This window comes from Allobosea sp. 05T422_2 (assembly GCF_056396265.1).
This window is the reverse complement of sequence record NZ_JBFTLD010000011.1, coordinates 1-55,247: the sequence shown is the minus strand read 5'-3', so window position 1 is coordinate 55,247 and position 55,247 is coordinate 1. Positions and strand designations below refer to the sequence as shown.

Below are 55,247 nucleotides of genomic sequence, written 5' to 3'. Positions count from 1 at the left end.
AACGCGCTTCACAGCTGCGCGGTCAGGAGTTTGAAGCTGGCGAAGGTGAAGAAGGCGGCAAGGCAGGCCTCGGCACGACGGCGGATCTTGCGATAGCCCGCGATCATGGAGGGGGTCGAAAACAGCAGGGCATATCCCTGATTGATCAGAAGCGAGATCAGCAGGCAGCCGATGATGATGGCATGCACCACAACCACGGGTGTTTCCGGGCGCAGGCCGAGCGCGATGATCGCGGTCCAGCTCAAGATCGCCTTCGGGTTGGTCAGGTGCATGAGATAGCCGCGCAAATAGATGCGATGCCCCGAAACCGTGGCTTTCGGCGGGGGCATGTCCACTCGCATCGCTGAACGCGCCGATCGCCAGGCGAGATAGAGCAGATAGACGCCGCCGACGATCTTGATGGCATAGAGCGCACCGGGATGGGCCACGATCACGGCCGAGACGCCGATGGCGGCCAGGATGCCCCAGGTCAGGGAGCCGGTCGTGACGCCGAGTGCGAGCGTCATTCCGGCGCGCCGACCACGCTCCATCGACGTCGCCATCACGGCAAGATTGCTCGGGCCCGGGCTGGCAACTGCAAGGAAGAACGCGGAATAGACCAGGGCCAGGCTCGGCAGATGCCGGATCAGATCGTCCATCATCGTCTATCGCTCCGCCCCGGCCTCGATCGCTTCCATGTCTTCGTCCGAAAAGCCGAAATGATGGCCGATCTCATGGACCAGGACATGGGTGACGATGGCGCCCAGGCCCTCGTCATGTTCGGACCAGTAGTCGAGGATCGGACGGCGATAGAGATGGATCATGTTGGGCATCTGGCCCGTTTGCGGGCCCGAGCCCTGCTGTGGCAGGCCGACACCGGTGAAGAGGCCGAGGATGTCGAAGGGGCTCTCGATCTCGAGTTCCTTCAGCACATCGTCCTCGGGGAACTCGGTGACGTTGATGATCAGGTCCGCGCAGAGCGCGCGGAACTCGTCCGGCAGGCGGTCATAGGCGGTCTGCGCGAGGCTTTCGAAATCAGCGGCGCTGGGCGMCTTGACCTCGTCCCAGGCAACAGCGGACGACACCTCGGCGGATGCCGAGGCGCTGGCGGATGCTTTGATCGAAGGCACGGTTCCCATCACCAGATCTTGAGCTGATGCCCCAGCCACCAGGCGAGCAGCACGACACCGACCAGCGACAGCGCGCGACCGATGCGTCTGCCCCAGAGTTCGACAGTGTCGCCTTCAGGTGCGTCGCGGCCGGAGAAGTGATCGGCGGCGCGGCCCATGGAGGAGCTCAGCAGCCCCTCCTCGTCGCGCTTGACGCGCTCCAGCACTGCCTTGGCTTCGGCTGCCCGGGCGGCTTCGCGGGGATCGCCGGTCATGACCTGTGTCCCCGCTCGCGCATCAGCCCATCTGCCTCACATCGACGAAATGACCGACGAGCGCAGCGGCTGCGGCCATTTGCGGCGAGACCAGATGAGTGCGGCCCTTGAAGCCCTGACGACCCTCGAAATTGCGGTTCGAGGTCGAGGCGGCGCGCTGGCCGGGCTTGAGCTGGTCGGGGTTCATGCCGAGGCACATCGAGCAGCCGGGCTCGCGCCATTCGAAGCCGGCGGCGAGGAAGATCTTGTCGAGACCTTCTTCCTCGGCCTGCTGCTTCACCAGGCCGGAGCCGGGGACGATCATGGCATAGTCGAGCGAGCCGGCGATCGTCTTACCCTCGACGATCTTGGCGACGGCGCGCAGATCCTCGATGCGGCCATTGGTGCAGGAACCGATCCAGATCACGTCGAGCGGGATCTCGGTCATCCTGGTGCCGGGCTTCAGGCCCATATAGTCGAGCGCGCGCCATTTCGACGAACGCTTGGTCTCATCGGCGATGTCATCCGGGTTCGGCACGCTTCCCGCGACCGAGATCACGTCCTCGGGGCTGGTGCCCCAGGAGACGATCGGCGGCAGGTTGGCGGCATCGAGCTTGACGATACGGTCGAAATGCGCGCCCTCGTCGGTGCGCAACGTCTCCCAGTAGCGCAGGGCCTCATCCCAGGCCGCACCCTTCGGGGCCTTAGGCCGGCCGTTGAGATAGGCGAAGGCCTTCTCGTCCGGCGCGATCATGCCGGCACGTGCTCCGCCTTCGATCGACATGTTGCAGACCGTCATGCGGCCTTCCATCGAGAGGGAGCGAATGGCCTCGCCGGCATATTCGATGACCGAGCCGGTGCCGCCCGCCGTCCCGATCTCGCCGATGATGGCGAGGGTGACGTCCTTGGCGGTGACGCCCTTGGCCAGAGCGCCGTCCACCTGGACGAGCATGTTCTTGGCCTTCTTCTGGATCAGCGTCTGAGTGGCGAGCACATGCTCGACCTCCGATGTGCCGATGCCATGTGCCAGCGCGCCGAAGGCGCCATGGGTCGAGGTGTGGCTGTCGCCGCAGACGATCGTGGTGCCGGGCAGGGTGAAGCCCTGTTCGGGGCCGACGATGTGGACGATGCCCTGGCGGATATCGAGCTCGTTGAAATACTCGACGCCAAAGTCCTTGGCGTTCCTGGCCAGAGCCTCGACCTGGATGCGGCTCTCCTCCTCGGCGATGCCGGCCTTGCGGTCGGTCGTCGGGATATTGTGGTCGACGACGGCCAGCGTCTTCTCAGGCGCGCGCACCTTGCGGCCGGTCATGCGCAAGCCTTCGAAAGCCTGCGGGCTCGTGACCTCATGCACCAGATGCCGGTCGATATAGAGCAGGCAGGTGCCGTCTTCCTGGCGGTCGACGATGTGGTCGTCGAAAATCTTGTCATAAAGCGTGCGGGGGGCGGTGGACKACGTCATGTCGATAAGCCTCGGTCGTGGAAATCTGTGATGCCGGCGCTCAAGGCCGGCTGGCGCAACGCAAACAGCCTGTCGCCGGCCAACGGGCCGGTCTCAGGCGCGCCTAAGGCCCGCTGCCGCCGAGGTCGTGAAACGACCGAAGAAGCGCCAGGGCAGGCGCGCATGGTCATGCAGCGCCGCAAAATCCTGCGTCGTCGGGATGCGGCGCAGGTTCGCCTCGCGGCGCACGATGCGGCAGCAGTCATCCTCACTGGGCAGGACAGTGTTCATGACGATGTTCTAGCAGTTCCAAACTGTGCCGGCAACGAAGCCGACGCCGGGCCGCCCAACGCAAAACGCGGCCCCGAGGGACCGCGTTCCGGTATTCACTGCAGCGCAGTGGCGCTTACTTGGCAGCCGACTTGTCGCCCTTGGCAGGACGGGCTTCGACGCGCTCGGCGATACGGGCCGACTTGCCGCGACGATCGCGCAGATAATACAGCTTGGCGCGACGGACCTTGCCCTTGCGCACAACCTTGATGGAATCGATGTTCGGCGAATAGAGCGGGAAAACGCGCTCGACACCTTCGCCATAGGAAATCTTGCGGACGGTGAAGGCTTCGTTCAGGCCGCCGCCGTTGCGGGCGATCACGACGCCTTCATAGGCCTGAACGCGGCTACGCTCGCCTTCCTTGACCTTGACGTTGACCTGCACGGTGTCGCCGGGCTGGAAATGCGGGATTTCCTTGCCTGCGCTCAGCTTGGCGATCTGTTCCTGGTCGATCTGCTCGATGATGTTCATGGGTCTCTCCATGGCCGTTGTCGCGTGTGTTCACGCGGGCGTTACGGCTCGCTGTTTTCAGTTGAGTGGCTGGCCATACAGGAGAGGTAGGGCCTTGTCGAGGGGAATGAGGCGCTGGTGTCGCGCGCTATTTCGCTGCCATGCCAGCTTGCCCCTGCCTGAAGACCAGCCAGCCGAACAAAGCCATGTCGGCCAGCACCGTCAAGGCGCCCACGCCGGCAATCGGATCGCCGGTTGCGTTTCCGGAATGAACCAGGGCCACGCCGACGGTCAGGACGAGCGTTCCGAGGATCCAGAACCAGACCTGGATCACCGCGCTTCTGGCGAGGTCCAGGGATGGATGCAGCCGATAGAAGATGCCGAACAGAAACAAGGAGACCCATCCCAAGAGATTGAGATGGGCATGCGCCGGCAACGCCGAATGATCTCGCGAGATTGCCATGACGATGCCCCATATCATGCCAGCGAGGGCGATGAGGACGGCGGCGCGGAAGCTCAGAGTCGATGCATTCAAGGCAATCTCCCTCGCAGGTCAGGGATCAGAATCCGGTCGGCCGGGCCATCTTTGGTTCTATTGGGACAGGGATTTTCTGGTCAGGATAGAAAGAGGGCAGGTGGATCGCGTCATTTCAATGCAAACTCAATGAAATGGCGAGCAGCCTGGAGTGAGGATGTCCCGATCGAGGCAACAACACAAGATCTGCTTACTTCGTATTGTGACCTCTGACCAAGCCGGTGCTATGCGACAGATCGCGGGGGGGACACAGACCGGGATCTGTCTGCGAGGGCGGGTATCGCTCCATGGGCGCGCGAGGTGGTGTCGGGCGTAGCGGCTGATCGCAGGTCACTCCGTTCGCGATTTCCAATCGCATTCGGAATACCGTGCCCGCATTCACGCGCTTTGCTGGGGCGCTGCCAGGGCGCATAGCGTAAACGGACCCGTGTTCGTCTCTGTTTCGGATTGCTTCAATGCCTCAGGACATCGCCAAAGTCGCTCTCGTCACCGGCGCCGCGCGCGGCATCGGGTTGGCGACCACGAAACGCTTTCTGGCCGAGGGCTGGCAGGTCGCCTTGCTGGATATCGATGGGGCGACGCTGACATTGGCGATGGCGGAACTCAATGCACCGGACACGACGCTGGCGCTGACCTGCGACGTTGCCGAGGCTGCCGCGGTCGAAGCCGCCTTCAAGGCGCTGATGCAGCGCTTTGGCCGGCTCGATGCTCTCGTGAACAATGCAGGCACCGCCGTGTTCAAGCCGATCCTCGAGACGACGCTCGCGGAATGGCAGCGTGTGCTCGCGGTCAACCTCACCGGACCCTTTCTTTGTACGCAGGTTGCGGCGCCGCTGATGGCCGATACGGGCGGCGGCGCGATCGTCAACATCACCTCGATCTCCGGCCTGCGCGCCTCGACCTTGCGCGTCGCCTACGGCACCAGCAAGGCGGCTCTCGCCCATCTCACCAAGCAGCAGGCGGCCGAACTCGCCAGCCTCGGAATCAGGGTCAATGCAGTCGCGCCGGGCCCGGTCGACACCGCAATGGCCAAGGCGGTGCATAGCCCGGAAATCCKGGCCGACTACCATGACGTCATCCCGCTCAACCGCTACGGGCGGGAAGACGAACTCGCCGAGGCGATCTTCTTCCTGTGCTGCGAGAAGGCCAGCTACATCACCGGACAGACGCTTGCGGTGGATGGCGGCTTTGATGCGGTCGGGATCGGTCTGACGACCTTGCGTGGCGAAAGGCGCAATCGCTGATGTCGTGACGGGGCGCGCCGAGGGCATGCTTGGGGACGCTCAGGAACACGGGGCCAGCGGGTGAGGGGGCGGGAAATATTCCCTCGTAGGCGGAGAGTTTCCCGCGCTTTCAATGAACGGACCGAGTCTTTGCGCTCCGGGCTCGATCCGTCGGTTCGCTCCTCAGCATCTAACCTCGCGCTGCAAATGGCTCCATCAAGATGTAGGTGCCATCTGCCCGTTGATGCTTGTCGATCAGGGGGACGAGCCGCACGAAATGCTCGGTGCGGCAATGTGCATCGAGGGCAGCGCGATCCGGCCACTCCTCGATGAAGATGAAGTGCCCAGGGTCCTTCTGATCGATGAAGAGATCATAGGAAATGCAACGCTCTTCAAGCCGGGTCTTTTCGACTAGCTCTTCATAGAGAGGCATGACGAGCCCGATGGCCTCGGTCTTGATGAAATCCTGGGCAATTACCTTCAGCACGAGCATTCCTCTTCGATTTTAGGCCCCGCGGAGCGGCTGCTGTTTGCAGACACCACCGGCGGACTTCCTCTCCTGCACCGCTCGCCCGTCTGAAAGGTGAGCCATTCGCAGGATGCCGGGGATATCGAGCGGCATCCGGCACCGTTCAAGACTGTCCGGCACGCTGGCCTGGGTGCGAACCGAGAGATCGGACCTGGAACATTCTTCTTGCGCTGCGCGGCCAACAGCGCGAACCTTTGCGTCGACATCCCTCTTCGACGGCCGCCCGACCCTGTCGGGCCTGAGCGACCGCCGCCTTTCCGGCGTGGGCGCTGTGACATCGTTCTCGTCGGTTCTTCGCCGCGTTGCGCCGGGCGTCTGCTCTGACGCTGTTGCGCGGCCAAAACCCGAAGGAGGACGCTATGGCTGCGACATCAGRCAATGGAGGTTCGGCCGCCGGCAAGAGAGCTTTGGGGCCGCGATGCATCGCCATCGTTGGTCCCTTTCAAAGCGGCAAGACGACCTTGCTCGAGAGCATTCTGGAGCGCTGCGGCGCGGTTTCACGGGCCGGCTCCGTCAAGGCGAAGAACAGTGCCGGCGATGCCTCCGCGGAGGCACGGGCTCACCAGATGAGCACCGAGCCGAATGTCGCGACCGTCGATTTCCTCGGGGAGAGCTACAGCTTCATCGATTGTCCCGGCTCGGTCGAGTTCCTGCACGAGATGCGTCACGTCCTGCCTGTCGTCGATGCCGCGGTGGTGGTATGCGAGGCTGACGACCGCAAGGCACCGGCGCTCGAACTCGTCCTGCGCGAGCTCGAGGAGGCGGATATTCCGCGTTTCCTGTTCCTCAACAAGATCGACACGGCAACGCGCCGGGTGCGCGAGACACTTGGCATCCTGCAGCGCGCCTCGCGTACGCCGCTGCTGCTGCGTCAGATCCCGATCTGGCAGAAGGGCATCGCCGTTGGTTTCATCGACCTCGCTCTCGAGCGGGCCTTCATCTACCGCGAGCATGCGCCGAGCGAGATCGTGCCCCTCGGGTCGGAGGAGGTTGGCCGCGAGAAGGAGGCGCGCTTCTCGATGCTGGAGAAGCTTGCGGACTATGATGATGAGCTGATGGAGGATCTGCTGGGCGACATGGAGCCCCCGCAGGATCGGATTTTCGACGATCTCGCGCGGGAGCTGCAGCACCGCCACGTCGTGCCGGTGCTGATTGGCGCGGCCGAGCGGGGCAATGGCGTCACGCGGCTGCTCAAGGCCCTGCGGCATGAAGCGCCTTCGCTTCCGGAAACCCGCGGGCGCATCGGCGTCGTCGAGGATGGCGCGCCGTTGGCGCAGGTGATGAAGACTTGGCATTCGAGCCAGGGCGGCAAGATCTCACTGGCCCGCGTATTGCGCGGGCGGCTCGCCGAGGGCGACGTCGTGACCTCGTCCAGCGGTGTCGAGACGCGCATCGGCGGTGTCATCGAGTTGAAGGGAGCCGAGCAGACGCGCAAGCCTGCCGCAGAAGAGGGACAGGTTGCCGCCTTTTCCCGGCTGGAAGGGGTGCGCACGGGGGATGCGCTGGCTGCTGGCAAGGTCCGTCCAGGCGTCGTGACGTCGGTTGCTCCGCCCGAGCCGGTCCATGCGCTCGGGATCAGCGTCAAGGATCGCAAGGATGACGTCCGGCTCACCGCTGCGCTCGGGCGCATCGCGGAGGAAGATCCCGCGCTGACCGTGTCGCACCTGCCGGAGTTCGGCGAGGTGCGGCTCTCGGGGCAGGGCGAGATGCATTTGCGCGTGACAATGGAGCGGTTGTCCGGGCGCTACGGCGTTTCGGCTCAGAATCATCCACCTGAGATCGGTTATCGCGAGACTATTCGCGGCAAGGCTAGCGCGCGTGGGCGGCATCGCAAGCAGAGCGGCGGGCATGGCCAGTATGGCGATGTGGTGCTCGAGGTGGCGCCGATCGAGCGCGGCGAGGGCATTCGGTTCGTCGACCGCATCACGGGCGGCGTCGTGCCGAGACAGTACATCTCTTCCGTCGAGGCCGGTGTGCGGGATTTCTGCCAGCACGGGCCGCTTGGCTTCCCGCTCGTCGATATCGAGGTGACGTTGACCGACGGCTCCTACCATACCGTCGATTCCTCCGACATGGCGTTCAGGCAGGCAGCGCGGCTGGCCATGGCGGACGCAATCCCGCAGGCCAGATCCGTGCTGCTCGAGCCGATCCTCGCCGTCGAGGTCGTCATTCCATCGGACGCGATGTCGCGGGCCTCGGCCATCGTTTCTGCAAGGCGCGGCCAGATCCTGGGCTACGACGCCCGGCCGGGATGGCGTGGCTGGGATCAGATCAACGCCCTGATCCCGGAAGCGGAAATGGGCGGTCTGATCGTGGAGCTGCGCTCGGCGACCTCGGGCGTCGGTTCCTTCAGCGTCAGGTTCGACCATCTTGCAGAACTCGCCGGCAAATCGGCCGATGCCGTCGTGGCGGCGCAGGCCCTGGCGCATGGGCGCTGAAACCCAGGTGTGACCTAAAAGGTTCATATATAAACCTTGTGGCAACGGCAGAGCGGCGGGCGCTTGCGCCCGCCGCTTTCGTTCCGCACTGTATGGTTACAACAAGGCAGAAACGCTCGCGTGAGTGGGAAAATGCCTGCGAGACGGGAGGAGCGACGATGAAGGTGACGAGCGCCGCACAGGCAGCAGCGGATCCGCGGCCCTGGCTGGCGCATTATCCGCCGGCGGTTCCGCCGGTGATCGATCAGGCCAAGGTCGGAACGCTCGCAGATCTGATCAGCCATGCCGTCACGACCTATGCCGCGCGCCCGGCCTTCGAGAGCTTCGGCAAGGCGATCAGTTTTGCGGAGGTCGGGAAAGCCGCCCGCGCCTTCACTGCCTGGCTGCAGGCCCGCGGCTTCAAGAAGGGCGACCGCATCGCGTTGATGATGCCCAACATCCTGGCCAATCCGGCCGCGATCTTCGGAACGCTGCTCGGCGGCTACACGGTGGTGAACGTCAATCCGCTCTATACGGCCCGTGAGCTGACCCATCAGCTCAACGACTCGGGCGCCCGCGTGCTCGTGGTGATCGAGAATTTTGCCCATGTCGTCGAGGAGGCCCGACCGAATCTCAAGCTCGACCAGATTGTCCTGGCGACGGCCGGCGACCTGATGGGTTTCAAGGGGGCCATCGTCAATTTCGTGGCCCGCAGGATCAAGAAGGTCGTCAAGCCGTTCAACCTGCCGGGCGCGGTCCCGCTGAAGACTATTCTCGCCGGCCCATCGACGATGACACCGGTCGTCGTCCTGCCCGAGGATGTCGCCTTCCTGCAGTATACCGGCGGTACGACCGGCGTCGCCAAGGGCGCGACTCTGACCCATCACAACGTCGCGTCCAATGTCGAGCAATGCGCGCTCTGGCTGGGCTGGGGGCTCGAGCCACCGCTCGGCCGCAGCGACTACCAGCATGTCATGGTCACGGCGCTGCCGCTCTATCATATCTTCGCGCTGACCTGCTGCTGCATGTTCATGCTGCGGATCGGCGCAAAGGGGCTCCTGATCGCCAATCCACGCGATATCGCGGGCTTCATCAAGATCCTGAAAACGAGCCGCTTCACGCTCTTCTCCGGTGTCAACACGCTCTACAATGCGTTGGCCAACCATCCAGAGATCGAGAATGTCGATTTCTCGGAATTGCGTTTTKCGGTGGCGGGCGGCATGGCGACGCAAGCGGTGGTCGCCAAGCGCTGGCKGGAGGTCACCGGGCGGCCGATCGTCGAGGGCTACGGTTTGTCCGAGACCTCGCCAGTCGCCTCGGCCAACCGGCCCGACATTGCCGAGTTCACCGGCACGATCGGGTATCCGCTGCCCTCGACCGATTTCGCGATCCGGGATGTCGACGGCAATGACATGCCGATGGGCGAGCCGGGCGAGGTCTGCATCCGCGGCCCGCAGGTCATGCGCGGCTATTGGCAGCGACCGGACGAGACCGCGAAGGTGATGACCCCGGACGGCTATTTCCGCTCGGGCGATATTGGTGTTCTGTTGCCCGACGGGCAGATCAAGATCGTCGACCGGATGAAGGACATGGTGCTGGTCTCCGGCTTTAACGTCTATCCTAATGAGGTCGAGGACGTCCTCGCCACCCATCCGGGCGTGCTCGAATCTGCCGTCATCGGCCTGCCCGACGAGCATTCCGGTGAGGCGGTGACGGCTTTCGTGGTCAAGAGGGACGCCAGCCTGACAGCCGACGAGTTGCGCAGCTTCTGCAAGGACAATCTCACCGGCTACAAGGTGCCGAAGCAGATCATCTTCCGTGACAGCCTGCCGAAGACCAATGTCGGCAAGGTGCTGCGCCGCGCCCTGCGCGAGGAGGTCACGGCCAAGGGCTGAACGGCACGACTTGATCGAGCGGGTGGGTTTGACTAGCGTTTGCACGGAATCCGGTGGCCGTGATCGTGCAGCGCCGACCGTCCCGCCCGCTCGGAACAAGGCAGCTATTTGCCCCGTCGACTCATCGAACTGCCGCTGCTGCGCCGCCTCAAGCCCGGGCTCTATGTCCATGACGAGGAGGCGCTGAATGCCGAGCCGGCGATCGGGCTGCTCGATACTCCGATCACACCGGTCGATGCTTTCTTCATTCGCAACAATGGCGCCTTGCCTGAGATTGCTGCCCCTGAAGCATGGACGCTGACGCTCGACGGGGAGGTCGAGCGGCCGGCGACCTGGACGCTTCAGGAACTTCAGCGCGAGTTCGAGACCGTCACTGTCACCGCCGTGCTCGAATGCGCCGGCAACGGGCGCGTGCAGTTCTCGCCCAGGACCGATGGGTTGCAATGGCGGCTCGGCGCGGTGGGCTGCGCGCGCTGGACCGGGGTTCGGCTCAAGGACCTGCTGGCTCATGCGGGTTTGCTGCCCAGCGCTGTCTATGCGGCGCATTACAGCCCCGACCGTGCGATCAAGGACGAAACCAAGGACGCGCTCTCGCGTGGCCTGCCGATCGCCAAGGCGATGAGCGATGAGACGCTTGTCGCCTTCGCGATGAATGACGAGCCGTTGCCGCGTCTGCATGGCGGACCGCTGCGCATTGTCGCGCCCGGCTTTCCGGGCTCTGCCTGGCAGAAATGGCTGGACCGGATCACCATCCGCCCTCGCGAGCATGACGGCGAGAAAATGCGGGGCACCGATTATCGCATGCCGGTCGTGCCGATGCGCCCGGGTGAAGCGATAGACGAAAGCCTGTTCGCCGTGCTCACCGACATGCCTGTGAAGTCGCTGGTCACGGCGCCCCTTGAGGGCTTCACGGCTGTGGCCGGAACGCCATTCGCGGTTCGCGGCTTTGCCTGGAGCGGAGCGGTCCCGATAGCGGCGATGGACCTATCGTCGGATGGCGGCAAAACCTGGTGCGACGTCGCACTCGAGCCGGCGGAAGGCGCATTCGCCTGGCGCCGTTTCCAGACGATGCTGACTATTGCCGTGGCGGGGCCGGTGACGATCATGGCTCGCGCGCGGGATGTCGAAGGCCGGGTTCAGCCACTCGAGACGCCCTGGAATCCGCGCGGGTACTGCAACAATCAGGTCCACCGCGTAGCCGGAATGGTGCACTGATCGCGCCGTTCTGCGCCTTCGCCGTCAGGCTGCCAGCAGGGCATTGCCACTGGCGCCGGTGGCGCAGGCTTCGACGATCTCTCCGGCCGCCACATCGCGCGCGAAACGGAGCAGCGTGAAATCCTCGGCGCGGCCCGTATTGCCGCGTTCCGTCAGCACGCTGAGCGGCCGGCCGATACGGGCCTGCAGATGGCGCGCATGGGCGGCCTGTGCCGCGGCGCGCAGGCGTGCGGCCCGGTCGCTGACGATCTCGCCGGGCAGTTGCGGCATCCGGGCGGCCGGGGTGCCGGGCCGGGCCGAATAGGGGAAGGCGTGAACATAGCTCAGGCCGCATTCGTCGATCAGCGAGAGCGAGCGGGCGAACATCGCCTCATCCTCGGTCGGAAATCCGGCAATGAGATCGGCGCCGAAGACGATGTCGGGGCGCAGCGCCCGCATCTCCGCGCAAAACCGGACGGCGTCTTCGCGGCAATGGCGCCGCTTCATCCGCTTCAGGATGAGGTCGTCGCCGGCCTGGAGCGAGAGATGCAGATGCGGCATCAGCCGCGGTTCGGTCGCAATGGCCTGGCGCAACGCATCGTCGACCTCGACCGCGTCGATCGAGGAGAGGCGCAGGCGCGGCAGGGCGGGCAGGGCGCGCAGGATGGTCTGCACGAGTTCGCCGAGCGTCGGGAGCTCCGGCAGGTCCCGGCCATAGCTCGTCAGGTCGACGCCGGTCAGCACGATTTCGCGGGCGCCATTCTCAACCAGCTTGCGGCACTGGCCGAGGACCGCTGCGACGCCGAGCGAGCGTGAATTGCCCCGGCCATAAGGAATGACACAGAAGGTGCAGCGATGGTCGCAGCCGTTCTGGACCTGAACGAAGGCGCGGGTATGGGCTGCAAAGGCGTTGGGCGACAGCGTCTGCAGCGTGGTCTCGCGCATGATGTCGGAGACGGTCGTCTTGTCCTCGGGATTGACCTCGGCGTCCGAGGCCAGGCTGTTCGAACGGGCGAGCGATATCCAGGTCTCGGCCCGCATCTTTTCGGCGTTGCCGAGGACGCGCGCGGTCTCCGGCATCGCCGCGAAGACGCCGGATTCGACCTGCGCGCCGCATCCGGTCACGATGACGGGCCTGTCAGGCTGTTCGCGCTTGAGACGCCGGACGGCCTGGCGTGCTTGCCGCATGGCCTCCGTCGTCACGGCACAGGAGTTGACGATCGCGACGTTGCCAAGGCCGGCTGCCTCCGCCTGCGTCCTGATTGCCTCGCTCTCGACGATATTGAGGCGACAGCCGAAGGTGACGACTTCGAGCGTCATCAAGCCGCGCTTTCGAACAGCGCCGGCTCGAGCACGCCCTCCCACTCGAACGCGACTGGGCCGGTCATCAGGACATGGTCGTCGCTTGCGCGCCATTCGATGATGAGATCGCCGCCCGGCAAGCTGACCACCGCCTTGCGCGCCGACAGTTCGCGCCGCACGGCGGCGACGAGCGCGGCACACGCGCCGGAGCCGCAAGCCTGGGTGATGCCGGCCCCGCGTTCCCAGACGCGCAGCACGATATGATCGGGAGCCTTCACCGCGGCCAACTCGATATTGGCCCGATCAGGGAAGATCGGGTGGTTTTCGAGCAACGGGCCGATCTGCTCCAGGTTGAAGGCGTAGGGATCGTCCACAAAGAAGACGGCGTGGGGGTTGCCCATATTGACCGCGCAAGGCGTGTGCAGGATCGGCTCGTCGATCGGCCCGATCTGCAGCTCGAAGCGGCTGGTATCGTGGAACGGATCTGCCAGCGGGATCTCGTCCCAGGCCAGCTTCGGTCGGCCCATGTCGACGGTGAAGACGAGATCGTCGATGCGCGAGGCGGGGAGCAGTCCCGACTTGGTTTCCAGCATCAGCTCGCTCCGGTTGCTGTCACCCATCCGGGGATCGGCCAGCATGGCCCAGGCGACGCAGCGCGTGCCATTGCCGCAAGCGCCGGCTTCCGAGCCGTCCGTGTTGTAGATGCGGATGAAGGCATCCGTGCCGGGCGTGCGCGCATCGTGCAGCACCATTAATTGGTCGAAATGCGCGCGCGGCTCCGCGGCGATGGCACGCGCCTCCGCTTCGCTGACTTTCAGCCTGGTGCCGCGCAGGTCGAGCACGGTGATCTGGTTGCCGAGCCCGTTCATTTTCAGGAACCGGCGATGCGCCAATGCGTTCATTTGGTCACAGGTCCAACAAAGAGCGGCTATATGAGGGAGCTGACGCGAAAAAGCCACCCTTCCAGCCGTTCCTGCGCGCTCACGGACATTCTATGCTGCGGCGCAAGGGCGCGAATCGCTCCTCTCTGTCAGGGCTAAGATGATGCGGCATTTCCGGGTTGGAATTCTGGCTGTCGCAGGCGTCGCCGCCGGCTCCCTCGCCATCGCACAAACCCGGGTGGCTCCGCCCACKCCGGTGGAGGCTGCTCCCCTTGCGCCGCCGCCGGGCGCCGCATCGCCGAGCCCGGCTCCGGTCCAGGCGGTGCCCGTGCAGGCGCCGGCACAGGCCCCGGCAGACAGCCTGACGCCCCCGCCCGTGCCGCTGCCGGCGCCGCCCGTGACGCCGCCGCCATCGGCGGGCCAGCCTGCGCCGAGTGGGCCGATCCCGCAGGGCGCTGCGCCGCCACCTCCCGCGCCGCCTCCGCCTCCGGTTCCTGCCCCGGCCACGCCGGAGGCGCCGCCCGCTCCGCCGCTTCCCGCTCCTCCGGTCGCACCGCAGCAGCGGCAGTCGACCGTTGTGCCCGATCCGAACGCGACGCTCGCGGGTAAACCGGGCGACCCGAGCGATGTCGACGAGGTGCAACTGGTGCCCAAGCCGGTGCTCGCGATCTCCGGCCAGTCGAGCTGGGATCAGGGCTTCCAGCGTTTGGTCGAGAGTTTCCGCATCCTGCGCGAACAGGCCTCGCGATCGGGGCTTTCGGTTGCAGGCCGGCCGCTGACGCTCTTCATCGAGACGGACGATAACGGCTTCCGCTTCGAGGCGATGCTGCCTGTCGACCGGGCGCCGGACGGTGCGGCGCCGCTCGCCAATGGCGTGCGGTCGAGCACGAGCCCGGCCGGGCTCTCGCTGCGCTTCGTGCATACAGCGCCCTATGACGACATCGATTCCACCTATGAGACGATCACGGCCTATCTCGAGGCCAAGAACATCAAGGTGAAGGACGCCTTCCTCGAGGAATATGTCACCGATCTCAAGGACCCGGGCGATCCGAACCTCGAGATCAACGTCTACGTGCAACCGCAATAGGCTTTGGCTTTAGCGAGCGCCTTGCTTCGGCCGGCAGCTCTCAGCCGGTCGCGATGTGCCGCCAGCAGATCGTCCTCAGGCGTTCCAGCTCAGTCCGGGGCGCATCGGCCGAAAGCGCTCCTCGGGCAGGTTCGCTTGCGCAAGGGCGAGCTTCAGGGCTTCGGGCGGACGCTCGATGCCTTCGTCGGTCAGTTGGAATGTGCCCCAGTGGTGTCCGAGCGCCTGCTCGGCGCGTAGCGAGAGCATGACCCTGACGGCTTCTTCCGGATTCATGTGGTTGTCGCCCATGAACCAGCGCGGCTCGTAAGCGCCGATCGGCAGCACGGCCAGGCGGAACGGGCCATGCTCGGCACCGAGCCGCTCGTAGAGCGAGCCATCGTGATAGCCGGTATCGCCGATATGGAAGACCTTGCCCAGTGGGGTTTCGATGACGAAGGAGCACCAGAGCGCCATGCGGCGGTCGAGCGCGCCGCGCGCCGACCAGTGATAGGTCGGAACCAATGTCGCGGAGACGGCGTCGGACAGGGCGACCTTCGCTTTCCAGTCATAGGCCTCGGCGTGGATGGCGGGATTGCGGGCGCGGATGATCGTGTCGTTGCCGAGCGGCATGATCATCCGCGGCTTGTCGCGCCGGTGGAGCGCGTCGAGTGCCGCGAGGTCGAGATGGTCGTAATGATTATGCGTGATCAGCACGACATCGATCTTCGGCAGGTCGTCGAAGGCGACGCCCGGAGCGTTCACGCGTCGTGGGCCAGCGAAGGAGAAGGGGCTGGCGCGCTCGGAATAGACCGGGTCGACCAGCACATTGAGCCCGGCGATCTGGTAGAGGAACGAGGCGTGGCCGAGATGGACGATGCGCAGGCCCTCGACACGCGCAGGTGGCTTGTCCTGCGTCGGGGCCGGGTAATGCGCCGGAAAGGCCTCACGCTCGCGCTTCGAGGTCTGCCATCTCAGGACGTCGAGCAGGCCCTTGTTGACCGGCCGGCCATCGGTGAAGCGCAGTCCGTCGAAATTCTCGCTGACCGGCCCTTGGTAATAGGGGTTGCGCGAGCGTGAGAATGCGGCCCAGGCCATGCCAGTCGAGCTGAGCAAAGCGGAGACACCGAGAAGCGAGAGGAGTTTGCGGCGGTTCATGGCGGGAGAAGTGGGGCCTGTTGCGGCGGGGTCAAGCCCTGCGATCCTGCCCCGGAAAGAGGGCCCCGCCCACAGGAAACCGCATCGTCACGGCATCTTGAACGCTGTGACATGCAGCCAATCGGTGGGCTCGCGGTCATAGCCGCTCCCGATTTCCTCGACGATGTCGAGCCTGGACCAGCGCCCAGTGCCGTACGCGCCGCGCAGCCATTCGGGCGACGGGTAGTTGAAATAGCGGCCGAAGCGATCGCGGCCGTCCTGCTCTCCAGCCTTGAAGCTGGCATAGAAGACGCCGCCAGGTTTCAGYGCGGCATGCACGCGTGCGATCATGGCAGGCAGGGCCGCACGGGGGACGTGGAGCAGGCAGGCATTGGCCCAGATTCCGTCAAAGGCCTCATGCTCGGCGAGGTCCTCGAACAGGAGGACAGCCACCGGACGACCGAGGCGGCGCTCTGCCTGTGCCGCGAGTTCTGGAGAGCCATCGGTCGGCAAGACGTCGAAGCCCTGCGCCAGCAACGCCTCGCTGTCCTGTCCGGCGCCGCATCCAAGTTCGAGCACGCGTCCGCCGGGCGGCAGCAGCGACATGAAGCCCTGAAGCTTCGCGCGGCTCGCCTCCTGGCCGCGCGACGCATAGGCTTCGGCCTCGCTCGCGTAGAAATCGAGCGTGTGGCTGTCCTTGCCGTCGCGCATGCTGGCTCTGCCCATTGTCAGTGGTTGCCCGAGCGCATCGCCACGGTCGCGATGCCGGCACCGATCAGGAGCGTTCCGCCGGCCTTGTTGAACAGGCCGATCGCACGCGGATTGCTGACCACCKAACGGGCACGCGAGGCGATCAGCGCGTAGCCCAATGCATTGGCGAAGKCGAGCGTGATGAAGGTTGCCTCGAAGATCAGCATCTGTGTCCAGAAATCGGCCTTGGCGTCGAGAAACTGCGGCAGGAAGGCGACGAAGAAGGTGATGCTCTTCGGGTTGAGAGCTGTCACCAGCCAGGCATGGCCGAGCATCTTCAAGGCCGAGGCAGCATCCTTGCGGGGTTCGGCATTCAGGCTCCCGCCGGCGCGGAAGAGTTTCACGCCGAGATAGACGAGATAGGCTGCGCCAACCCATTTCAGCGCGGTGAACACAGTCGCCGAGGCTGCCAGCAAAACGCCGACCCCGAGCATCGAGAGCGTCATTGCGGTGAAATCGCCGAGCGCGACGCCGACTGCCATCGGGAAGGCGGTGCGCCAGCCCTGGCCCAGGGCATAGGACATCACGAGCAGGATCGTAGGGCCCGGGATAACGAGCAGGACGGCGGTTGCGGCCGCGAAGGCGGCCCAGGCTTCGAAGGTCATGGCGAGGCTCCCGAGGTTGCAGCCCGAGCAATCCCGAGGCGCGAGACTTTGTAAAGAGGCCGCCGCAGCCTCAACCGCCGCGGCCGCTACGAGGCGCGTAATGCGGCCTCAGCGACGAGCGCTCGAGATGAATTTGCACATCGCCGCGCGGGTGCCGCCTTCCTCCGCGATCTGTCCCGGCTGCACGGTGAAGACGATGTCGACCCGCGTACCCTTGCCGCTCGGGCGTGCGGTCACGCGAAGCGTTTGCGGGCGGCCGGATCCGGTCACTTCCTGGAGGGCGGAAATCGTGCCGAGTGATTTGTCGACCTGGATGCCGTCGAAGCCGTCGGCCGCCACGGCCCTGGCAAGCGCGGGCAGCACCACGGCCGGCGCCCGGTTGGGGATGAGATCCCAGGTCCGGTAGGTGAGGGCGGTGAGCATCGGAACACCGGCCGATTTGAAGTTGCTGGCGCAGGGTTGGGCCTGAGCTTGAGCCTGGGACAGGCCGACAAACAGGGAGGCTGCCGCAAGGGCGATCAATTTCGGCGCAGCGTAAGGCATCTCGCAATCCGTATTCAAAAGGGGGGACGCGACAACTACCGCCCTGCAATCTGCCTGTCACCTTCAGCGCGAACCCTGCGTAAACTTTCCACCGGAACGAGCGGCCCGGCATCTACCGTCCTACGGGGCTGCGGATCAGCTGCGACAACCAGGGCCCAATAGGCGCGGTACTGAGTGCGTGGGTCCTTTGCCAGCGCAATGCCGAAGCGCGTCGCCTCGGGCATGCGCAAATTCGCGTCATGTCCCGACGATTGACGCCACCCCGCAAAAGCCTCCTCGGTTGAATAGTAGCCGCCTCCCAGATTCTCGGCTGCACGGCCCGTATTCAGCCCGGCCGCATGCACGCGGGCCGTGAAGTTGCCGCCGACATCGTGCGAGAGCGCGTTGCCGGCGACCATCGCGTCGGCCTGGCGCTGGGCMATCGCCGTCAACGCGGGGTCGAGCCGCACGGGGCCGAGGCCGAGACTGGCGCGGTAGTTGTTCAGGATTCGCGCTGCTGCGGCGCGGTCGACCTGTACCGCGGCCAGCTTCTCGGCGGATTTCGGATTGATGGGGCCCGTGCGCAGTGGTTCGGTGGCGCAGCCAGCAGCCAGGAGGGCGGTGGCGAGAAGGGCGGCAGCGGCGGTTCGGGTCATGCGATCAGGACGATTCTGTTGTTGATCGGGTCAGATCAGCTAGCGGTCAATCGCGGCGAGATTGCCACCATGCGTCCGCAATCTTGACTTTCGCCACATTCTGACGCTTTAACCCCAGCATTCGTTTCGCCGACATCGACGAGACCGCATCCGCCGACCGGGCCGCTCGCATGAGCCATGAGAGCCCGGAGGTCAACGCCCGACAGCGCGTCTGCGCCCTCGGGCGCGAAACCGCTTGGGGGTGATGTCCGTTCTGTTGGATGAAAGAGCCGTACAAAACCGACAAGGGGCCGCATGTTCGGCACATTGAGCGACAGACTCTCCGGCATCCTCTCGGGCCTGACCCGCAGGGGCTCGCTGACCGAGGACGACGTCAACGCAGCCCTGCGCGAGGTTCGCCGCGCGCTGCTGGAGGCGGATGTCGCGCTCGAGGTCGTGCGCAGTTTCACCGACAAGGTACGTGAGCRCGCGGTCGGCGCCGAGGTTCTGAAATCGGTCACGCCCGGCCAGCAGGTCATCAAGATCGTCAACGACGTCCTGATCGACACCCTTGGCGGCGAGGGCGAAGGCATCACGCTCGATTCGGTGCCGCCGGTGCCGATCCTGATGGTCGGCCTGCAGGGCTCGGGCAAGACGACCTCGACCGCCAAGATCGCCAAGCGCCTTAGCGACCGGCACAAGAAGCGGGTGCTGATGGCCTCGCTCGACACGCGCCGCCCCGCTGCCATGGAGCAGTTGGCTATCCTCGGCCAGCAGGTCGGTGTTGATACGCTGCCCATCGTCGCCGGCCAGTCGGCCGTCCAGATCGCGCGCCGCGCGATCGAGGCCGGCAAGCTCGGCGGTTTCGATGTCGTCATGCTCGACACCGCCGGTCGCGTCACGCTCGACGAGGCGCTGATGGCGGAAGTCGCCGATGTGAAGGCTGCGACGAACCCGCATGAGGTGCTGCTCGTCGCCGACGCGCTGACCGGCCAGGACGCGGTCAATACGGCGCGTGCCTTCGACGCGCGCGTTGGGCTCACCGGCATCGTGCTGACCCGTATGGATGGCGATTCGCGCGGTGGCGCGGCGCTCTCGATGCGCGCCGTCACCGGTAAGCCGATCAAGCTGGTCGGCACGGGCGAAAAGACCGATGCCCTCGAGGATTTCCATCCCTCGCGGGTCGCCAATCGTATCCTCGGCATGGGCGACATCGTTTCGCTCGTCGAGAAGGCGGCCGAGACGATCGATGCCGAGCAGGCGCAGGCCGTCGCCCAGCGTATGGCAAAGGGCAATTTCGATCTCTCCGACATGCGCACGCAGTTGCAGCAGATGGAGAAGATGGGCGGGCTCGGCGGCATCATGGGTATGCTGCCCGGGATGAAGCAGGCTCAGAGCCAGCTCGCCAGTTCTGGCGTGGGCGACCAGATGTTCAAGCGCATGATCGCGGCGATCGACTCGATGACGCCGGCCGAACGCAAGAACCCCGACCTTCTCAAGAACAGCCGCAAGAAGCGCATCGCGGCAGGGTCAGGTACCTCGGCAGAGTCGATCAACAAGTTGCTCAAGATGCATCGCGGTATGGCCGACGCAATGAAGGCGATGTCGAAGCAGAAGGGCGGCATGCTCGGCAAGCTTGGCCAGATGTTCGGCATGGGCGGCGGCGGATTGCCGCCGGGCATGCCTGATCCGTCCAAGATGGACCCGGCCCAGCTCGCGGATCTGCAGAAGCAGCTCGGCGCTGGCGGCGGGCTGCCTTCGCTGCCGCCGGGCGGTTTCCCCGGCCTGCCCAAGGGCGTGACGCCGCCCGCCGGCATGATGCCGAAACTGCCCGGATTGGGCGGCCTGCCTGGTCTCGGCGGCAATCCGTTCGGCGGGAAGAAGAAGTGATCCCCGTCCTCGAGACCGAGCGCCTGGTGATGCGCGGCTGGGCCAAGGGCGATTTCGATCGCGTGGCCGCGTTCCTGGGCGACGAGCAGCTGACCCGTTTCGTCGGTGGCGCCAGCGGGCGCGAGGATTCGTGGCGTCGCTTTGCCAGCATGGCTGGCCATTGGTCCCTGCTGGGTTTCGGTCTCTGGGCCCTCGAGGCCAAGGAAGACAGCCGGCTCGTCGGCTGGTGTGGGCTGCTCTCGCCGGAAGGCTGGCCCGAGCCGGAGATCGGCTGGAGCCTTTTCGCCGGTGAGCATGGGCGCGGCTACGCGACCGAAGCTGCTCTGCGCGCCCGTGACTATGCCTATCGTGACTTGGGTTGGACGACGCTGATGAGCTTCATCCACCCCGACAATCGACCCTCGATCCAGGTTGCCGAGCGTCTCGGCGCCAGATTCGAGAAACCCTTCGTGATCCGTGGCTGGGAGGTCGGCATCTACCGGCACCCGGCTGCCGAGCCTGCGAAACAGAAGCCTGCAAACCTGAACTGACTGGAGATTATCATGTCCCTGAAGATCCGCCTCACCCGCGGCGGCGCCAAGAAGCGCCCCTATTACCGCATCGTCGTCGCCGACGCCCGTTCGCCGCGCGATGGCCGCTTCATCGAGAAGATCGGCGCCTATGATCCGATGAAGGCGAAGGATTCGCCGGAGCGCGTCGTGCTCGACCTCGAGAAGGCCAAGGCCTGGCTCGCCAAGGGCGCCCAGCCGACCGATCGCGTCCTGCGTTTCCTCGACGCTGCTGGCCTGCTGAAGCGTCCGGCCCGCAACAACCCGGCGAAGGCCGTTCCCGGCGAGAAGGCCAAGGAGCGCGCCGAGAAGAAGGCCGAGAAGGCCGCTGCTCCGGCTGAAGCTGCTGAGTGAACCTTTTGAGACGCGGCCGCCTTTCGGGGCGGCCGCGCCGATTTCTTCCTTTACTCCTTGGTGATTATGGGTTCCGGGCTGCTCGCTTCGCGGTGACCCGGAATGGCGTTTGATGGCTGATAACGAACTCGTCCCGCTCGGCATCGTCGGGGCGCCGCATGGCGTCAAAGGCGAGGTGCGGATCAAGGCCTTCACGGCCGATCCGCTCGATATCGCGGCCTAYGGCGCGCTGATCGACGATCACGGCCGCCGTTTCGAAATCGCGGAGATCAGGCCCGCCAAGGAAGTGGTCATTGCCCGCCTGAAGGGCGTGACCAGCCGCGAGGCGGCCGAAACCCTGACTGGGCTCAAGCTCCATACCKAGCGAGCAAACCTGCCGCCGGCCGATGATGAGGACGAGTTCCTCCAGGCCGATCTGGTCGGCTGTTCCGTGGTCGGGCCGCAAGGCGAGCCTCTCGGCGAGGTCACGTCCGTCGACAATTATGGCGCCGGCGACCTGCTTGACATCCGCACTCCGGATGGCCGCTCCGTGCTGATGCCGTTCACCAAGGCCTTCACACCCCGAATCGACATCGCGGCGCGACGGATCGAAGCGGACCCTCCGGCCGGATTGTTCGAGGATGTCGATGACAAGTGAAACCTCGATCCGCGCCCTGATCTTCGACATGGATGGCACCATCGTCGACAACATGCGCTTCCACGATGATGCCTGGGAGGCGTGGCACAAGACCGAGAACCTCGCCTTCGACCGGGCAAGCTTCTTCAGCCGCACCGCTGGCAAGGCCAATCTCGAAATCCTTTCTGCCTATTTCCCGGAGGCTGAGGATGCTGAGCTCGAAGCGCGCGGGCTGCGCAAGGAAGAGCTCTATCGCGCGGCCTATCGCCCCCATGTCGCGGCGTTGTCTGGTCTGCTCGCTCTGATGGCGCGCGCCGAGACTGCCGGGATTCCGATGGCGGTCGCTTCCGCTGCGCCGCCGGCCAATATCGACCTCGTGCTCGATACGCTTGGTCTGCGCTCGCGCTTCGCCACGATCGTCTCGCCATCGCAGGGGTTTCGGGGCAAGCCGCATCCCGACATGTTCCTGGCGGCCGCCGAGCGCATGGGCGTGGCTCCCGAAAGCTGCCTCGTCTTCGAGGACGCGCCGCTGGGCGTCGAGGCCGCGAAGCGTGCCGGCATGCGGGCCGTCGCGATCCTGACGATGCTCGAGGCGGGGGCCTTCTCCGGCTTCGACAATGTCATCGGCAGTGCCAGGGATTTCGCAGCGCTGGACGGGCATCCGTCGCTGCGCTTTGCTTCGGCATGAGCTTTCGCGCCTCGATCCTGACCCTCTATCCCGAGATGTTTCCCGGCCCGCTCGGTGCTTCCCTGGCGGGGGAGGGATTGCGCAAGGGATTGTGGCAGCTCGATACCCACCAGATCCGCGACCACGGCATCGGCCGTCATCGCAATGTCGACGACAACCCGGCTGGCGGCGGTGCTGGCATGGTGCTGCGCTGCGACGTGCTGGCAGCTGCGATCGATGCGGCGGTTCCGGTCGACGATCCAAGACCGCGCCTGCTGATGTCCCCGCGCGGGCGCAGGCTGGATCAGCGCCAGGTCCGCGATTGGGTGGCCGGCGATGGCGTCGTCATCGTCTGCGGGCGCTTCGAGGGCGTGGATGAACGGGTGATCGAGGGGCGCGGCCTGACCGAGGTCTCGATCGGCGACTACATCCTCTCCGGCGGCGAGATGGCGGCGATGGTGCTGCTGGATGCTTGCGTGCGCCTGATTCCCGGCGTGATGGGCAAGGAAGCCTCCGGTTCGGAGGAGAGTTTCGAGAACGGCCTGCTCGAATATCCGCACTATACGCGCCMGCGCGAGTGGGAGGGCAGGGGGCTGCCMGAGGCGCTGCTGTCGGGAGACCACGCTCGCATCGCCCGCTGGCGGCGCGAGCAGGCTGAGGCGATCACGCGCGAAAGGCGGCCGGACCTGCTTTCGGGCCGCAGATCTCAGGGATAGGCCGTCACCGGCAACTGCTCGGCCAGCCAACCCTTGTCGCCGGGATTGCCGAGCAGGCCGCCGCGGACATCGACAATGTCACGCCAGCCGCGGCCGGCGAGCTTGCGCTGCAGCGAGCTGCTGCGGTTTCCAGTACGGCAGATCAGCGCGATGGTCTTGCCGGGATTCTCGAGCCGTAGCGCGGCAAGCCACGCCTCGAAGGCGCTGGCCTCCATATCCAACCTGATGGCGCCGACCGGCACGCCGGTATCGGCCCATTCCTCTGGTGTCCGGATATCGACGAGAATCAGCGTGCCGGCCTTGGCTCCGTCATAGGCCTGCCGCACGGAGAGCGACGGAGGCCCAGATTGCGCCACGGCCGCCCCCGCGAGGAGCGGGGCGGCCGTCAGGATCAGAAAGGAGCGGCGGTTCATGCCGCAAGCGCTAGCCGAGTGGCGCGCCCGCGGCAATTCACGATCGCTGGCTCAGCGCAGCTCGGCGCAGAAGCGCTGGATGCGGCGGCAGGCTTCTTCCAGCTTCTCGTCCGAGGTGGCGTAGGAGATGCGGAAATTGGGCCCAAGGCCGAAGGAGGAGCCGTGGACGGCCGCGACGGCTTCCGTCTCGAGCAGGCCCATGACGAGGTCTTCGTCGGTCTCGATCACCTTGCCGTTCGGCAGCTTCTTGCCAATCAGCGCCGAGCAATCGGGATAGACGTAGAACGCGCCTTCCGGCGTCGGGCACTTGAGGCCGCGCGTCTGGTTCAGCATCGAGACCACGAGATCGCGGCGACGCTCGAAGGCCTTCCGGAAGACCGGAATGTGCTCCTGCGTACCGTCGAGCGCCTCGACCGCCGCCCATTGCGAAATCGCCGAGGTGCCGGAGGTCTGCTGGCCCTGGACGAGGTCCATGGCGTTCATCAGATGCTGCGGGCCGGCAGCGTAGCCGATGCGCCAGCCGGTCATGGCGTAGGATTTCGAGACGCCGTTCATGGTCAGCGTGCGCTCGTAGAGACCGGGTTCGACCTGAGCGGGCGTGACGAACTGGAAGTCGCCATAGACCAGGTGCTCGTACATGTCGTCGGTCAGCACCCAGACATGAGGATGGCGCATCAGGACATCCGTGAGCTTCTTCATCTCGGCATGGCTATAGGCGGCGCCCGACGGGTTCGAAGGCGAGTTCAGGATGACCCACTTGGTCCTGGGGGTGATCGCTTTCTCGAGATCCTCCGGCTGGAGCTTGAACTCGTTCTCGATGCGGGTCTCGGCGAAGGTCGGCGTGCCGCCGCAGAGCGCAACCATCTCGGGATAGCTGACCCAGTAGGGCGAGATGCAGACGACCTCGTCGCCGGGGTTCAGGGTGGCGAGGAGCGCGTTGTAGATGACATGCTTGCCGCCGGTGGAGACGATCGTCTGGCTCGGCTTGTAGTCGAGGCCGTTCTCGCGCTTCAGCTTGCGGGTAATCGCCTCGCGCAGCTGCGGAATGCCGGAGACCGGCGTGTACTTCGTCTCGCCGCGCCTGATCGCGGCGATGGCGGCTTCCTTGATATTATCGGGCGTGTCGAAGTCCGGCTCGCCGACCGAAAGCGAGATCACGTCCTTGCCCTGGGCTTTCAGATCGCGCGCCTTCTGCGTGATGGTGATGGTCGCGGACGGCTTCACGCGCTTCAGGGCATCGGCAAGAAAGGCCATGATCGATCTCCGGCGGAGCTTTCGGATAGCGCCACATGGCGCGCGCGTGGTTTAGGGCGCGCGTGCCGGCACCGCAAGCAAGAGTGCGTCATGGCTGGCAGCAGCAATGTGAATGATGCGCCTCGCACGGGCTGGCGAGGGAGGGCCACGCCCATCAGTGCCATCCCGGCCCGAAAGGTGCATGGTGCCGGACGCCCCTTTGGGGGCGCAACCAGTGACCAGCGCGGAGTGTCGCGCAGAAGGCATCACGTGAAACTCAGGATCGGCTACGAGCTCGATTACGACTTTCCGCAACCAACCCCCATGATCCTGATGCTGCATGTGCATTTCAGCCGGGTGTCCGAGCTGGACGAGCCTGACCACATGCGCCTGGATCCACCGGTCCGCGTCAGCGCTTATCGCGACGGTTTCGGCAATTGGTGCAGCCGGCTGGTGGCGCCGCAAGGGCGCGTGCGAATCTCGGCCGATGCCGTGATCAACGACAGCGGACTGCCTGAAACGCTCCGCCACKACGCAGGGCAGGTCCCGGTCGAGCTGTTGCCGGAGGAGTGCCTGGTCTTTCTGCTCGCCAGTCGCTTCTGCGACAGCGACCGCTTGCTCGATCTGGCCTGGCAGCTCTTCGGCCATGTGCTGCCGGGCGCGCCGCGTGTGCAGGCGATCTGCGACTTCGTGCACCAGCGCATCGCCTTCGACTACAATGATGCGAGCGTGACGCGGACGGCGTCGGAGGCCTATCGCGAGGGGCGTGGCGTTTGCCGCGACTATGCGCATCTCGCGATCGCGTTCTGCCGGGCGATGAACATCCCGGCGCGTTATTGCACGTGCTATCTCGGCGACGTCGGCACGCCTCCCCCGTTTCCGCCGGGCGATTTCGCAGCGTCCTTCGAGGCTTACCTGAGCAGTGGCTGGGAGATGTTCGACCCGCGCAATAACGTGCCGCGGATCGGCCGGGTGCTGATCGCGCGCGGCCGCGACGCGGCTGATGTCGCCATCACGACCACCTTCGGGCCGAACACGCTGGTCGGTTTCAGGGTCTGGACCGACGAAGTCATCGAGGCCTGACGAGCAGGTCCCCGGAGCTATTCGTCGAAGAGCCGGGCTGCGCCCTGCTTCTTCGCCCGGACGGGCTTCTGCTGAGGCAGCTCCTGTGCCGCTGCCTCAGCACTGCTGGAGCCAGCCGCCAGTGCCCCGGCCTTGGCTGATGCGGGCTGAGCGGAGGCTGCCGACGGCGCAGTGAGTTTCGCCGCCGCCTCCGGTTCGATCGTCCTGAAGCGTATCATCTGTGTCCTGTCGGCGGTGCGTTGCGGTCGGGAAAAGCCGGCGCTGCGAGGCAGGGCAGCGGCTGCCGGCGCCTCACTTCTTCTTTTGCGGAGCCGCGGCCTTTGCGACCACGGCAGCGAAGGTCGAAGGGGCCGCTGCCGAGACCTTCGGCTTGTCCTTCTTCGGCTTCTTGGCTTCGMGGTTGCCGCGTTGTTCACCCTTTGCCATCGTCTCATTCCTCGCTTCGAGGGGCGCGGGCTGCGCCCCTTCTCAGGTCAACGGGCAGATCGGCAGTCCTGGTCGGATACCGACATACTCGGAGTGGTTGCGCGAAAGCGGCGCTGTGCAGTGAAACTCGTGCTGTCTTCGGTCATTCTGCGGCCGGCTTTCGGCTGCCGCGGTCGGCCCGGGCGGTAGCCGGACTCTGTCACATCGAAGCAGAGTTCGAGCCTAGGCCAGCGCCGGCCGAAGTGCACGCGGTTTCTCGGGATATCTCGCGTCGCCCGGTTGATGCCTGGGCGACATCATCATGCGCCTCCGCCATGCGCCGGCGCCGCGTAATCGTTGCGACGCTTCCCGTGCTCCAGCGCGGACGGCCCCAGCAGGGAAAGCCGCGACGATTCAGCCGCCGGGCGATATCGCCGGGATCGTCGATGCCGACCTCGACGAGTTGATCGATCAGCGCCCCGGCTGCTGCAAGGAAGATGGCGTAGAGTTCCCTTTCAAGTCGCCGGTCCATCGGCCGTTGCAGGTTCTTTCGGTAGGCCGCTTCAACGGTCGAGATGTGGTCCCAAAGGGAATGGCCGGTGTCATGAAGCAAGCGGCCGGGCTTGCGCCCGGCCGAAGCAGATACGGCATCGTCAGACTGGATCAGGATCAGCGTACTCCCATGCCAAAGCTGGGCTCGACCGCGTTGGGCGAGAGCATCACCGCGTTGGGATGGCCGCCCTCGAACATGGCGAAGCGGACCGCATCCTTCTTCTCGCGAAAAATGCCTTCAGACTGGCCTTCGAGGTCGCGGGCGACCCAGAAACCGTGCTTCGACTGCCCGACAAGGAAGAGATGGCTCGCTCCTTCGAGCGGCTGGACCGGCGTGGAYTGTCCCATGTCGCAGCGCTCAATTCGGCAGGAACAGCCAGGCGCGCAGGCCGATGAAGCCGGCGGCCGCGAGCGCAAAGCAGGCCAGTGCAGCAAGCTCTGCCGCGAGCAGGCCGGTCGCCGGCCGCTTCTTCGCCACGGTGCGATAGACCGCGCGGGCGCGGCGCTGGTGAGAGGTATGGGCGTAGGCGGTATCAGTCGTCATCTCGACCTCCATCGATGGTCGAGATGTAGGTCCGCTCCCGCTAAGCTTGCGATGTGGAAGACGCGCTGCCGCATAAGGCCGGCATAAAGCCGTCCTTGCATGCCCTGCCGTTCCCTGCGATGCGCTGACCCCCATGGAACCAAGCCCCAGCACCATCGCGATCTATGTCGATGCCGACGCCTGTCCGGTGAAGCCGGAGGTGTATCGCGTGGCCGAGCGGCATGGGCTCAAGGTCTTCGTTGTCGCCAACAGCTTCATGATGGTGCCGCGGGAGAGCTGGATCGAACGGGTGATCGTATCCGACGGGTTCGATGCTGCCGATAACTGGATTGCCGAGCGGGTGGCGCGCGGTGCGATCGTCATCACCTCCGACATCCCGCTTGCCGATCGCTGCATCAAGGCCGGAGCCGATGTCATCGGGCCGACAGGCAAACCCTTCACCGAAGCCTCGATCGGCATGGCGCTGGCGACGCGCGACATGATGGAGGATCTGCGTGCCGCCGGGGCGGTGACCGGCGGGCCGAAACCCTTCTCGCAGAAGGACCGGTCAGCCTTCCTGCAGGCACTCGACGTCGCGGTGCAGCGGCTGAAGCGGGCGGGGTTCGGCGGGTAGGGCCTGGCGACCGAGCGGAAACCGCGTGCCATTCCGGCCCGGCCGAGACAGAGGCAGCCTTCAAATATCCTCGAAGTCGCCGCCACGCCCCTTGCCGCCGGCGAAGCGTCCGGCTCCGGCCGCACCTTCCTTGACGATGGTCTCGACGGCTCCAGCCCATTCCCGCGCCAGCGCCTCGCGGACGCCGAGGCCGTGCCCGGCAATCGCGTTGTGGCGGTCGGCCAGCATGGCGCCCTGTGGGAAGCGGACGATCTGCTGCGCCATTGCCTCGGCGGCGGCGCGGGCTTCTCCGCGCGGGACCACTGTCTCGCAGAGCCCGATCCGCAGGGCTTCGTCGGCTGCGACCTTGCGCCCGGTCATGATGATCTCGAGCGCACGGCCCTGGCCGACAAGGCGGGGCAGGCGCACGGTGCCGCCGTCGATCAACGGGATACCCCAGCGCCGACAATAGACGCCGAAATAGGCGTCCTGGGCCATGATCCGGACATCGCACCAAAGTGCGAGTTCCATCCCGCCAGCGACGGCCGGGCCCTCGATGGCGGCAATCACGGGCTTGCCCATCTCCAGCCGCGAGGGGCCCATCGGGCCGCGTGGGGCCGGGCCACCGCCATGGGGAAAAGCCAGTCCATCGACGATCTCCGTGCGGAAGCGCTCCGCATCGGTGAAGGCCTGCGCATATTTCAGGTCCCAGCCGGCGCAGAAGGCGCCGCCTTCGCCCCAGAACACGATCGCGCCGGTTTCAGGATCGGCGTCGAGTTCGCGGAAGGCGGCCGTCAGCGCTTCGGCGCTGTCGGGATCCATCGCGTTGCGGGCCTCGATGCGGCTGTGGATGACGGTCGCGACCTTGCCGTCGCGTTCGATGCGGATGGTCATGGGCGGCTCGTTCCCCGTTGCTCGCTGAGCGCAGGCTACAGCCTCCCGCGGCGCCGGCACCTGCCGCTGGACGCATGGCGCCTTTGCCCGTAATTCTCGCGACAAGCCCAGTCTCCAAATCGGGCACCCCGGAGGACCTTCATGTCGCTGACCCGCCGCACCACGCTCGGCATCATTGCCGGTGCCGCCTTTGCTCCGGCCATCGTTCGGGCGCAGACGTTCCCGTCGAAGCCGATCACGCTGGTCGTTCCCTATCCGGCGGGTGGACCGACCGACGCCATTGCCCGCTTCGTCGCGCAGGATCTCTCGACCTCGATCGGCCAGAACGTGCTGGTCGACAACCGTGCCGGTGCATCGGGGGCGGTTGGCACGCGCGCCGTGGCCAAGGCGGAACCGGACGGCTACACCTTCATCTTCGGCAACAACCAGACGCATGGGAACAACATGTTCCTGCTGAAGGAGCCTGGCTACGATGCGGTGAAGGATTTTGYGCCGCTCTGCGGCGTGGGCGCCTTCGAGCACGCCTTCGTCGTCCGCAACGACCTGCCGGCCAAGACCATTGCCKAGCTGATCGCGCTGGCCAAGGCGGATCCCGACAAGCTGAACTACGGCTCCACCGGCGTCGGCTCCGGCTCGCATCTGGCGATGGAGCTGTTCATGCAGCGCACCKGCACCAAGATGACGCATGTGCCCTTCCGCGGCGCCGCGCCGCTGGTGCAGGAGATCATCGGCGGGCGCATCGACATCGCCAATTCAACGCTGCCGAGCGTGCTGGAGCAGATCAACGCCGGCAGCATGCGCGCGCTGGCTTTGGCGAGCCCGGAGCGCAATCTGCGCGCCAAGGATATCCCCACCCTGCGCGAGCAGGGGGTCAGCAATGCCGACGCCGATTCCTGGGMGGCCTTCTTCGCACCTGCCGCGGTTCCGCAACCGATCCTGGACACGCTCTCGAAGGCAGTCATGGCCTCGATCGCCAAGCCTGCCATAACCGAGGCGATCCTCAAGCTCGGTTTCACGCTGAAGGTGCGCGATCCCGCCGCGTTCAAGCCCTATCACCTCCAGGAGATCGCGACCTGGAAGCAGATCATCGCCGATGCCGGCGTGAAGCCGGAATAACCGGCGTTATCGTTCAGTCCGCCTCCGTCATTCCGGGCATGTGGCCTGGCCGCTCGAGCCCCCAATCCGTCGCATCCCATGACGGATCCGGGCTGGCGGCGTCGCTGTTGCCGGCTCGACGCGGGTGACTCTGCCCGAGATCATTGAACACCGGAGCGTCGTCATGAACCTGATGCCACTTCTCGCCACCCGTCGCGACGCAGGAAGGCCCGTACGCGTCGCACTGATCGGGGCCGGAAAGTTCGGTTCGATGTTCCTGTCGCAGGTGCCCCATATTGCGGGGCTGGAGGTCGCTGTCATTGCCGATCTCGATCCCGAGCGGGCGAAGCGCGCGTGCCGGCAGGTCGGCTGGGACGAGGCCCGCATCGAGGCGACCCGCTATGTCGCGGACGGCGCCGAGGCGGCTGCGATGGACGGTATCGAGGTCGTCATCGAGGCAACCGGCCATCCGGCCGCCGGCGCACACCATGCACTGGCGGCGATCACCGCCGGCAAGCATGTGGTGATGGTCAATGTCGAGGCTGACGTGCTGGTCGGCCCGGTGCTCGCGACCCGGGCTCGGGCCGCGGGCGTGGTCTATTCCATGGCCTATGGCGACCAGCCGGCGCTTGTCTCGGAGATGGTCGACTGGGCGCGTGCGACCGGATTCACGGTTGCGGCGGCTGGCAAGGGCACGAAATATCTGCCGGCCTACCATCAGGTCACGCCGGACGATGTCTGGACCCATTACGGGTTGACGCCCGAGGCGGCCAAGGCGGCGGGCATGAACCCGCAAATGTTCAACTCCTTCCTCGATGGAACGAAGTCGGCGATAGAGATGGCGGCGATCGCCAATGCCTGCGGGCTCGATGTGCCGGAGGCCGGCCTCGCATTCCCGCCCGTCGGCGTCGACGACCTTGCCCATGTGCTGCGGCCGAAGGCGGTCGGGGGGCAACTCGATCGCGACGGCATGGTCGAAGTGGTGTCTTCGCTCGAGCGTGACGGGCGGCCTGTGTTTCGCGACCTGCGCTGGGGCGTCTATGTCGTGCTGAAGGCGCCGAACGACTACGCCGCGGCCTGCTTCAAGCAATACGGCCTGCCGACCGATTCCACCGGCCAATATGCGGCGATGTACAAGCCGTTCCACCTGATCGGGTTGGAGCTTTCGATGTCGGTCCTCAACGCGGCCCTGCGCGGCGAGCCGACTGGCAGCACCCGCGAGTGGCGCGGAGACGCTGCTGCAGTGGCCAAGCGTGACCTCAAGGCCGGCGAGATGCTGGACGGGGAGGGCGGATACACGGTCTATGGCCGCTTGATGCCGGCGCGGGCGAGCCGCGAAGTCCGCGCCCTGCCGATCGGGCTCGCGCATGGCGTCAAGCTCAAACGGGATGTCGCGGCCGGCCAGGCCGTGACCAGCGACGACGTCGCGCTCGACGAGACCCAGGCGATCGTTTCACTTCGGCGTGAACTCGAAGCAACCGAGTGGTGATTCCGCGCGTTTTGCCTCACTGACGTTCCGCTACGACAGGGAGAGTTCCATGCGCCACAGCGTTCTTGCCGCCTGCTTCAGCGCCACGCTTTCAGCCCTGGCACTGTCGGCGACGGCCGATGCCCAGCAGCGCTTCCCATCGAGCGCGGGCGAGCTGGTCGTCGAGACGGTGGCGAGCGGTCTGGAGCATCCCTGGGGCCTCGCCTTCCTGCCTGACGGGCGCATGCTCGTGACCGAAAGGCCGGGCCGGTTGCGGCTGGTTTCCGCCGCGGGCGAGATTTCGCGGCCGATCGCGGGTGTGCCGAGCGTCATGGCACGCGGGCAGGGCGGGCTGCTCGATGTCGCGCTCGATCCGCAATTTGCCCAGAACCGGCTGCTCTATCTCTCCTTCGCGGAGCCGCGCGCCAATGGAAACGGCACCAGCGTCGCGCGCGGGCGTCTCAATGCAAGCGGCACCGCGCTCGAAGGGATGAGCGTGATCTTCCGGCAAATGCCGACGATTAACAGCAACATGCATTTCGGCTCGCGATTGGTCTTCGACCGGACGGGCGCGCTGTTCGTCACGGTGGGCGACCGCTTCAGCCAGCGGGATCAGGCGCAGAACCCGGGCAATCACCTTGGCAAGGTCCTGCGGATCAGCCCGGAGGGCAAGGCGGCGGCGGGCAATCCAAAAAAGGAGGGCTGGCAACCGGAGATCTGGTCGATCGGCCACCGCAACSTGCAGGGCGCGACGCTGCATCCAGAGACCGGGCAGCTCTGGACCGCAGAGCATGGCGCGCGCGGCGGCGACGAGATCAACACGCCGAAGGCCGGGCTCAACTATGGCTGGCCGGTGATCACCTACGGGATCGACTATTCCGGCGCGAAGATCGGTGAGGGCACATCGAAACCCGGTATGGAGCAGCCGCTGTTCTACTGGGACCCGTCGATCGCGCCGTCCGGCGCGACCTTCTATACCGGGCAAATCTGGCCGGCCTGGAAAAACTCTCTCTTCGTTGGCGCCCTTGCCGGGCAGATGCTGATCCGCCTCTCGACGCAGGGCGAGACGGTCACCGGCGAGGAGAGGCTGTTGACCACGCTCAGCGAGCGCATTCGTGACGTCAGGCAAGGCCCCGACGGTTATCTCTACCTGCTGAGCGATGATGCCAACGGCAAGATCCTGCGGGTCAGGCCGGCGCGGTGAGCGCCGGAGCGGGCGCGTCAGGGACCGCAATCCCATTCGTTCTCGATGACGAAGGCATTGCGCGTCGAGAGCTGACCGCGCGTGTCATAGAGATCCCCGACATAATAGGACGTACCGGCGTCGTCGCGGGCGTTGCGCTTGACCTGCAGCGACCAGCCGTAACCGACATGTTTTCCGCCGCGCCAGGTTGGGTGGACGTCGCCTGTGCTGGCGGAGGCGAGGATCCTGGCGCGGTCGTCGCTCGGGCTGCAGGTCGGGCCGGCGAGCGCCGGCGTCGAGAGGCTCAAGATGGATAGGGCGACGAGGATCGCTTTCTTCACGGCAGTCTTCCTAGGTGGTCGGGAGTGATACGGTCATCCCGGCCGCAGCGAAGCTGAAGGCCGGAAACCATTCTTGAGCCCGGCACCGACCCCGACGTGCCGGACGGCAGCGCTATAGCGGCGTGTCCGGAATGACATACGGCAGGCAGTGCGCCGGCAGCTCAGGTGATGTCCGCCAGCCGGGTGTCGAGCGACAGCACCAGGCACCAATGCGGTTCGAAGTCGGCGCCCAGTGGCCAGATCTGCTCCTTGAAGATATCGAGCATCCGAGCCTGATAGCGCTCGAACCAGTGCTGCTCGCAGAGCACGAATTTGGTGGCGCCGACAATCGTCTCACGGTCGATGATGCAGAGCGGCACAATCTGAKGGTGTGCATCGAGATAGGCCTGCACCGCGACCATCAACGTCGGGTAGCCGGGATGAAGCATGTCATCGAGAACGATCAGCCCGCCATCGGCCAGGCAGGCGGTGGCGAGTGCGAGATCTCTGGCGAGCGCCAGGCGGGAATGCTCGCCGTCGATGTGGATGAGACGCAGCTTCGCGTCGCCGGTGTGCTTCAGCAGGTCGGCTGGAGCCATCGCTCCCGCATCGCCCTTGATCGTGACGCGCCGTTCGGGGGCGATGCCGTGCTTCAGGCAATTCGCCTCGAAGCGTTGCTCAACCTCCGGATTCGGCCACTCGAAGATATCGATGCCGAGAGCGACCTCGCCCGGCTCGAGCGCATGGGCGAGAGCGATGAAGAAGCGTCCCTCGAAGGCGCCGATCTCGGCAACCGGCCCATGCAGCCCTTCCTCGGTTTGCAGGCGCAGCAGCCGCGCGCAGATCGCCGCGGCAAAGCGCGACGACATGCCGACGACGCCGTCATAGCCATTGGCGAGATAGGCGGRGACCGCGGGATGTCCGGGCGAAGGGAGATTGGCCATCCTGCTTACGCCTTGCCCTGGAAGATGAAGAAGGCACCGGCCGCAATCAGCGCGAAACCGATCGCATGGTTCCAGCCGAGCGGCTCCTTGAGCCAGAGCATGGAAAAGCCGGCGAAGACGGTGAGGGTGATGACCTCCTGCATCGTCTTCCGCTCGGCGGCGGAATAGACCGCATTGCCGATGCGGTTGGCAGGGACGGCGAGCATGTATTCCGGCAGTGCAATCATCCAGCTGGCGAGGATGGCGAGCCAGATCGCGGTGCTCTTGTAGCTGAGATGGCCATACCAGGAGAAGGTCTTGAAGACATTCGAACCGATCAGCATGGCGATCGGCAGGAGATGGGCGGGGGAGAGGGCTGGCATGGGGATTGGCGGTCCGAGGCTGTGTCTACAGAAAGCCTAACCAGCATGAGGGGTTCCCGATAGAGCCGGTTCAGCCGTAGCGCAGCTTCATGGTCAGGATGGTGAGGACCAGCACCAATGTCACGGCATTGGCGCCGATCAGCGGCCAGGACATCAGCAGGAGCCCGTAGACCAGCCAGAGAATAATCCCGAGCGCGAAGAATATCTGCGTCCAGAGCGAAATCGCGCGTGTGTCTCGGGTCCGGATCGTGTGCCAGGCCTGGGGCAGCCAGCACAGGGTCGTCAGCGCGGCTGCGGTGAAGCCGAGGAGCTCGGTTGTGGCGACAGGCATGGGCGGCATCGCCTCGAATCAGGTCAGGCCCCTGCCATAGCCGTCCTTTGCGACTTTTGCGCGCAGTTCGCGCATGGTTAATCTCCTTTAACCATTCGGCCCTAGTTTTGCGTCATTCCTTGGGTTTCGGTGGGTTCATGCGCGCATTCAAACTGGCTTTTCCGCTCATCCTCTTCGCGTCCGGCGCCCAGGCGGACTTCCAGTCCTGCCTTGCCGGCCTGCGTTCGGAGGCTGCAGCGAAGGGCGTGTCCGGCGCCACCTTCGACCGGGCGATGGCGGGCGTCACGCCCGACATGAAGGTGATCGAGGCGATGAACAACCAGCCGGAGTTCAAGACTCCGATCTGGGATTATCTCGGCACGCTGGTCGATGAGGAGAAGGTGGCGGAGGGGCGCAACATGCTGCGCCAGCATGCCTCGACCCTCGCCGCGGCCGAGCAGCGTTTTGGCGTCGACCGCCATACCATCGTCGCGGTCTGGGGCGTCGAGAGCGATTTCGGCAAGGCGCGCGGAAAGATGCCCCTCGTCCAGGCGCTCTCGACCGGCGCCTGTCTCGCACCGCGTCGCAACGCGTTCTTCAAGGGTGAGCTGATCGCGACGCTGAAGATCATCCAGCGCGGCGATGTCCGGGCCGACCGCCTGATGGGTTCCTGGGCCGGTGCCTTCGGCCACACCCAGTTMATCCCCTCGACCTATATGCGTCTAGCCGTCGATGGCGATGGCGATGGACGGCGCGATCTCGTCGACTCGATTCCCGACGCACTGCATTCGACCGCCAACTTCATGGCCAAGGCCGGCTGGGTGACTGGCGCGACCTGGGGTTACGAGGTCCGCGTCCCCAACGGCTATTCCGGTCCGACCGGGCGCAATCCGAAGCAGCCGGTCTCATCCTGGGCTGCACGCGGGATCGTCAAATATGACGGCTCGGGACTGTCCGGCTCGGGCAATGCCGGATTGCTGATGCCGGCCGGCCGCAATGGTCCGGCTTTCCTGGTCTTCAAGAACTATGACGCGGCCTACAGCTATAACGGTGCGGATTCCTACGCACTTGCCATCTCGCTGCTCTCGGACCGCATCCGCGGCCGGCCGGGAATCCAGGCCGACTGGCCGACCGACGATCCGCCGCTCTCGCGCGAGCAGCGTCGCGAATTGCAGCGCCTGCTGAGCGCGCGGGGTTACAATGTCGGCGAGCCGGACGGTGCCGTCGGTTCGCTGACCAGGGCGGCCATCAAGGAAATCGAATCGCAGATCGGCATGCCGCAGACCGGCCGGCCGGGCGCCAAGGTGTTGCGCGCGCTCAAGGGTGGACGGGGATGACGATGCTGGATCCGAAGCGCCGGCTGATATCCACCGGTTCGCCGTTCGAGCTCGCCTTCGGCTATTCGCGCGCGGTGGTCGATGGCGACCTCGTCTTCGTCTCGGGCACGACGGGCTATGACTATGTCACCATGACGATGCCTGAGGATCCGGCGGAACAGGCGCGCAACATCTTCCGGACGCTGGACGCGGTCCTGACCGAAGCGGGCTCTGCACTCGCCAACGTCGTGCGCGCGCAGTATTTCGTCACGGATCGCAGCTATTGCGAACCGGTTCTCACCGTCTGCGGCGAAATCTTCGGGYAGATCCGGCCAGCGGCCGGCATATATGTCRTATCCGGGCTACTGAAGCCCGAGATGAAGATCGAGATCGAAATTACGGCCCGGCTGCGCGGTTAGTCGGGACGGCACGCTTCAGATGCCCAGGAAGCGCCTGACAGGCTCTGGTCCGTCCGACGCCGTCAGGCCCGTCCACGGGCCGGATGCTTCGACGCGGCCATTCCTAACGAAGGCAAAGAGGTCGGCATGGCCGGCCGCCTCTTCCGGCGTGTGCAGCGTCATCAGCACGGTGAGGCCGTGTTCGCGGCGCAGCGCATCGACGCGCTCGATCATCTCGCGGCGTAGCCCGGGGTCGAGTGCGCCGAACGGTTCGTCGAGCAACATCAGCGGTTTGCCGCGCAGGAGGGCGCGGGCGAGGGCGACGCGCTGACGCTGACCGCCCGAGAGTTCCGCCGGTCGGCGGGCTGCGAAGCCGGCAAGATCGACCGCGGTCAGCGCAGCTGCCACGCGCTCGCGCTCGGACGCGTCGAGCCGCAGGGACGGTTTCAGTCCAAGCGCGACGTTTTCAGCTGCCGTGAGGTGCGGGAAGAGATTGTGATCCTGGAACAGGATCGAGACCGGTCGTCTGGCTGGTGCGAGCGGCAGCAGATCTGCGCCGGCAAAGCGGAGGGTTCCGGCCGCAGGCTGTTCGAAGCCGGCGATGGCATGGAGCAGCGTGGTCTTGCCGCCGCCTGACCGCTTCATCCATGCGATAGGCGCCGAGGCGGTTCGCCAGCAGATAGGGCAAGGTGGTGAGCTCGCCGCCACCGAACAGAGCAATGACGCCGAAATCACCGAGCGAGAGCGCCGTGGCAAAGGCGAAGGCGGCCGCCAGCGGTGCGCGCAGGGCTGGCCATTCGACGAGACGCAGCCGGGTCCAGCCGGCAATGCCGAGGCTCTCTGCCAGTCTTCCATGGCGCTCGGCGCTGGTCGCGAGTGGCGGTGCCAGCAGCCGATAGGCATAGGGCAGTGCCATCAGGGCGTTGACGAGCGGCACAAGCAGCAGACCGAGCATTGCGGGATCGGCGAGGTTGCGGGTCAGGACGTACAGTCCTGCCACGAAGGCGAAGGGCGGCAGGCCAAGCATGGTGAAGGCGGCAAGGTCGGGAAGTCCCGGGCGCGGCCGGCGTCCGCGCGCGGCGCTGGCGAGCAGTACGGCAAACAGGCAGGCGAGGAGGCCAGCGCCAAGCGCGATCGCCGCGCTCGTCGCGGCAGCCGATGCGAATTCGGCGGTCGCGAGCATCGGTACGGCTGCGAGGCCGCTTGCGATGCTGAGGAGAGGCGGTGCGATCCACGCCGTCGCCAGAATGAGAACAAGGCAGTCCAGCCGCCGCAGGCAAGGGGCGAGGATATCGGGGCGCATTGCATGGCGCTCGGCACTTGCCTCGTCGCGGGCCGCCGGCACGAGTGCGGCGAGCGCAGTTGCAAGTCCGAGGCAGAGCACAAGCTGGAGTCCGGCGAGAGCGGCAGCGCGGGCGAAATCGGCCTCGAAACGGACCGCTTCGTAGATCGCGACTTCCAGCGTCGCATTGGCAGGGCCGCCACCGAGCGAGAGCACGACGGCAAAGCTCGTGAAGCAGAGCAGAAAGACGAAGGTGGCAAGCGCCGGGGCCTCTCTTCGGATCACGGGCCAGTCGAGATGCCGGAAACAATAGGCGGCGGAGAAGCCGAGCGCCGAGGCCAAGCGCCTCCGCTCTCCAGGTTCGCGGCCGAAGGCCTGAAGCAGCGTGCGCGTCACCAGCGGCGTATTCATCAGCACATGCGCGATCAGGATACCATGGAGCCCGTAGATCGCCGGTGGTTCGGCGCCGACGGCGCGCGCCAGGTCGCCGAGCAGCCCGGAACGGCCATAGATCGCGATGACGCCGAAGACGATCACGATCGTCGGCGCGACGGCTGCGGCGGTCAGCACGGCGAGCAGGAGGTTGCGGCCTGGAAAGCGGCGGCGCAGCAAGGCAAGCGCCAGTGCCGTGCCCAGCAGGAGCGAGAGCAGCATCGACAGGCCCGCCTGGACGGTCGCTCCTGCGACGAGGCGAGCGAGATAGGGGCCGAGCGGCGACAGGGCCGCGACGTCGCCGCCGGCTCGCGCCAGCCCGGCGAGCGAGGCGCCGGCGAGCGCAAGGATGGCAAGCGCGGTGAGCGTGGCCGGGCGGAACAAGGCCTCAGCGGCTCGTTGCGGCGAGCCAGGCGTCGATGAAGGTTCGGCGCTGCGTGCGCACCTCGTCCGGCGTGAACAGCAAGGTCCGTTCCGGCTTGATGACATCGGCGAATGAAGCCGGCAGTCCACCTGTCGCTTGTTTCGCCGGCATCATCCAGTTGCCTTCCGGGATCAGCGATTGGAAGGCGTCCGAAAGCGTGAAGGTGAGGAAGCGTTTGGCGAGTTCCGGCTGCCGCGTCGTGCGCGTCATGCCGGCGAGTTCGACATGCAGATAGTGGCCTTCGCTGAAGGGGGCGGCCTTGTACTGCGTCTTCTTCTCGGCGCCGATGTGATAGGCCGGCGATGTCGCGTAGGAGAGCACCATGTCGGCCTCGCCCTTGAGGAAGAGTCCGTAGGCCTCCGACCAGCCCTTGGTGAAGGTGACGATGCGCGGCTTGAGCCTGGTCCAGGCGGCGTCGGCGCCATCGCCGTAGACGGATCGCATCCAGAGCAGGAAGCCAAGCCCGGGCGCGCTGGTGCGCGGGTCCTGCAGTACGAGCTTTGGCCCATTCGGATCGTCGACAAGCTGCTTCAGGCTGGTGGGCGGCGCGGCAAGTTTGGTTGAATCATAGACGAAGGCGAGATGCCCCCAATCGAAAGGCAGGAAGGTATCGTCAGTCCAGGCGATGGGCAAAGTGAGCGCGGCACGATCCTGGCCATGGGGCTGGAACAGTCCCGTCGCCTTGGCTTCTGCAGCAAGGTTCATGTCGAGGCCGAGCACGGCATCGGCCTTGGTCGCTTCACCCTCCAGCTTCAGGCGCGCGACGAGGGAGCCGGCATCATCGCTTGCGACCCAGTTCAGCGTGCAACTGCATTGCGCCTCGAAGGCCGCCTTCACTTTCGCGCCGGGACCGTATTTCCCGGTGAAGGAGGAATAAGTGTAGACCGTCAGTGCCGGTTTCTCCTGGGCCATGGACGGCGTCGCGAGCAGGAGCGCCGAGAGCGCGGCGGCGATCCGGGTCAACCGGTTGTTCAGAAAGCTCATGGCGTCACCCCGCATGCATTCGACGGCAGGCCATGACGGTCGAGAGGGAAGGCGGTCTCCGGTTGCGAGACGCCAATGCTCAATCCCTCCGCCGGCACGATCCGGATCAGGTTCGACGGGTTGAAAGCCCTGCGCTTCCCTCTCAGCCCGAAATCGCCGGGCACCCCGTTGAGACGGTCAAGGGAATAGCGAGCGGGCCGGGGCGAGTCCAGTTGATGCCGCCGGGCCATCGCAAGGGGCATTGCGTCTGGCCGCATGATCATGCTGGTATATCTCTTGCTTAACAGAAAGCAGGCGCGCCAGGCGCGAAAGCTCAAGAGCAAGGGGATGCCGCATGCGACTCAATCGCCGTCAGATTCTGGCCGGAAGTTCCGCTTTAACCGCTTCCAGCCTCGTTGGATTTCCGTCGCGCGCGCAGTCGCGCGCCAATACGCTGCGCTTCATTCCGTCGACGCCGTTGCCCTCGCTCGATCCGATCGTCGCCACGAGCTATGTCATCCGCAATCACGGCTATCTGATATATGATACCCTGTTTGCGACGGACGCGCAGTTCCGCATCCAGCCGCAAATGGTCGAGAGCTGGGAGACTGCGCCGGACGGGCTGCGCTGGACCTTCCATCTGCGCGACGGACTGATGTTCCATGACGAGCAGCCGGTCAGGGCGCAGGACTGCATCGCCTCGATCAAGCGCTGGTCGGCGCGCGATGCCTTCGGGCAGACTTTCGCGACATTCGTCGAGGGTTACGATGTCGTCGACCAGCGCACCTTCGCCATCCGCCTGAAGAAGCCCTTCCCGATGCTGCCGGACGCGCTCGGCAAGCTCTCCTCGAACGTGCCCTTCATCATGCCCGAGCGCGTGGCCATGATGGAGCCAACCAAGAACATCACGGAGGCGATCGGTTCCGGACCCTGGCGCTTCATGGACAAGCAATGGGTGCCGGGCCAGAACGCGATCTATGAGCGCTTCGCCAAGTACAGGCCACGAGAGGAGGCTCCGTCCTGGGCCGCTGGCGGCAAGGTCGCCAAGATCGACCGTATCGAATGGTTGCCGCTGACCGAGGTTTCAGCCGCAGTCGGCGCGCTGATGCAGGGCGAGGTCGACTGGTACGAACAGCCGCCGGTCGATCTCCTGCCCCTGCTCAAGAGCAATCCCGAGATCGCGATCGAGAACGTGCCGCTCGGGCTGATCCTGCTGATGCGTTTCAAATGCTGCAGGAGGCCGGCTACAAGAACGAGAAGGTGCTGCTGCTGGCACCCGCCGACCAGCCGATCGCCTATAACCAGTGCCTGGTGACACAGGAACTGCTGAAGAAGCTCGGCATGACTGTCGATCTGGTCGCGACCGATTGGGCCAGCTTCATCGGCAGGCGCTCCAACCGCGGATTGCCGGACCAGGGCGGCTGGTCGGTGTTCCACACGCTCTGGTCGGGCGCCGACGTGCTCAATCCCGCGCTGCATCCGCTGTTGCGCAGCAATGGCCCTGCCGCCTGGTTCGGCTGGCCGGAGGATGCCACGCTGGAAGGTCTGCGCGATCAGTGGATTGCAACGCCTGATGTGGCCAAGCAGAAGGAGCTGGCCGCCTCGATCGAGAAGCGCGCCTTCGAGACGGTGCCCTATGCGCCGGCGGGGCTGGTGCAGCAGCCAATGGCCTATCGCAAGAGCCTGACCGGCATGGTGCTCTCGCCCGTCCAGTTCTTCTGGAACATGGAGAAGAAGGCCTGAGGACGGAGCACCCGTTGCCGTCGGGATACTGGCTGATGCCAAAGGCACTGCGCTAGCGGCTCCGATCCGGAAACCATCGTCGCGCTCTGCGACGGCTTCCAGCTCTCCGCTTCACTCCGGCCGGAGTGAAGCGGTTCGATGCTGGTGCCGATCGTACAGCTTCTGCTTGCCGCGCAGGCGCGCTGCCCCGCGGCTGCGCTTGCGTCACTCCCGTTCCCCGCCTAATCAGCCCGGCAAGGCCGCTCTGGCCCCAGCAATATCCGACAAACGCGTGAGGCGACCATGGCGACCCACAAGCTCCTCCTCCTGCCGGGCGACGGCATCGGCCCCGAAGTGACCGGCCAGGTCGAGAAGATCGTCGGCTGGTTCGAGAGGCAGGGCCTCGCCTCCTTCGCCATCGAGCGCGGACTTGTCGGCGGCGCTGCCTATGACGCGCACAAGGCGGCGATCTCGGAAGGCGACATGAAGCTCGCCCAGGATGCCGATGCGGTGTTGTTCGGCGCTGTGGGCGGCCCGAAATGGGCGGATGTGCCCTATCAGCATCGCCCCGAAGCCGGCCTGCTGCGCTTGCGCAAGGATCTTGGCCTGTTTGCGAATCTGCGGCCTGCGATCTGCTATCCGGCGCTGGCTTCCGCCTCCTCGCTCAAGCCCGAGGTGGTCGAGGGGCTCGACATCCTGATCGTGCGTGAGCTCACCGGCGGCGTCTATTTCGGCGAGCCCAAGGAGATCGTCACGCTGGAGGACGGTTCCAAGCGCGGCGTCGATACCCAGCTCTACACCACGCCCGAAATCGAACGCATCGCGCGCGTCGCCTTCGAGCTGGCACGCACCCGCCGCAACAAGGTCTCCTCGGCCGAGAAGCACAACGTCATGAAGACCGGCGTGCTCTGGAAGCAGACGGTCACGGCCCTGCACGCCAAGGACTACCGGGATGTCGAACTCGAGCATGTGCTCGCCGACAATTGCGCCATGCAGCTCGTGCGCTGGCCGAAGCAGTACGACGTCATCGTCTGCGACAACCTGTTCGGCGATATTCTCTCCGACGTCGCGGCGATGCTGACCGGCTCGCTCGGCATGCTGCCCTCCGCTTCGCTTGGTGCTGAAGATCCGGCCACCGGCAAGCGCAAGGCGCTTTACGAGCCCGTCCACGGCTCGGCTCCCGACATTGCCGGCAAGGGCCTGGCGAATCCGATCGCGATGATCGGCTCCTTTGCGATGGCGCTGCGCTACTCCTTCGGCGCCATCGAGGCGGCCGACCGGCTCGAAGGCGCGATCGCCGATGTGCTTGGCGCCGGCACCCGCACCAAGGACATCGCCGCGCCGGGCGCCAATGCCGTCTCGACCGCCGAGATGGGCGATGCGATCGTCAAGGCGCTGGAAGCGCGCGGCTGACGCGTCCACTCCAAACACTCCGACGTCATCCCGGTCCTGCGCTTCGCTTGGGCCGGGATGCATGGAGCCATGCGGTGAGGGGCCCGATGCCTCTCCCCCTCGTGAATTGCACTTGAAGCTCATCTGTGGACTAAGCTTCGCTCTCTGAAACGGAGCATGTCCGTCGATGCTGATMAAACGCCGCCCTGGCTGGGAATTGCCCGAAAGCCAGGCCACTCCCGAACATATCGCCATGAACCGCCGGGCCTTTCTCGGCGGGAGCGCGGGGCTGATCGCCGGGAGTACATTGCCCCAGATCGCAGCCGCGCAAGGCGCGGATCCGACGCTCGATCTCTATCCTGCCAAGCGCAATGCGAGCTACACGCTCGACCGGCCGGTGACCGACGAGGAGCTGGCGGCGAACTACAATAATTTCTACGAATTCGGCATGTCCAAGGATGTCGTCAGTGCGGCGAAGAAGCTGCCGACGCGGCCCTGGAACATCGCGATCGACGGCATGGTCGAGAAGCCATTCGAGATCGGGTTCGACGATCTCGTCCGCAAGATGCCGCTTGAGGAGCGGCTCTATCGCTTCCGCTGCGTCGAGAGCTGGGCAATGGCCGTGCCCTGGACCGGCTTTCCGCTGAAGGCCCTGGTGGCGCTGGCGAAACCGCTCTCGAGTGCCAAATACGTCAAGTTCGAAACCTTCCTTAACCCGCGCGTCGCCTCCGGGCAGACGCAACGCTGGTATCCCTGGCCCTATACCGAGGGGCTGACCATGGCGGAGGCGAATAACGACCTGACGCTGATGGTGACGGGGATCTACGGCAAGCCACTGCCGAATCAGCATGGTGCGCCGGTTCGCCTGATCACGCCGTGGAAGTACGGCTTCAAATCGGTGAAGTCGATTGCGCGGATCAGCTTCGTCGCCGAGCGGCCCAAGACCTTCTGGGAGGCTCTGCAATCGTCGGAATACGGCTTCTGGGCCAATGTGAACCCGGAGGTGCCGCATCCACGCTGGAGCCAGGCCAGCGAGCAGGTTCTCGGTTCGCGCGAGCGTCGACCGACACTGCTCTTCAACGGCTATGGCGAGCAGGTCGCAGCGATGTACAAAGGGCTTGAAGGCGAGCGGCTCTACGTCTGAGGCCGCCGCTTCCGTCGGGAGGCGTGATGAGCCAGGGTTTCTGCCTGTTCGATACGGCAATCGGCGCCTGCGCGCTGGTCTGGAATGCCGAACGCCTGATCGGTGCGCAACTGCCGGAGCAGGATGAGGCGCGAGCCCGCCAGCGGTTGGCTCGGCGCTATCCGGAGGCTGTCGAAAGCGCTGCTCCGCCGTTCGTGCAGGATGCGATTGGCGCGATCATGGCATTGCTGCGGGGAGAGAAGCGGGACCTTGCTCACCTGCCTATCGAGATGGACGGTCTCTCGGCCTTCAACCGAAAGGTCTATGCCGTTGCCCTGAGCATCCCGCCAGGCGAAACTTTGACCTATGGCGAAGTCGCGGCGCGGATCGGAGAGCCGGGCGCAGCGCGCGCTGTTGGCGTCGCGTTGGGAGAGAATCCCTTTCCCATCATCGTGCCCTGTCACCGCGTCCTGGCGGCCAACGGCAAGACCGGCGGCTTCTCAGCCGATGGCGGGGTGGAGACCAAGCTGCGCATGCTGACGATCGAGAAGGCGCGCACCAGCGATGTGCCGAGCCTGTTCGATTCGCTGCCGCTGGAAGCGCGGCGGCGCTGAGTTTTTCTCTCAGGCGAGTTTGAGAAGCTTGCGCTTCGGCTCCTGCGCTTCGTCGAAGCGGCTCCGCGCGGCCGTGATGTCGCGCCGGTTCGCGACGACCCAATCGCTGAGCGCCTTGACGGGATAGCGCAGTGAGTGCCCGAGTTCGGTCAACTCATAATCGACGCGTGGCGGAATCGTCTGGAACTGTGTGCGCGTGACGAGGCCGTCGCGCTCCAGATTGCGCAGCGTCAGCGTCAGCATGCGCTGCGAGATGCTGCCGAGCGCGCGCTTGATCTCGGTGAAGCGCTTCGGCCCTCCGCCGAGCAGGTCTACGACCAGCATCGTCCACTTGTCGCCGACGCGGGACAGCATCTCGCCAACGGCGCGGCACTCGTGAGGCACATGCAGGTTCTCTGGTGACAAAATTGTGCCTCCTTGCGTGGCTTTGACATAGGCATTTATTGAGCCTTGGTCTCTTTTTGTAACCAAGGAAATCTCCCATGGCAAAGTTGAAGCTCGCCGTCATCATTGGCAGYGCACGCAAGGATTCCATCAACGGCAAGCTCGCCGTCGCGCTGTCGCGACTCGGCTCCGGCGCCTTCGAGGCGAGCGTCATCACGATCGACGATCTGCCACTCTACAATCAGGATCTCGAGGCGAACTGGCCGGCAAGCGCGACGCGCCTCAAGAACGAGATCGCGGCTGCCGACGCCGTTCTCGTCGTTACACCTGAGCATAACCGTTCGATTCCCGCGCTGCTGAAGAATGCGATCGACTGGGCGGCGCGGCCCTATGGCAAGAGTTCCTGGCGGGGCAAGGTTGTCGCCATCGCCGGCACAAGCCCGGGAGCGATCGGTGCCGCGATAGCGCAGCAGCATCTGCGGGTGATTCTTGGCAATCTTGGTGCGCTGGTTATGGGCGGCGAGGCCTATATCGGCCTGAAGCCCAATCTGGTCGACGAGGCCGGCGATGTCCCCGATGAATCGACCCGCGCCTTCCTGCAGGCCTTCATCGACCAACTCGCCGAACTTGCGGGCCTGCTCGCGCGCCGGGCTGCATAACCACGCATGAAAAAAAGGCCAGCGTCCCGAGGGAGCTGGCCTTTGAAGTTTGAAACATCCGGCGTTACCGCCAAACATCTCAGAGGGGAACGGCTGGAACGAACTCAACGCCGGGAGGAGAATGCGGAGCCCGTTCCGAACAACCGTGATTGCTATATCGGGCAGCACGTGCCGTTTTGCAATGCAGCATAGCTTGGGGCCGCTATGCGGAAACTGCATGACCTATCATCATGTGCGACAAATTTTAGCCTAAATGGCTGAAAGCATGCGTCCGCCGCAGCGCGGGATACCCGCGCTGCGCGCATAGCCGGGGCATCCGGCCGTTTAGTAGGTCCAGCGCTGGGCCTTCTGGATCAGGAAGTCGCGGAATGCCTGCACCCTGGCCACCGACTTCATCTCTTCCGGGTAGACCAGATAGCTTTCGAGTTGCGGCATCTCAGTCTCGCGCATGAGCTGGACGAGGGGTGAGCCGGTCTCGATCAGATAGTCCGGCAGCACCGCGATGCCCGCGCCGCTGTCGACTGCCCGCTTCATCGCCGTGATGTTGTTMACGGTGAGATGGATCGGGCGTGGGTTGCGCTGTTCGCGGCCCAGGGTTCCGAGCCAGTGCACGGCGGTCAGATAGGACGGCGAGGTGCTGCCGAAGGACAGGAGCCGGTGATTGTCGAGATCCTCGTAGCTCTTCGGCTCACCGAAGCGCTTGATATAGGCCGGTGAGCCATAGACGTGGAAATGCACGGTGAAGAGCTTGCGCTGAATCAGGTCCGGCTGCTGCGGCTGGCGCAGGCGAATCGCGATATCGGCCTCGCGCATCGAGAGGTCGAGTTCCTCATCGGTGAGGATGAGGTCAACCTTGATGTCCGGGTAGAGATCGAGGAACTCCGCCAGCCTTGGGGTTAGCCAATGGCCGCCGAGACCGCGTGTCGCGGTGACCTTCAGCTCGCCCGATGGATGCTCGCGCGTCTCCGAAAGCTGGGCGCGCGTCCGCTCCAGGCGCTGCGTCATCTCGCGTGCCGCGCGCCAGAGCAATTCGCCCTGCTCGGTGAGAATGAGCCCGCGCGTATGGCGGTGAAACAGCGGTGCACGCAGCTCACGCTCAAGCGCGCCAATCTGCCGACTAACGGCGGATTGACTCAAACCAAGTACGTCGCCAGCCTTGGTAAAGCTGCCGGATTCTGCGACGGTATAAAAAATCCTGATGCGGTCCCAATCCACCGCGGTTCCCCCGTTATGCGTTTCGTGCATGTTGGGGGGTAAAACGCAGGAACGTCAACGATTGCTTTGCCGACGGGGCCTCTTTTCACACTGAATCTCGTGAGACAACCCATCAACAATCGTGATGGGTTGTCTTTTTCGGCCTATTCGGCCGCTTCACGCTGTTCCGTGACGTTGGCGGCAAGCCATCTTTCGGCATCGAGCGCGGCCATGCAGCCCAGGCCGGCAGCCGTCACAGCCTGGCGGTAATGCTCATCGGTGACGTCACCTGCGGCAAAAACGCCGGGGATGTTGGTTTGCGTCGTGCCGGGCGTCACGTCGAGATACCCCGATTCACGCATGGCGAGCTGCCCGGTGAAGAGTTCGGTGGAGGGCTTGTGGCCGATGGCGATGAAGACACCGTCGGTCTTCAGGTCGCTCTCAGCGCCCGTCTTAAGGTTGCGGAGCTGCAGATGTGTGACTGACGGCGGCTGCGTGCCGCCGCAGATCTCGGCGATCTCGCTGTCCCAGACGACCTCGACCTTGGGATGCTTGAACAGGCGATCCTGCAACACCTTCTCGGCCCGCAGCGAATCGCGCCGGTGCACCAGCGTGACCTTCGCAGCAAGGTTGGCGAGATAGAGCGCTTCCTCGACCGCGGTATTGCCGCCGCCGACGACGACCACTTCCTTGCCGCGGAAGAAAAAGCCGTCGCAGGTGGCGCAGGCCGAGACGCCAAAGCCCTGGAAGGTCTGCTCCGAGGGGATACCCAGCCACTTCGCCTGGGCGCCGGTGGCCACGATCAKGGCATCGCAGCTATAGGTGGCGCCGCCATCACCCCAGAGCCGGAACGGGCGCTGTGACAGATCGACCTTCGAGATATGGTCGGAAACCATCTTGGTGCCCATGTGCTCGGCCTGGGCGCGCATCTGCTCCATCAGCCACGGCCCCTGAACCACGTCGGCAAAACCCGGATAGTTCTCGACATCGGTGGTGATCATCAGCTGGCCGCCAGGCTGGAAGCCCGAGATCATCACCGGTTCAAGCAGCGCGCGGGCCGCATAGATCGCGGCGGTATAGCCGGCGGGGCCCGAGCCGATGATCATTACGCGGGCATGGGTATGAGCCATGGTTTCGGTCCTTTTCGCGCAGCGTGGCGCTGCGTCCTCGTTCCGTCAGATACGGTCTCGTGCGGCGGACGCAAGCCCAGGCCCGCTCACGCTCAGGCGAGGCCGAGTTCGGCGCGGTGCCGCAACCAGCCCTGTCGCACCGCTTCCGCGATGACGCCGGTGGAGTCTATGGGGTCATAGCGGGTGCCATCAAGCCGTCCCTCGAAATGATGCACAACGCCTTGCCGCTTCAGCGCCTCGAGGAAGCGAGCGAATTTGCTGTGGCCGCCATGCGGCTCGAAGACGAGGAGGGGGGCGCCGGTGGCTGCAGCCTCGCCGACGATATTGGTCGAGTCGGCGGTGACGACCACGGTATCGGCATTGGCGAGCAGCGGCACATAGGGATTGGCGCCCGTGCCATCCCACCACCAGCCGCCATGGCGCGCGAAGACCTCGGCAATGGCCTTGTCGAGCGCATCCGGCGTACGTCGCGAGCGCGAGCCCATTAGCGCCACGCCCGAGCCCGCGAGCGCATTGAGTGCGTTCGCGAAACGGACGATGTCATGGGGCTGGAAGCTATGATGCCGGCTGTCGCCGCCGACCATGACCGCAGCGCGCGGTCGGGGCAGGGCGGCGATGGCCGGCGGCGGGCTCTGCCTGGCCTGAGCGAGCTGGCCGGGGGAGAGCCGGTGCGGCGATGTCACGGTGACGAGCACGTTTGGGCCACGCAGGCGATCATGCTCGGAGACCCAGATCAGGTCGGCTGCGCCCGTTCCGATTCTCGGATCCTTGAGAAAGACGGTGAAGGTCCTGCCCTTCGAGGCCTTCTTGATAGCACGCAAATAGGCGGCGGCGCGGCGGCCAGAAGCGACGACGATGTCGGGGAAGGGCGGGCGGATCGGGCTTTGAGGTCTGTGGGAGGCCTCGCGCGGATCGATCGGCCCGCGCGGCATCAGCCAGCTCCAGGGGCGACCGGGGGCGATGTGCCGGATCTCTGGGGTGATGCCGAGCCGTTCGGCGACGCCAAGGCACTGTATCTCGTCGCCAGCCTTGCCGTCGGTGAGGACCCAGATCGTCGGGATCGGTTCAACTGGCAAGAGCAGGCTCCGCGGCAGTGGTTGGGATGCCTTGTATCGCGTGGGAGCTGCGTCTACACCAGCGCGACTTTGCTCTGGGGATCTGTGTGCGTTCCAAACTCGACGAAATCGATCTGCGTATCCTGCGCGAATTACAGGCCGACGGGCGCATGACCAATGTCGAGTTGGCGAGCCGGGTCGGCATCTCGCCGCCGCCCTGCCTCCGGCGTGTCCGGGCTCTCGAGGAAGCGGGGCTGATCACCGGCTATCGGGCGCAACTCGATGAGCGCAAGCTCGGGATCGAGGTCGTCTGCTTTGCCTTCGTGCATCTCGCCAGCCAGGCCGAGGCCGATCTCGCGATATTCCAGGAGCGCATCCGCAAGTGGGGTGCCGTGCGCGAATGCTGGACGCTCTCGGGCGACATCGATTTCATCCTGAAATGCGTGGCGCCTGACCTGAAGGCGTTTCAGGACTTCGTCGGAGAGCTGACTGCGCTGCCGAATGTCCGCAATGTGCGCACGGCCCTGGCGCTTGACCGCGTCAAGGACGAGCCGATCGTACCGTTCGGCTAGAGCATGCTGCGAAAAAGTGGCAACGGCTTTTCGCATCAAGCATGCTCTAATCTATGAGAATCGATCACGCTGCGCTTGGACGATTTCGTCCAAGCGCAGCGTGATCTAGCGGGGGGCGGATGCAGATCGCGATCCGCAAGGCGGGCATCGAGCATCTGCCGTCCATCCTGGCGCTCTATGCGCAATTGAATCGCGATGACCCGCGCCCGAATGCCGAAATGGCCGCCGAGACCTGGCACCGGATCCTGGGCAGCGACCTGATCACGGTTCACATCGCCGAATTGGGCGGAGCCGCCATCGCAAGTTGCGTGATCGTGGTCGTGCCGAATCTCACCCGGAACCTCAGCCCCTTTGCGCTGATCGAGAATGTCGTCGCGGACGCGCGGTTTCGGGGCCAGGGGCTTGGAAAGCGGGTCATCGGCGCCGCTGTCGAGCAGGCCTGTTCGGCAGGATGCTACAAGGTCATGCTGCAGACGGGGCGAAAGGACGAAGCGGTGCTCGGTTTCTACGAGGCCTGCGGGTTCTCGCGCAGCAAGACCGCCTTCGAGATCAGGCGGCCCGCGGCTCATTCGCCGACATAGCGTCTGATCCAGGCGGCGTTGGTCCGGACCAGGGCCGCGAGCCGGCGCTTGTCGAAGCCGGGCTCGAACCAGGCGCCTCCGGATGAGGCTGATGAAGACGAAACGATCGGGTAGCTTGCGATAACCCGTCCATCGGCAGCGATCAGCCGGGCTTCGGATTCCATTCCGTCCACAGTGCCGCCGGTTTCCTCCGCGTCGCCGCCCGAATAGCTCGGCATGTTGATGCGAAGCACCGAGACGACAAGCGTCGAGCCCGCGCGGCCGCTGCCGGCAAGTTCGCGTTCCAGCTCTGCCTTCACAAGGGCGGCGTTGGGACCCCAGCCCTGTTGAACAAGGTGGGAAACATCGACGCGCACGCCGCCTGCGGCCGCCTGGACCGAGACAGCGAACAAGGCAGAGGCAGTGCCGCCGAGTGCGGCGGCCAATACGGCGCGACGATTCAGCATGGCTCTCTCCTGTCGGACAGGGACATCGTACTGCATTCCGCAGGGGCGCAACTGAAGCAATGAACTACGCCGCCACCGAGTGCGGCGCCATACGCGGCAACGACAATCCCGGCCGTGTGAACGAGATCAGCCGGCCACGTAACGTTTGATCCAAGCGACGTTGTTCTGGATCAGGCTGACGATGCGGCGCTGATCGATATCCTGCAGATACCAGGGACCCGAATAGCTGGCGGAAATCGTCGAGAGCACCGGATAGGACGCAAGCACGCGATTGCCTGCGCCGACCAGGACCGCCTCACTGTCGAGATTGTCGTTGTTCTGGCCGCCGCCACCGCCCCAACGGCCGCCGCCATTGCCAGCGTAACTCGTCAGGTAAATGCCGCGGACCTTGACGACGAGAACCGGCCCTCCGCGCTGGATGGCGCCGGCAAAGGCGGTCCGAAGTTCCCGTTCCATGCCGGCTTTGATCGTGCCGGCATTGGCCCCCCAGCCTTGCTCGACGAGGCGGGAGACATCGACATGGATGCCGCCGATCGGACCTTGCGCCTGGGCAAGCGCCGATGCGGCTCCAAGCGGCGACGACGCGAGCGCCGTGKCCGCCAATGATGACATGAGAAACGCGCGACGGGTGGTCATGACTGTATCTCCCGATGCCAATGCATCACCGACGAGATAATCGTCCGGGGGCATCAATTCTATGCCCCCGGAGGCCTCAGCGGAAGCTGACGCTCACGACTTCGTAGGACTTGCCGCCGCCGGGGGTGTTGACCTGCACGGAATCGCCGACCTTCTTGCCGATCAGGGCGCGCGCGATCGGCGAGCCGATCGAGACCTTGCCGGAGCGGACGTCGGATTCCGGCTCGCCGACGATCTGATAGATCTTGGCTTCCTCGGTGTCGTCGTCGATCAGATGGACGGTCGCGCCGAATTTGATCGTGTCGCCGCCGAGCTTGGTGACATCGATGATGTCCGCCCGCCCAATCAGCGATTCCAGCTCCAGGATCCGACCCTCATTGAGGGACTGTGCCTCCTTGGCCGCATGATACTCGGCATTCTCGGAGAGATCGCCAAGTGCGCGCGCTTCCGAGATCGCAGCGATGATGCGTTGACGTTCGACCTGCTGGCGTTGCTTCAGCTCGACCTCGAGGGCGGCAAATCCGCCCACCGTCATAGGAACCTTATCCATCTTCTCGTCCCAATTCCGAAAGCCAGAACCCGCCGGCCGCGTCCCCCGCGGCCTGCGTTCAGCTTCCGATCGTTTTCAGAACTGCTTCGGCCGCGCGGCCGTTCAGGCGGCGCGGACGAAGTAGGATTGCAGCGATCGTACTTCGAGATCGCCGCTGCAATAGGCCTTGATGCCCTCGGCAGCCGCGATCGCTCCGGCCAAGGTGGTATAATAGGGCACCTTGTGCAAGAGGGCGGTGCGGCGCAACGAGCGTGAATCCGCGAGTGCCTGTGGGCCGTCCGTCGTGTTGAAGACGAGCTGGATCTCGCCGTTCTTGATTGCGTCGACGACGTGCGGCCGGCCTTCCAGAACCTTGTTGATCTTGGCGGCTGGAATGCCTTCCTCCTGCAACAGGCGCAGCGTTCCACCGGTGGCAAGGATGCGGAAGCCGAGATCGGACAGGATGCGCATGGAGGGCACGATGCGCGGCTTGTCCGCGTCGCGCACCGAGACGAACACAGTCCCCTTGATCGGTACCTTGGAGCCTGCACCGAGCTGGCTCTTGGCGAAGGCGATGTCGAAGGAGCGGTCGAGGCCGATGACCTCGCCGGTCGAGCGCATCTCCGGACCGAGCAGCACGTCGACGCCGGGGAAGCGCGCGAAGGGGAAGACCGCTTCCTTGACGCCGACATGGGTCAGAGCAGCGGGCTTCAGCCCGAAGCTCGCGAGGCTCTCGCCGGCCATGATGCGCGCTGCGATCTTGGCGATCGGTTCGCCGATGACCTTGGCGACGAAGGGCACCGTGCGCGAGGCGCGCGGGTTGACCTCGAGGACATAGATGACGCCGTCCTTGATGGCGTATTGCACGTTCATCAGCCCACCGACATCGAGCGCCAGCGCCATGGCCTTGGTCTGGCGCTCGAGCTCAGCGATGGTCGCCAGCGAGAGTGAACGGGGCGGCAGCGAGCAGGCCGAATCGCCCGAGTGGATACCGGCCTCCTCGATATGCTCCATGATGCCGGCGATGAAGGCGTCCTTGCCGTCGCTGAGGCAGTCGACATCGACCTCGATCGCGTCCGAGAGGTAGCGGTCGAACAGCAGTGGGTTCTTGCCGAGCACCGTGTTGATCTGGCCGGTCTTGTCGTTCGGGTATTTCGCCTTCACCTCGGACGGGATCAGGCTCGGAAGCGTGCCGAGCAGATAGTCCTCGAACTGCGGCTCGTCGCGGATGATCGCCATGGCACGACCGCCGAGCACATAGGACGGACGCACGACGAAGGGCAGGCCGAGCTCGGCCGCGATCATGCGCGCCTGTTCGACTGAATAGGCGATGCCGTTCTTGGGCTGCTTCAGATGCAGCTTGTCGAGCAGGCGCTTGAAGCGGTCGCGGTCCTCGGCGAGGTCGATCATGTCGGGCGAGGTGCCCAGGATCGGGATGCCGGCCTCTTCGAGCGCATTCGCCAGTTTCAACGGGGTCTGGCCGCCGAACTGGACGATGACGCCATGCAGCGTGCCGCTGCGCTTCTCGGTCTCGAGGATCTCGAGCACGTCCTCGGCGGTCAACGGTTCGAAATAGAGTCGGTCGGAGGTGTCGTAGTCGGTCGAAACCGTCTCCGGGTTGCAGTTGACCATGATGGTCTCATAGCCGGCATCGCGCAGCGCGTAGCAGGCGTGGCAGCAGCAATAGTCGAACTCGATGCCCTGGCCGATGCGGTTCGGGCCGCCGCCGAGGATGACCACCTTCTTGCGGTCGGACGGGTTGGCCTCGTCAGCCGGCATGCCGGCGAAGGGCATGGCATAGGTCGAGTACATATAGGCGGTCGGTGAGGCGAACTCAGCGGCGCAGGTGTCGATCCGCTTGAAGACCGGCCGCACTTCGAGCGCATGTCGGCGCTGGGTCACCTCGGCCTCGGTCAGGTTCGCGAGCGCAGCGAGGCGCTTGTCCGAGAAGCCCATCGCCTTGATCTGGCGGAAGGCGCCGGGCGTCGTCGGCAGGCMGTACTTGCGCACCTTGTCCTCGGTCTCGACCAGCCCACGCATCTGCTCGAGGAACCAAGGATCGATCTTGCAGCTTTCGTGGATCTGCTCGTCGGTGAAGCCGAAGCGCATCGCTTGGGCCACCTGCAGCAGACGGTCTGGCGTCGGCGAGGAGAGGGCGGCCTTGATCGCGTTCTTGTCGTCGCCCTGGCMCAGACCTTCGATTTCGATCTCATCGAGGCCGTCGAGTCCGGTCTCCAGCGAGCGCAGCGCCTTCTGCAGCGATTCCTGGAAGGTGCGGCCGATCGCCATCGCTTCGCCGACCGACTTCATTGCGGTCGTCAGGGTCGGCTCGGCGCCGGGGAATTTCTCGAAGGCGAAACGCGGGATCTTGGTGACGACATAGTCGATCGTCGGCTCGAACGAGGCCGGCGTCGCGCCGCCGGTAATGTCGTTCTCGATTTCGTCGAGCGTGTAACCGACGGCAAGGCGCGCGGCGACCTTGGCGATCGGGAAGCCGGTCGCCTTGGAGGCCAGCGCCGAGGAGCGCGAGACGCGCGGGTTCATCTCGATGACGATCATCCGGCCGGTGGCAGGATCGACCGCGAACTGCACGTTCGAGCCACCGGTCTCGACGCCGATCTCGCGCAGCACCGCCAGCGAGGCGTCGCGCATGATCTGATATTCCTTGTCGGTCAGCGTGAGCGCCGGGGCGATGGTGATCGAATCACCGGTATGGACGCCCATCGGATCGATGTTCTCGATCGAGCAGACGATGATGCAGTTGTCCGCCTTGTCGCGGACGACCTCCATCTCGTACTCCTTCCAGCCGAGCACGCTCTCTTCGATCAGCACTTCGCTGGTCGGCGAAGCGTCCATGCCGCGCTCGCAGATCTCGATGAATTCGCCCTTGTTGTAGGCGATGCCGCCGCCTGTTCCACCCATGGTGAAGGAGGGGCGGATGATTGCCGGCAGACCGATGTCGTCAAGCGCCTCGAGGGCTTGGCCGAGCGTCCTGACATGGTGCGAGCGCGGCGTATCGAGACCGATCTTGGTCATCGCCTCGCGGAACAGCTCGCGGTCCTCGGCCTTGTCGATGGCTTCGGCGGTGGCGCCGATCATCTCGATATCGAATTTCTCGAGTACGCCCATCTTCTTGAGCGAAAGCGCGCAGTTCAGTGCCGTCTGGCCGCCCATGGTCGGCAGCAGCGCAAAACCGCCGGGCAGGACGTTGCGCTCCTTCTCGATGATCTTGGCGACGATCTCGGGCGTGATCGGCTCGACATAGGTGGCATCCGCGAGGTCCGGATCCGTCATGATCGTGGCCGGATTCGAATTGACCAGGACGATGCGGTAGCCCTCGGCCTTCAGTGTCTTGCAGGCCTGGGTTCCGGAATAGTCGAACTCGCAGGCCTGGCCGATGATGATCGGGCCGGCGCCGATGATGAGGATCGTCTTGATGTCTGTGCGCTTGGGCATGGGTCCGGCCAGTGCTTGTGCGGGCGCGCGCCGGAAGGATCCCCGTCCGCGAGGAAAGGGGAGTCAGCGAGCGCCTGAATGAATGCTAGGCGCTCGCTATAGAGGGAGGTTGCCGCGGAAGGAAGGGAAAAGCGCGCTTACCTCTCTTCAACGCACAGACGTCGCCACAGGGACCCTGCCGATTTCCAGTTCGCGACGCGCGGTCCGGCGTCGCCGGATGGAGATCCAAAGCAGGGTAAGTGCACCGATCTCGCACATCGCGCCGACGAAACCGAGTTGCCATGAGGCGCCGTGGCGCAGGGTCTGCTGGCCCAATGCCGAGCCGGCGGCGATGCCGATATAGAGCGCGGATGCATTGAGCGAGAGCGCGACGACGGTCGCGTCGGGCGCCATCGCGGCGAGCCTCGACATCTGCGAGGGGTGCCCGGCCCAGCCGGCCATGCTCCAGACGAAGAGGATCGCCGGAGCGACGAAGACGGCCGCCGCGGGGGGCAGCGT

At 65.3% G+C, this 55,247-nt stretch carries 63 protein-coding genes, 1 pseudogene and 1 riboswitch; of the genes and pseudogenes, 26 read left to right on the top strand and 38 right to left on the bottom strand.

Annotation, left to right across the window (positions count from 1 at the left end):
- Positions 1-8: 8 nt before the first annotated feature.
- The 7 genes from AC1DJT_RS03945 to AC1DJT_RS03915 all read right to left on the bottom strand — a co-directional run bounded on the left by AC1DJT_RS03945 (position 9) and on the right by AC1DJT_RS03915 (position 4,099).
- A complete protein-coding gene (locus AC1DJT_RS03945) occupies positions 9-641 on the bottom strand; it encodes a LysE family translocator (RefSeq protein WP_441489459.1) in 633 nt (210 codons plus the stop codon).
- 3 nt (positions 642-644) lie between these two features.
- On the bottom strand, positions 645-1,118 hold the full coding sequence (locus AC1DJT_RS03940) for a metallopeptidase family protein (protein WP_476833566.1): 474 nt from the start codon (positions 1,116-1,118) through the stop codon (positions 645-647).
- Entirely contained in the window at positions 1,118-1,363 is a 246-nt protein-coding gene (locus AC1DJT_RS03935) for a hypothetical protein (RefSeq protein ID WP_113512190.1), read from the bottom strand. Before AC1DJT_RS03935 ends, AC1DJT_RS03940 begins: the two co-directional genes overlap by 1 nt.
- 22 nt (positions 1,364-1,385) lie before the next feature.
- Positions 1,386-2,804, bottom strand: a complete 1,419-nt coding sequence (leuC, locus tag AC1DJT_RS03930) for a 3-isopropylmalate dehydratase large subunit (RefSeq protein ID WP_476833565.1) — start codon at positions 2,802-2,804, stop codon at positions 1,386-1,388.
- Between the two features lie 93 nt (positions 2,805-2,897).
- Complete coding sequence (locus AC1DJT_RS03925; RefSeq protein WP_162531536.1) at positions 2,898-3,074, bottom strand: hypothetical protein; 177 nt, start codon at positions 3,072-3,074, stop codon at positions 2,898-2,900.
- 115 nt (positions 3,075-3,189) lie between these two features.
- The gene (gene rplS, locus AC1DJT_RS03920; RefSeq protein WP_043233560.1) at positions 3,190-3,585 is read right to left on the bottom strand and encodes a 50S ribosomal protein L19; all 396 of its coding nucleotides are present in this window, start codon (positions 3,583-3,585) and stop codon (positions 3,190-3,192) included.
- Between the two features lie 127 nt (positions 3,586-3,712).
- Entirely contained in the window at positions 3,713-4,099 is a 387-nt protein-coding gene (locus AC1DJT_RS03915; RefSeq protein ID WP_476769945.1) for a hypothetical protein, read from the bottom strand.
- 455 nt (positions 4,100-4,554) lie between these two features.
- Between AC1DJT_RS03915 and AC1DJT_RS03910 the strand changes: the two genes are divergently transcribed.
- Positions 4,555-5,343 carry an SDR family NAD(P)-dependent oxidoreductase gene (locus tag AC1DJT_RS03910; protein ID WP_476833564.1) on the top strand — a complete coding sequence of 263 codons (789 nt, stop codon included), beginning with the start codon at positions 4,555-4,557 and terminating at the stop codon, positions 5,341-5,343.
- Between the two features lie 169 nt (positions 5,344-5,512).
- Here AC1DJT_RS03910 and AC1DJT_RS03905 read toward each other — a convergent pair whose 3' ends face one another.
- Positions 5,513-5,815, bottom strand: coding sequence for a putative quinol monooxygenase (locus tag AC1DJT_RS03905; protein WP_476769944.1), 303 nt, complete (start codon positions 5,813-5,815; stop codon positions 5,513-5,515).
- 395 nt (positions 5,816-6,210) lie between these two features.
- Here AC1DJT_RS03905 and AC1DJT_RS03900 point away from each other — a divergent pair, with 395 nt between their 5' ends.
- The 3 genes from AC1DJT_RS03900 to AC1DJT_RS03890 all read left to right on the top strand — a co-directional run bounded on the left by AC1DJT_RS03900 (position 6,211) and on the right by AC1DJT_RS03890 (position 11,378).
- Positions 6,211-8,289: an elongation factor G gene (locus tag AC1DJT_RS03900; RefSeq protein ID WP_476833563.1), complete on the top strand. Its 2,079-nt coding sequence runs from the start codon at positions 6,211-6,213 to the stop codon at positions 8,287-8,289.
- 158 nt (positions 8,290-8,447) lie between these two features.
- Positions 8,448-10,163: an AMP-binding protein gene (locus tag AC1DJT_RS03895; protein WP_476833562.1), complete on the top strand. Its 1,716-nt coding sequence runs from the start codon at positions 8,448-8,450 to the stop codon at positions 10,161-10,163.
- A 108-nt stretch (positions 10,164-10,271) separates the two neighbouring features.
- Complete coding sequence (locus AC1DJT_RS03890; RefSeq protein ID WP_476768529.1) at positions 10,272-11,378, top strand: sulfite oxidase; 1,107 nt, start codon at positions 10,272-10,274, stop codon at positions 11,376-11,378.
- Positions 11,379-11,402: 24 nt separating this feature from the next.
- Here the strand turns inward: AC1DJT_RS03890 and mtaB are convergent, their stop codons facing one another.
- Together mtaB and dapF are read right to left on the bottom strand one after the other, a co-directional pair.
- Positions 11,403-12,677, bottom strand: coding sequence for a tRNA (N(6)-L-threonylcarbamoyladenosine(37)-C(2))-methylthiotransferase MtaB (gene mtaB / locus AC1DJT_RS03885; RefSeq protein WP_441505235.1), 1,275 nt, complete (start codon positions 12,675-12,677; stop codon positions 11,403-11,405).
- Positions 12,677-13,561, bottom strand: coding sequence for a diaminopimelate epimerase (dapF, locus tag AC1DJT_RS03880; RefSeq protein WP_441489449.1), 885 nt, complete (start codon positions 13,559-13,561; stop codon positions 12,677-12,679). Before dapF ends, mtaB begins: the two co-directional genes overlap by 1 nt.
- A 217-nt stretch (positions 13,562-13,778) precedes the next feature.
- Here dapF and AC1DJT_RS03875 point away from each other — a divergent pair, with 217 nt between their 5' ends.
- Positions 13,779-14,627: a GyrI-like domain-containing protein gene (locus AC1DJT_RS03875; protein ID WP_476833561.1), complete on the top strand. Its 849-nt coding sequence runs from the start codon at positions 13,779-13,781 to the stop codon at positions 14,625-14,627.
- 75 nt (positions 14,628-14,702) lie between these two features.
- Here AC1DJT_RS03875 and AC1DJT_RS03870 read toward each other — a convergent pair whose 3' ends face one another.
- The 5 genes from AC1DJT_RS03870 to AC1DJT_RS03850 all read right to left on the bottom strand — a co-directional run bounded on the left by AC1DJT_RS03870 (position 14,703) and on the right by AC1DJT_RS03850 (position 18,273).
- Entirely contained in the window at positions 14,703-15,761 is a 1,059-nt protein-coding gene (locus tag AC1DJT_RS03870) for an MBL fold metallo-hydrolase (protein WP_441489447.1), read from the bottom strand.
- Between the two features lie 87 nt (positions 15,762-15,848).
- Positions 15,849-16,451: a class I SAM-dependent methyltransferase gene (locus AC1DJT_RS03865; protein ID WP_476768531.1), complete on the bottom strand. Its 603-nt coding sequence runs from the start codon at positions 16,449-16,451 to the stop codon at positions 15,849-15,851.
- A gap of 17 nt (positions 16,452-16,468) precedes the next feature.
- Entirely contained in the window at positions 16,469-17,095 is a 627-nt protein-coding gene (locus AC1DJT_RS03860; protein WP_476833560.1) for a LysE family translocator, read from the bottom strand.
- A 108-nt stretch (positions 17,096-17,203) separates the two neighbouring features.
- Complete coding sequence (locus tag AC1DJT_RS03855; RefSeq protein ID WP_441505239.1) at positions 17,204-17,638, bottom strand: hypothetical protein; 435 nt, start codon at positions 17,636-17,638, stop codon at positions 17,204-17,206.
- A 35-nt stretch (positions 17,639-17,673) separates the two neighbouring features.
- On the bottom strand, positions 17,674-18,273 hold the full coding sequence (locus AC1DJT_RS03850; protein ID WP_476833559.1) for a CAP domain-containing protein: 600 nt from the start codon (positions 18,271-18,273) through the stop codon (positions 17,674-17,676).
- A gap of 294 nt (positions 18,274-18,567) precedes the next feature.
- On the opposite strand from AC1DJT_RS03850, the gene ffh reads away from it, so the two are divergent.
- From ffh to trmD, 6 genes are all read left to right on the top strand, one after another.
- The gene (gene ffh / locus AC1DJT_RS03845) at positions 18,568-20,142 is read left to right on the top strand and encodes a signal recognition particle protein (protein ID WP_476833558.1); all 1,575 of its coding nucleotides are present in this window, start codon (positions 18,568-18,570) and stop codon (positions 20,140-20,142) included.
- Positions 20,139-20,672, top strand: coding sequence for a GNAT family N-acetyltransferase (locus tag AC1DJT_RS03840; protein ID WP_441489441.1), 534 nt, complete (start codon positions 20,139-20,141; stop codon positions 20,670-20,672). Before ffh ends, AC1DJT_RS03840 begins: the two co-directional genes overlap by 4 nt.
- 12 nt (positions 20,673-20,684) lie before the next feature.
- Entirely contained in the window at positions 20,685-21,044 is a 360-nt protein-coding gene (gene rpsP, locus AC1DJT_RS03835; RefSeq protein WP_043233545.1) for a 30S ribosomal protein S16, read from the top strand.
- 112 nt (positions 21,045-21,156) lie between these two features.
- A complete protein-coding gene (rimM, locus tag AC1DJT_RS03830) occupies positions 21,157-21,681 on the top strand; it encodes a ribosome maturation factor RimM (protein ID WP_476833557.1) in 525 nt (174 codons plus the stop codon).
- Entirely contained in the window at positions 21,665-22,348 is a 684-nt protein-coding gene (locus tag AC1DJT_RS03825) for an HAD family hydrolase (RefSeq protein WP_441505242.1), read from the top strand. Before rimM ends, AC1DJT_RS03825 begins: the two co-directional genes overlap by 17 nt.
- Complete coding sequence (gene trmD / locus AC1DJT_RS03820; protein ID WP_476833556.1) at positions 22,345-23,043, top strand: tRNA (guanosine(37)-N1)-methyltransferase TrmD; 699 nt, start codon at positions 22,345-22,347, stop codon at positions 23,041-23,043. Before AC1DJT_RS03825 ends, trmD begins: the two co-directional genes overlap by 4 nt.
- Here trmD and AC1DJT_RS03815 read toward each other — a convergent pair.
- Complete coding sequence (locus tag AC1DJT_RS03815; protein ID WP_476768537.1) at positions 23,034-23,456, bottom strand: rhodanese-like domain-containing protein; 423 nt, start codon at positions 23,454-23,456, stop codon at positions 23,034-23,036. The two genes, trmD and AC1DJT_RS03815, sit on opposite strands and share 10 nt — an antisense overlap.
- Before the next feature lie 51 nt (positions 23,457-23,507).
- The gene (locus AC1DJT_RS03810) at positions 23,508-24,710 is read right to left on the bottom strand and encodes a pyridoxal phosphate-dependent aminotransferase (RefSeq protein WP_069879692.1); all 1,203 of its coding nucleotides are present in this window, start codon (positions 24,708-24,710) and stop codon (positions 23,508-23,510) included.
- A gap of 249 nt (positions 24,711-24,959) precedes the next feature.
- On the opposite strand from AC1DJT_RS03810, the gene AC1DJT_RS03805 reads away from it, so the two are divergent.
- On the top strand, positions 24,960-25,772 hold the full coding sequence (locus AC1DJT_RS03805; RefSeq protein WP_476833555.1) for a transglutaminase-like domain-containing protein: 813 nt from the start codon (positions 24,960-24,962) through the stop codon (positions 25,770-25,772).
- 17 nt (positions 25,773-25,789) lie between these two features.
- Here the strand turns inward: AC1DJT_RS03805 and AC1DJT_RS03800 are convergent, their stop codons facing one another.
- The 5 genes from AC1DJT_RS03800 to AC1DJT_RS03780 form a co-directional block, all read right to left on the bottom strand.
- Positions 25,790-25,990, bottom strand: a complete 201-nt coding sequence (locus AC1DJT_RS03800; protein WP_441505245.1) for a hypothetical protein — start codon at positions 25,988-25,990, stop codon at positions 25,790-25,792.
- Positions 25,991-26,063: 73 nt separating this feature from the next.
- Entirely contained in the window at positions 26,064-26,198 is a 135-nt protein-coding gene (locus AC1DJT_RS03795; RefSeq protein ID WP_476833554.1) for a hypothetical protein, read from the bottom strand.
- A 199-nt stretch (positions 26,199-26,397) separates the two neighbouring features.
- Positions 26,398-26,709 (bottom strand): hypothetical protein, encoded by a 312-nt coding sequence (locus AC1DJT_RS03790; RefSeq protein WP_476768539.1) that lies wholly within the window; start codon positions 26,707-26,709, stop codon positions 26,398-26,400.
- A 137-nt stretch (positions 26,710-26,846) separates the two neighbouring features.
- The gene (locus tag AC1DJT_RS03785) at positions 26,847-27,077 is read right to left on the bottom strand and encodes a hypothetical protein (protein WP_441489434.1); all 231 of its coding nucleotides are present in this window, start codon (positions 27,075-27,077) and stop codon (positions 26,847-26,849) included.
- Between the two features lie 10 nt (positions 27,078-27,087).
- Complete coding sequence (locus AC1DJT_RS03780; protein WP_441489433.1) at positions 27,088-27,273, bottom strand: hypothetical protein; 186 nt, start codon at positions 27,271-27,273, stop codon at positions 27,088-27,090.
- Between the two features lie 133 nt (positions 27,274-27,406).
- Here AC1DJT_RS03780 and AC1DJT_RS03775 point away from each other — a divergent pair, with 133 nt between their 5' ends.
- On the top strand, positions 27,407-27,886 hold the full coding sequence (locus AC1DJT_RS03775; RefSeq protein ID WP_441489432.1) for a YaiI/YqxD family protein: 480 nt from the start codon (positions 27,407-27,409) through the stop codon (positions 27,884-27,886).
- 60 nt (positions 27,887-27,946) lie between these two features.
- Here the strand turns inward: AC1DJT_RS03775 and AC1DJT_RS03770 are convergent, their stop codons facing one another.
- Positions 27,947-28,759, bottom strand: coding sequence for a crotonase/enoyl-CoA hydratase family protein (locus AC1DJT_RS03770; RefSeq protein ID WP_476768541.1), 813 nt, complete (start codon positions 28,757-28,759; stop codon positions 27,947-27,949).
- Between the two features lie 141 nt (positions 28,760-28,900).
- On the opposite strand from AC1DJT_RS03770, the gene AC1DJT_RS03765 reads away from it, so the two are divergent.
- The 3 genes from AC1DJT_RS03765 to AC1DJT_RS03755 all read left to right on the top strand — a co-directional run bounded on the left by AC1DJT_RS03765 (position 28,901) and on the right by AC1DJT_RS03755 (position 32,526).
- Positions 28,901-29,875, top strand: coding sequence for a Bug family tripartite tricarboxylate transporter substrate binding protein (locus AC1DJT_RS03765; protein WP_476833553.1), 975 nt, complete (start codon positions 28,901-28,903; stop codon positions 29,873-29,875).
- 163 nt (positions 29,876-30,038) lie between these two features.
- Complete coding sequence (locus tag AC1DJT_RS03760; RefSeq protein ID WP_476768543.1) at positions 30,039-31,343, top strand: NAD(P)H-dependent oxidoreductase; 1,305 nt, start codon at positions 30,039-30,041, stop codon at positions 31,341-31,343.
- A gap of 49 nt (positions 31,344-31,392) precedes the next feature.
- Positions 31,393-32,526 carry a PQQ-dependent sugar dehydrogenase gene (locus AC1DJT_RS03755; protein WP_476833552.1) on the top strand — a complete coding sequence of 378 codons (1,134 nt, stop codon included), beginning with the start codon at positions 31,393-31,395 and terminating at the stop codon, positions 32,524-32,526.
- Between the two features lie 17 nt (positions 32,527-32,543).
- On the opposite strand, the gene AC1DJT_RS03750 is transcribed toward AC1DJT_RS03755, so the two are convergent.
- The 4 genes from AC1DJT_RS03750 to AC1DJT_RS03735 form a co-directional block, all read right to left on the bottom strand.
- Positions 32,544-32,846, bottom strand: coding sequence for a hypothetical protein (locus AC1DJT_RS03750; protein ID WP_069879702.1), 303 nt, complete (start codon positions 32,844-32,846; stop codon positions 32,544-32,546).
- A 161-nt stretch (positions 32,847-33,007) separates the two neighbouring features.
- Entirely contained in the window at positions 33,008-33,769 is a 762-nt protein-coding gene (locus tag AC1DJT_RS03745) for a class I SAM-dependent methyltransferase (RefSeq protein ID WP_476833551.1), read from the bottom strand.
- A gap of 5 nt (positions 33,770-33,774) precedes the next feature.
- The gene (locus AC1DJT_RS03740; RefSeq protein ID WP_476768546.1) at positions 33,775-34,131 is read right to left on the bottom strand and encodes a DMT family protein; all 357 of its coding nucleotides are present in this window, start codon (positions 34,129-34,131) and stop codon (positions 33,775-33,777) included.
- A gap of 70 nt (positions 34,132-34,201) precedes the next feature.
- On the bottom strand, positions 34,202-34,462 hold the full coding sequence (locus AC1DJT_RS03735; protein WP_476775161.1) for a SemiSWEET family sugar transporter: 261 nt from the start codon (positions 34,460-34,462) through the stop codon (positions 34,202-34,204).
- 137 nt (positions 34,463-34,599) lie between these two features.
- Here AC1DJT_RS03735 and AC1DJT_RS03730 point away from each other — a divergent pair, with 137 nt between their 5' ends.
- Both AC1DJT_RS03730 and AC1DJT_RS03725 read left to right on the top strand, forming a co-directional pair.
- A complete protein-coding gene (locus tag AC1DJT_RS03730) occupies positions 34,600-35,778 on the top strand; it encodes a lytic murein transglycosylase (RefSeq protein WP_476833550.1) in 1,179 nt (392 codons plus the stop codon).
- Positions 35,775-36,176, top strand: coding sequence for a RidA family protein (locus tag AC1DJT_RS03725; protein WP_476833549.1), 402 nt, complete (start codon positions 35,775-35,777; stop codon positions 36,174-36,176). Before AC1DJT_RS03730 ends, AC1DJT_RS03725 begins: the two co-directional genes overlap by 4 nt.
- Before the next feature lie 15 nt (positions 36,177-36,191).
- Here the strand turns inward: AC1DJT_RS03725 and AC1DJT_RS03720 are convergent, their stop codons facing one another.
- Positions 36,192-36,800 (bottom strand): thiamine ABC transporter ATP-binding protein, encoded by a 609-nt coding sequence (locus AC1DJT_RS03720; protein WP_476833548.1) that lies wholly within the window; start codon positions 36,798-36,800, stop codon positions 36,192-36,194.
- Positions 36,801-38,257: 1,457 nt separating this feature from the next.
- Positions 38,258-39,277, bottom strand: a complete 1,020-nt coding sequence (thiB, locus tag AC1DJT_RS03715) for a thiamine ABC transporter substrate binding subunit (RefSeq protein WP_441489421.1) — start codon at positions 39,275-39,277, stop codon at positions 38,258-38,260.
- Positions 39,278-39,343: 66 nt separating this feature from the next.
- Positions 39,344-39,455, bottom strand: a riboswitch (TPP riboswitch).
- A gap of 156 nt (positions 39,456-39,611) precedes the next feature.
- On the opposite strand from thiB, the gene AC1DJT_RS03710 reads away from it, so the two are divergent.
- From AC1DJT_RS03710 to AC1DJT_RS03690, 5 genes are all read left to right on the top strand, one after another.
- The gene (locus AC1DJT_RS03710) at positions 39,612-40,571 is read left to right on the top strand and encodes an ABC transporter substrate-binding protein (protein WP_476833547.1); all 960 of its coding nucleotides are present in this window, start codon (positions 39,612-39,614) and stop codon (positions 40,569-40,571) included.
- Positions 40,484-40,999: a hypothetical protein gene (locus tag AC1DJT_RS03705; RefSeq protein WP_476833546.1), complete on the top strand. Its 516-nt coding sequence runs from the start codon at positions 40,484-40,486 to the stop codon at positions 40,997-40,999. Before AC1DJT_RS03710 ends, AC1DJT_RS03705 begins: the two co-directional genes overlap by 88 nt.
- A 282-nt stretch (positions 41,000-41,281) precedes the next feature.
- Positions 41,282-42,391 carry a 3-isopropylmalate dehydrogenase gene (gene leuB, locus AC1DJT_RS03700; protein ID WP_441489419.1) on the top strand — a complete coding sequence of 370 codons (1,110 nt, stop codon included), beginning with the start codon at positions 41,282-41,284 and terminating at the stop codon, positions 42,389-42,391.
- A gap of 166 nt (positions 42,392-42,557) precedes the next feature.
- Entirely contained in the window at positions 42,558-43,514 is a 957-nt protein-coding gene (gene msrP, locus AC1DJT_RS03695; RefSeq protein ID WP_441505261.1) for a protein-methionine-sulfoxide reductase catalytic subunit MsrP, read from the top strand.
- Between the two features lie 26 nt (positions 43,515-43,540).
- Positions 43,541-44,107 (top strand): methylated-DNA--[protein]-cysteine S-methyltransferase, encoded by a 567-nt coding sequence (locus AC1DJT_RS03690; protein ID WP_441505262.1) that lies wholly within the window; start codon positions 43,541-43,543, stop codon positions 44,105-44,107.
- A 9-nt stretch (positions 44,108-44,116) separates the two neighbouring features.
- On the opposite strand, the gene AC1DJT_RS03685 is transcribed toward AC1DJT_RS03690, so the two are convergent.
- Positions 44,117-44,461, bottom strand: coding sequence for a winged helix-turn-helix transcriptional regulator (locus tag AC1DJT_RS03685; RefSeq protein ID WP_441489650.1), 345 nt, complete (start codon positions 44,459-44,461; stop codon positions 44,117-44,119).
- Between the two features lie 128 nt (positions 44,462-44,589).
- Between AC1DJT_RS03685 and AC1DJT_RS03680 the strand changes: the two genes are divergently transcribed.
- Positions 44,590-45,150, top strand: a complete 561-nt coding sequence (locus AC1DJT_RS03680; RefSeq protein WP_441489416.1) for an NADPH-dependent FMN reductase — start codon at positions 44,590-44,592, stop codon at positions 45,148-45,150.
- Between the two features lie 324 nt (positions 45,151-45,474).
- On the opposite strand, the gene AC1DJT_RS03675 is transcribed toward AC1DJT_RS03680, so the two are convergent.
- From AC1DJT_RS03675 to AC1DJT_RS03665, 3 genes are all read right to left on the bottom strand, one after another.
- Positions 45,475-46,365 (bottom strand): LysR family transcriptional regulator, encoded by an 891-nt coding sequence (locus AC1DJT_RS03675; protein ID WP_043233503.1) that lies wholly within the window; start codon positions 46,363-46,365, stop codon positions 45,475-45,477.
- Between the two features lie 143 nt (positions 46,366-46,508).
- Complete coding sequence (gene trxB / locus AC1DJT_RS03670; RefSeq protein ID WP_476833545.1) at positions 46,509-47,474, bottom strand: thioredoxin-disulfide reductase; 966 nt, start codon at positions 47,472-47,474, stop codon at positions 46,509-46,511.
- A gap of 92 nt (positions 47,475-47,566) precedes the next feature.
- A complete protein-coding gene (locus AC1DJT_RS03665; protein ID WP_476768554.1) occupies positions 47,567-48,550 on the bottom strand; it encodes a mitochondrial fission ELM1 family protein in 984 nt (327 codons plus the stop codon).
- A gap of 86 nt (positions 48,551-48,636) precedes the next feature.
- Between AC1DJT_RS03665 and AC1DJT_RS03660 the strand changes: the two genes are divergently transcribed.
- Together AC1DJT_RS03660 and AC1DJT_RS03655 are read left to right on the top strand one after the other, a co-directional pair.
- Positions 48,637-49,101 carry an Lrp/AsnC family transcriptional regulator gene (locus AC1DJT_RS03660; protein ID WP_441489413.1) on the top strand — a complete coding sequence of 155 codons (465 nt, stop codon included), beginning with the start codon at positions 48,637-48,639 and terminating at the stop codon, positions 49,099-49,101.
- A 119-nt stretch (positions 49,102-49,220) separates the two neighbouring features.
- On the top strand, positions 49,221-49,682 hold the full coding sequence (locus AC1DJT_RS03655) for a GNAT family N-acetyltransferase (RefSeq protein ID WP_441505264.1): 462 nt from the start codon (positions 49,221-49,223) through the stop codon (positions 49,680-49,682).
- Here the strand turns inward: AC1DJT_RS03655 and AC1DJT_RS03650 are convergent.
- The 5 genes and pseudogenes from AC1DJT_RS03650 to AC1DJT_RS03630 all read right to left on the bottom strand — a co-directional run.
- The gene (locus AC1DJT_RS03650; protein ID WP_441489411.1) at positions 49,667-50,128 is read right to left on the bottom strand and encodes a hypothetical protein; all 462 of its coding nucleotides are present in this window, start codon (positions 50,126-50,128) and stop codon (positions 49,667-49,669) included. The two genes, AC1DJT_RS03655 and AC1DJT_RS03650, sit on opposite strands and share 16 nt — an antisense overlap.
- 126 nt (positions 50,129-50,254) lie before the next feature.
- Entirely contained in the window at positions 50,255-50,764 is a 510-nt protein-coding gene (locus AC1DJT_RS03645; RefSeq protein ID WP_476833544.1) for a hypothetical protein, read from the bottom strand.
- Between the two features lie 76 nt (positions 50,765-50,840).
- Positions 50,841-51,314 (bottom strand): transcription elongation factor GreA, encoded by a 474-nt coding sequence (greA, locus tag AC1DJT_RS03640; RefSeq protein ID WP_113513985.1) that lies wholly within the window; start codon positions 51,312-51,314, stop codon positions 50,841-50,843.
- 102 nt (positions 51,315-51,416) lie between these two features.
- Positions 51,417-54,749 carry a carbamoyl-phosphate synthase large subunit gene (gene carB, locus AC1DJT_RS03635; protein ID WP_476833543.1) on the bottom strand — a complete coding sequence of 1,111 codons (3,333 nt, stop codon included), beginning with the start codon at positions 54,747-54,749 and terminating at the stop codon, positions 51,417-51,419.
- Between the two features lie 147 nt (positions 54,750-54,896).
- Positions 54,897-55,247 (bottom strand): annotated as a pseudogene (locus tag AC1DJT_RS03630) (hypothetical protein); the annotation flags it as partial.

Coding starts and splice junctions, on each gene's coding strand:
- AC1DJT_RS03740 (WP_476768546.1), bottom strand. CDS start 34,131: ATGCCAGCCCTCTCCCCCGCCCATCTCCTGCCGATCGCCATGCTGATC.
- greA (WP_113513985.1), bottom strand. CDS start 51,314: ATGGATAAGGTTCCTATGACGGTGGGCGGATTTGCCGCCCTCGAGGTC.
- AC1DJT_RS03735 (WP_476775161.1), bottom strand. CDS start 34,462: ATGCCTGTCGCCACAACCGAGCTCCTCGGCTTCACCGCAGCCGCGCTG.
- AC1DJT_RS03775 (WP_441489432.1), top strand. CDS start 27,407: ATGGAACCAAGCCCCAGCACCATCGCGATCTATGTCGATGCCGACGCC.
- AC1DJT_RS03655 (WP_441505264.1), top strand. CDS start 49,221: ATGCAGATCGCGATCCGCAAGGCGGGCATCGAGCATCTGCCGTCCATC.
- AC1DJT_RS03690 (WP_441505262.1), top strand. CDS start 43,541: ATGAGCCAGGGTTTCTGCCTGTTCGATACGGCAATCGGCGCCTGCGCG.
- AC1DJT_RS03780 (WP_441489433.1), bottom strand. CDS start 27,273: ATGACGACTGATACCGCCTACGCCCATACCTCTCACCAGCGCCGCGCC.
- AC1DJT_RS03810 (WP_069879692.1), bottom strand. CDS start 24,710: ATGGCCTTTCTTGCCGATGCCCTGAAGCGCGTGAAGCCGTCCGCGACC.
- AC1DJT_RS03710 (WP_476833547.1), top strand. CDS start 39,612: ATGCGACTCAATCGCCGTCAGATTCTGGCCGGAAGTTCCGCTTTAACC.
- thiB (WP_441489421.1), bottom strand. CDS start 39,277: ATGAGCTTTCTGAACAACCGGTTGACCCGGATCGCCGCCGCGCTCTCG.
- AC1DJT_RS03770 (WP_476768541.1), bottom strand. CDS start 28,759: ATGACCATCCGCATCGAACGCGACGGCAAGGTCGCGACCGTCATCCAC.
- AC1DJT_RS03720 (WP_476833548.1), bottom strand. CDS start 36,800: ATGAAGCGGTCAGGCGGCGGCAAGACCACGCTGCTCCATGCCATCGCC.
- AC1DJT_RS03650 (WP_441489411.1), bottom strand. CDS start 50,128: ATGCTGAATCGTCGCGCCGTATTGGCCGCCGCACTCGGCGGCACTGCC.
- leuB (WP_441489419.1), top strand. CDS start 41,282: ATGGCGACCCACAAGCTCCTCCTCCTGCCGGGCGACGGCATCGGCCCC.
- AC1DJT_RS03705 (WP_476833546.1), top strand. CDS start 40,484: ATGCTGCAGGAGGCCGGCTACAAGAACGAGAAGGTGCTGCTGCTGGCA.
- AC1DJT_RS03825 (WP_441505242.1), top strand. CDS start 21,665: ATGTCGATGACAAGTGAAACCTCGATCCGCGCCCTGATCTTCGACATG.
- rplS (WP_043233560.1), bottom strand. CDS start 3,585: ATGAACATCATCGAGCAGATCGACCAGGAACAGATCGCCAAGCTGAGC.
- AC1DJT_RS03790 (WP_476768539.1), bottom strand. CDS start 26,709: ATGGACCGGCGACTTGAAAGGGAACTCTACGCCATCTTCCTTGCAGCA.
- AC1DJT_RS03925 (WP_162531536.1), bottom strand. CDS start 3,074: ATGAACACTGTCCTGCCCAGTGAGGATGACTGCTGCCGCATCGTGCGC.
- AC1DJT_RS03760 (WP_476768543.1), top strand. CDS start 30,039: ATGAACCTGATGCCACTTCTCGCCACCCGTCGCGACGCAGGAAGGCCC.
- AC1DJT_RS03945 (WP_441489459.1), bottom strand. CDS start 641: ATGATGGACGATCTGATCCGGCATCTGCCGAGCCTGGCCCTGGTCTAT.
- mtaB (WP_441505235.1), bottom strand. CDS start 12,677: ATGACGCTCGAAGTCGTCACCTTCGGCTGTCGCCTCAATATCGTCGAG.
- AC1DJT_RS03905 (WP_476769944.1), bottom strand. CDS start 5,815: ATGCTCGTGCTGAAGGTAATTGCCCAGGATTTCATCAAGACCGAGGCC.
- AC1DJT_RS03800 (WP_441505245.1), bottom strand. CDS start 25,990: ATGATACGCTTCAGGACGATCGAACCGGAGGCGGCGGCGAAACTCACT.
- AC1DJT_RS03855 (WP_441505239.1), bottom strand. CDS start 17,638: ATGCCTTACGCTGCGCCGAAATTGATCGCCCTTGCGGCAGCCTCCCTG.
- AC1DJT_RS03870 (WP_441489447.1), bottom strand. CDS start 15,761: ATGAACCGCCGCAAACTCCTCTCGCTTCTCGGTGTCTCCGCTTTGCTC.
- AC1DJT_RS03815 (WP_476768537.1), bottom strand. CDS start 23,456: ATGAACCGCCGCTCCTTTCTGATCCTGACGGCCGCCCCGCTCCTCGCG.
- AC1DJT_RS03935 (WP_113512190.1), bottom strand. CDS start 1,363: ATGACCGGCGATCCCCGCGAAGCCGCCCGGGCAGCCGAAGCCAAGGCA.
- rpsP (WP_043233545.1), top strand. CDS start 20,685: ATGTCCCTGAAGATCCGCCTCACCCGCGGCGGCGCCAAGAAGCGCCCC.
- AC1DJT_RS03685 (WP_441489650.1), bottom strand. CDS start 44,461: ATGCTGTCCCGCGTCGGCGACAAGTGGACGATGCTGGTCGTAGACCTG.
- dapF (WP_441489449.1), bottom strand. CDS start 13,561: ATGAACGCATTGGCGCATCGCCGGTTCCTGAAAATGAACGGGCTCGGC.